General features: G+C 56.3%; 54 protein-coding genes (2 of these 54 running past the window's edge). 39 read left to right on the forward strand and 15 right to left on the reverse strand.

All coding sequences use genetic code 11. The annotated features are described in order from the left end of the window. Positions 1-99, reverse strand: partial view of a glyoxylate bypass operon transcriptional repressor IclR gene (gene iclR / locus BFV64_RS01090; protein WP_014882087.1) — the start only. Its footprint begins 729 nt before the window's first position; 99 of the gene's 828 nt are visible here — the first part of the coding sequence; it begins with the start codon at positions 97-99; its stop codon lies beyond the left edge, outside the window. 193 nt (positions 100-292) lie between these two features. On the opposite strand from iclR, the gene metH reads away from it, so the two are divergent. The 5 genes from metH (at position 293) to rluF (ending at position 7357) form a co-directional block, all read left to right on the forward strand. Further along, complete coding sequence (metH, locus tag BFV64_RS01095) at positions 293-3976, forward strand: methionine synthase (protein WP_045268802.1); 3684 nt, start codon at positions 293-295, stop codon at positions 3974-3976. Positions 3977-4092: 116 nt separating this feature from the next. Next, complete coding sequence (locus BFV64_RS01100; RefSeq protein WP_014882089.1) at positions 4093-5724, forward strand: Na/Pi cotransporter family protein; 1632 nt, start codon at positions 4093-4095, stop codon at positions 5722-5724. 95 nt (positions 5725-5819) lie between these two features. Further along, the gene (locus BFV64_RS01105; protein ID WP_014830260.1) at positions 5820-6113 is read left to right on the forward strand and encodes a type II toxin-antitoxin system CcdA family antitoxin; all 294 of its coding nucleotides are present in this window, start codon (positions 5820-5822) and stop codon (positions 6111-6113) included. Next, positions 6113-6430 (forward strand): CcdB family protein, encoded by a 318-nt coding sequence (locus BFV64_RS01110; RefSeq protein WP_059373285.1) that lies wholly within the window; start codon positions 6113-6115, stop codon positions 6428-6430. Before BFV64_RS01105 ends, BFV64_RS01110 begins: the two co-directional genes overlap by 1 nt. Positions 6431-6484: 54 nt before the next feature. Further along, positions 6485-7357: a 23S rRNA pseudouridine(2604) synthase RluF gene (gene rluF / locus BFV64_RS01115; protein WP_069601616.1), complete on the forward strand. Its 873-nt coding sequence runs from the start codon at positions 6485-6487 to the stop codon at positions 7355-7357. Here the strand turns inward: rluF and BFV64_RS01120 are convergent, their stop codons facing one another. The 3 genes from BFV64_RS01120 to lysC form a co-directional block, all read right to left on the reverse strand. Then, on the reverse strand, positions 7358-7630 hold the full coding sequence (locus tag BFV64_RS01120) for a YjbD family protein (RefSeq protein ID WP_014882093.1): 273 nt from the start codon (positions 7628-7630) through the stop codon (positions 7358-7360). 41 nt (positions 7631-7671) lie between these two features. Beyond that, complete coding sequence (gene panS, locus BFV64_RS01125) at positions 7672-8616, reverse strand: ketopantoate/pantoate/pantothenate transporter PanS (protein WP_045135510.1); 945 nt, start codon at positions 8614-8616, stop codon at positions 7672-7674. Between the two features lie 93 nt (positions 8617-8709). Next, complete coding sequence (gene lysC, locus BFV64_RS01130; protein WP_023331779.1) at positions 8710-10059, reverse strand: lysine-sensitive aspartokinase 3; 1350 nt, start codon at positions 10057-10059, stop codon at positions 8710-8712. Between the two features lie 373 nt (positions 10060-10432). On the opposite strand from lysC, the gene pgi reads away from it, so the two are divergent. From pgi to psiE, 6 genes are all read left to right on the forward strand, one after another. Further along, positions 10433-12082 carry a glucose-6-phosphate isomerase gene (gene pgi, locus BFV64_RS01135; RefSeq protein ID WP_014882096.1) on the forward strand — a complete coding sequence of 550 codons (1650 nt, stop codon included), beginning with the start codon at positions 10433-10435 and terminating at the stop codon, positions 12080-12082. Between the two features lie 366 nt (positions 12083-12448). Next, positions 12449-12691: an exopolysaccharide production protein YjbE gene (gene yjbE / locus BFV64_RS01140; RefSeq protein WP_003860341.1), complete on the forward strand. Its 243-nt coding sequence runs from the start codon at positions 12449-12451 to the stop codon at positions 12689-12691. Between the two features lie 63 nt (positions 12692-12754). Further along, positions 12755-13393 (forward strand): YjbF family lipoprotein, encoded by a 639-nt coding sequence (locus BFV64_RS01145; protein WP_014882097.1) that lies wholly within the window; start codon positions 12755-12757, stop codon positions 13391-13393. Next, positions 13390-14130, forward strand: coding sequence for a capsule biosynthesis GfcC family protein (locus tag BFV64_RS01150; protein WP_059373289.1), 741 nt, complete (start codon positions 13390-13392; stop codon positions 14128-14130). Before BFV64_RS01145 ends, BFV64_RS01150 begins: the two co-directional genes overlap by 4 nt. Beyond that, entirely contained in the window at positions 14127-16223 is a 2097-nt protein-coding gene (locus BFV64_RS01155; RefSeq protein ID WP_059373290.1) for a YjbH domain-containing protein, read from the forward strand. Before BFV64_RS01150 ends, BFV64_RS01155 begins: the two co-directional genes overlap by 4 nt. A gap of 178 nt (positions 16224-16401) precedes the next feature. Beyond that, on the forward strand, positions 16402-16812 hold the full coding sequence (gene psiE / locus BFV64_RS01160) for a phosphate-starvation-inducible protein PsiE (RefSeq protein ID WP_000202963.1): 411 nt from the start codon (positions 16402-16404) through the stop codon (positions 16810-16812). Positions 16813-16908: 96 nt separating this feature from the next. Here the strand turns inward: psiE and malG are convergent, their stop codons facing one another. The 3 genes from malG to malE all read right to left on the reverse strand — a co-directional run bounded on the left by malG (position 16909) and on the right by malE (position 20669). Beyond that, positions 16909-17799 (reverse strand): maltose ABC transporter permease MalG, encoded by an 891-nt coding sequence (gene malG, locus BFV64_RS01165; protein WP_003860332.1) that lies wholly within the window; start codon positions 17797-17799, stop codon positions 16909-16911. Between the two features lie 14 nt (positions 17800-17813). Next, complete coding sequence (gene malF, locus BFV64_RS01170; RefSeq protein ID WP_047624999.1) at positions 17814-19358, reverse strand: maltose ABC transporter permease MalF; 1545 nt, start codon at positions 19356-19358, stop codon at positions 17814-17816. Positions 19359-19478: 120 nt separating this feature from the next. Beyond that, entirely contained in the window at positions 19479-20669 is a 1191-nt protein-coding gene (gene malE / locus BFV64_RS01175) for a maltose/maltodextrin ABC transporter substrate-binding protein MalE (RefSeq protein WP_023331781.1), read from the reverse strand. A gap of 369 nt (positions 20670-21038) precedes the next feature. On the opposite strand from malE, the gene malK reads away from it, so the two are divergent. The 5 genes from malK to ubiA all read left to right on the forward strand — a co-directional run bounded on the left by malK (position 21039) and on the right by ubiA (position 26189). Then, positions 21039-22148 (forward strand): maltose/maltodextrin ABC transporter ATP-binding protein MalK, encoded by a 1110-nt coding sequence (malK, locus tag BFV64_RS01180; RefSeq protein ID WP_069601617.1) that lies wholly within the window; start codon positions 21039-21041, stop codon positions 22146-22148. 71 nt (positions 22149-22219) lie between these two features. Next, on the forward strand, positions 22220-23563 hold the full coding sequence (locus BFV64_RS01185; RefSeq protein WP_032637773.1) for a maltoporin: 1344 nt from the start codon (positions 22220-22222) through the stop codon (positions 23561-23563). A gap of 112 nt (positions 23564-23675) precedes the next feature. Continuing rightward, complete coding sequence (gene malM, locus BFV64_RS01190; protein WP_032637771.1) at positions 23676-24629, forward strand: maltose operon protein MalM; 954 nt, start codon at positions 23676-23678, stop codon at positions 24627-24629. A 180-nt stretch (positions 24630-24809) separates the two neighbouring features. Beyond that, a complete protein-coding gene (gene ubiC, locus BFV64_RS01195) occupies positions 24810-25307 on the forward strand; it encodes a chorismate lyase (protein ID WP_014882105.1) in 498 nt (165 codons plus the stop codon). A 12-nt stretch (positions 25308-25319) separates the two neighbouring features. Beyond that, complete coding sequence (ubiA, locus tag BFV64_RS01200) at positions 25320-26189, forward strand: 4-hydroxybenzoate octaprenyltransferase (RefSeq protein WP_014882106.1); 870 nt, start codon at positions 25320-25322, stop codon at positions 26187-26189. A gap of 88 nt (positions 26190-26277) precedes the next feature. Here ubiA and zntA read toward each other — a convergent pair whose 3' ends face one another. Both zntA and BFV64_RS01210 read right to left on the reverse strand, forming a co-directional pair. Continuing rightward, positions 26278-28449 carry a Zn(II)/Cd(II)/Pb(II) translocating P-type ATPase ZntA gene (gene zntA / locus BFV64_RS01205; protein WP_069601618.1) on the reverse strand — a complete coding sequence of 724 codons (2172 nt, stop codon included), beginning with the start codon at positions 28447-28449 and terminating at the stop codon, positions 26278-26280. A 76-nt stretch (positions 28450-28525) separates the two neighbouring features. Beyond that, positions 28526-29152, reverse strand: a complete 627-nt coding sequence (locus BFV64_RS01210) for a lysoplasmalogenase (RefSeq protein WP_014882108.1) — start codon at positions 29150-29152, stop codon at positions 28526-28528. Between the two features lie 129 nt (positions 29153-29281). On the opposite strand from BFV64_RS01210, the gene BFV64_RS01215 reads away from it, so the two are divergent. After that, positions 29282-29638, forward strand: coding sequence for a DUF2500 domain-containing protein (locus BFV64_RS01215; RefSeq protein ID WP_059373650.1), 357 nt, complete (start codon positions 29282-29284; stop codon positions 29636-29638). Between the two features lie 60 nt (positions 29639-29698). On the opposite strand, the gene BFV64_RS01220 is transcribed toward BFV64_RS01215, so the two are convergent. Together BFV64_RS01220 and rsmD are read right to left on the reverse strand one after the other, a co-directional pair. Next, the gene (locus BFV64_RS01220) at positions 29699-29980 is read right to left on the reverse strand and encodes a DUF1145 family protein (RefSeq protein ID WP_014882110.1); all 282 of its coding nucleotides are present in this window, start codon (positions 29978-29980) and stop codon (positions 29699-29701) included. Beyond that, complete coding sequence (rsmD, locus tag BFV64_RS01225) at positions 29964-30566, reverse strand: 16S rRNA (guanine(966)-N(2))-methyltransferase (RefSeq protein WP_045135381.1); 603 nt, start codon at positions 30564-30566, stop codon at positions 29964-29966. The genes BFV64_RS01220 and rsmD overlap by 17 nt, the downstream gene beginning before the upstream one ends. A gap of 127 nt (positions 30567-30693) precedes the next feature. Here rsmD and ftsY point away from each other — a divergent pair, with 127 nt between their 5' ends. The 6 genes from ftsY (at position 30694) to livJ (ending at position 37669) form a co-directional block, all read left to right on the forward strand. Further along, positions 30694-32145, forward strand: coding sequence for a signal recognition particle-docking protein FtsY (gene ftsY, locus BFV64_RS01230; protein ID WP_069601619.1), 1452 nt, complete (start codon positions 30694-30696; stop codon positions 32143-32145). A gap of 2 nt (positions 32146-32147) precedes the next feature. Continuing rightward, positions 32148-32819, forward strand: coding sequence for a cell division ATP-binding protein FtsE (gene ftsE / locus BFV64_RS01235; protein WP_069601620.1), 672 nt, complete (start codon positions 32148-32150; stop codon positions 32817-32819). Further along, positions 32806-33861 carry a permease-like cell division protein FtsX gene (gene ftsX / locus BFV64_RS01240; RefSeq protein WP_014882114.1) on the forward strand — a complete coding sequence of 352 codons (1056 nt, stop codon included), beginning with the start codon at positions 32806-32808 and terminating at the stop codon, positions 33859-33861. The genes ftsE and ftsX overlap by 14 nt, the downstream gene beginning before the upstream one ends. 251 nt (positions 33862-34112) lie before the next feature. Further along, the gene (rpoH, locus tag BFV64_RS01250; protein WP_014882115.1) at positions 34113-34970 is read left to right on the forward strand and encodes an RNA polymerase sigma factor RpoH; all 858 of its coding nucleotides are present in this window, start codon (positions 34113-34115) and stop codon (positions 34968-34970) included. Positions 34971-35106: 136 nt separating this feature from the next. Then, positions 35107-36372, forward strand: a complete 1266-nt coding sequence (locus BFV64_RS01255) for a 4-aminobutyrate--2-oxoglutarate transaminase (protein WP_045281836.1) — start codon at positions 35107-35109, stop codon at positions 36370-36372. 196 nt (positions 36373-36568) lie between these two features. Continuing rightward, the gene (gene livJ / locus BFV64_RS01260) at positions 36569-37669 is read left to right on the forward strand and encodes a branched chain amino acid ABC transporter substrate-binding protein LivJ (RefSeq protein WP_014882117.1); all 1101 of its coding nucleotides are present in this window, start codon (positions 36569-36571) and stop codon (positions 37667-37669) included. Positions 37670-37846: 177 nt separating this feature from the next. On the opposite strand, the gene panM is transcribed toward livJ, so the two are convergent. Further along, entirely contained in the window at positions 37847-38230 is a 384-nt protein-coding gene (gene panM / locus BFV64_RS01265) for an aspartate 1-decarboxylase autocleavage activator PanM (RefSeq protein ID WP_014882118.1), read from the reverse strand. Between the two features lie 424 nt (positions 38231-38654). On the opposite strand from panM, the gene livK reads away from it, so the two are divergent. The 10 genes from livK to ugpQ all read left to right on the forward strand — a co-directional run bounded on the left by livK (position 38655) and on the right by ugpQ (position 48726). Next, positions 38655-39764 carry a high-affinity branched-chain amino acid ABC transporter substrate-binding protein LivK gene (gene livK, locus BFV64_RS01280; RefSeq protein WP_014882120.1) on the forward strand — a complete coding sequence of 370 codons (1110 nt, stop codon included), beginning with the start codon at positions 38655-38657 and terminating at the stop codon, positions 39762-39764. A 46-nt stretch (positions 39765-39810) separates the two neighbouring features. Next, positions 39811-40737 (forward strand): high-affinity branched-chain amino acid ABC transporter permease LivH, encoded by a 927-nt coding sequence (gene livH / locus BFV64_RS01285; protein ID WP_014882121.1) that lies wholly within the window; start codon positions 39811-39813, stop codon positions 40735-40737. Beyond that, positions 40734-42011: a branched chain amino acid ABC transporter permease LivM gene (livM, locus tag BFV64_RS01290; protein ID WP_014882122.1), complete on the forward strand. Its 1278-nt coding sequence runs from the start codon at positions 40734-40736 to the stop codon at positions 42009-42011. The genes livH and livM overlap by 4 nt, the downstream gene beginning before the upstream one ends. Then, positions 42008-42775, forward strand: coding sequence for a high-affinity branched-chain amino acid ABC transporter ATP-binding protein LivG (livG, locus tag BFV64_RS01295; protein ID WP_014882123.1), 768 nt, complete (start codon positions 42008-42010; stop codon positions 42773-42775). Before livM ends, livG begins: the two co-directional genes overlap by 4 nt. A 1-nt stretch (position 42776) precedes the next feature. Continuing rightward, positions 42777-43490: a high-affinity branched-chain amino acid ABC transporter ATP-binding protein LivF gene (livF, locus tag BFV64_RS01300; RefSeq protein ID WP_006812273.1), complete on the forward strand. Its 714-nt coding sequence runs from the start codon at positions 42777-42779 to the stop codon at positions 43488-43490. Positions 43491-43758: 268 nt separating this feature from the next. Beyond that, positions 43759-45075, forward strand: coding sequence for a sn-glycerol-3-phosphate ABC transporter substrate-binding protein UgpB (gene ugpB / locus BFV64_RS01305; RefSeq protein ID WP_045281835.1), 1317 nt, complete (start codon positions 43759-43761; stop codon positions 45073-45075). A 106-nt stretch (positions 45076-45181) separates the two neighbouring features. After that, positions 45182-46069, forward strand: coding sequence for a sn-glycerol-3-phosphate ABC transporter permease UgpA (gene ugpA, locus BFV64_RS01310; RefSeq protein ID WP_023331792.1), 888 nt, complete (start codon positions 45182-45184; stop codon positions 46067-46069). Further along, the gene (ugpE, locus tag BFV64_RS01315) at positions 46066-46911 is read left to right on the forward strand and encodes a sn-glycerol-3-phosphate ABC transporter permease UgpE (RefSeq protein ID WP_045268814.1); all 846 of its coding nucleotides are present in this window, start codon (positions 46066-46068) and stop codon (positions 46909-46911) included. Before ugpA ends, ugpE begins: the two co-directional genes overlap by 4 nt. A 1-nt stretch (position 46912) precedes the next feature. After that, positions 46913-47983, forward strand: coding sequence for a sn-glycerol-3-phosphate import ATP-binding protein UgpC (locus BFV64_RS01320; protein WP_014882127.1), 1071 nt, complete (start codon positions 46913-46915; stop codon positions 47981-47983). Next, a complete protein-coding gene (gene ugpQ, locus BFV64_RS01325) occupies positions 47980-48726 on the forward strand; it encodes a glycerophosphodiester phosphodiesterase (RefSeq protein ID WP_069601621.1) in 747 nt (248 codons plus the stop codon). Before BFV64_RS01320 ends, ugpQ begins: the two co-directional genes overlap by 4 nt. On the opposite strand, the gene BFV64_RS01330 is transcribed toward ugpQ, so the two are convergent. Then, on the reverse strand, positions 48710-49087 hold the full coding sequence (locus BFV64_RS01330; protein ID WP_023331795.1) for a DUF2756 family protein: 378 nt from the start codon (positions 49085-49087) through the stop codon (positions 48710-48712). The genes ugpQ and BFV64_RS01330 overlap by 17 nt on opposite strands. A 123-nt stretch (positions 49088-49210) precedes the next feature. Between BFV64_RS01330 and ggt the strand changes: the two genes are divergently transcribed. After that, on the forward strand, positions 49211-50956 hold the full coding sequence (gene ggt / locus BFV64_RS01335; RefSeq protein ID WP_176261101.1) for a gamma-glutamyltransferase: 1746 nt from the start codon (positions 49211-49213) through the stop codon (positions 50954-50956). Between the two features lie 87 nt (positions 50957-51043). Here ggt and yhhY read toward each other — a convergent pair whose 3' ends face one another. After that, a complete protein-coding gene (yhhY, locus tag BFV64_RS01340; RefSeq protein WP_014882131.1) occupies positions 51044-51532 on the reverse strand; it encodes an N-acetyltransferase in 489 nt (162 codons plus the stop codon). A 255-nt stretch (positions 51533-51787) separates the two neighbouring features. Here yhhY and BFV64_RS01345 point away from each other — a divergent pair, with 255 nt between their 5' ends. The 5 genes from BFV64_RS01345 (at position 51788) to gntU (ending at position 56729) form a co-directional block, all read left to right on the forward strand. Then, positions 51788-52825 (forward strand): oxidoreductase, encoded by a 1038-nt coding sequence (locus BFV64_RS01345; protein WP_014882132.1) that lies wholly within the window; start codon positions 51788-51790, stop codon positions 52823-52825. 123 nt (positions 52826-52948) lie between these two features. After that, complete coding sequence (locus BFV64_RS01350; protein ID WP_000639796.1) at positions 52949-53644, forward strand: pirin family protein; 696 nt, start codon at positions 52949-52951, stop codon at positions 53642-53644. A gap of 91 nt (positions 53645-53735) precedes the next feature. Then, positions 53736-54731: a gluconate operon transcriptional repressor GntR gene (gene gntR / locus BFV64_RS01355; RefSeq protein ID WP_014882133.1), complete on the forward strand. Its 996-nt coding sequence runs from the start codon at positions 53736-53738 to the stop codon at positions 54729-54731. A 126-nt stretch (positions 54732-54857) separates the two neighbouring features. Then, positions 54858-55385: a gluconokinase gene (gene gntK / locus BFV64_RS01360; protein WP_069601622.1), complete on the forward strand. Its 528-nt coding sequence runs from the start codon at positions 54858-54860 to the stop codon at positions 55383-55385. Between the two features lie 3 nt (positions 55386-55388). Then, positions 55389-56729 (forward strand): gluconate transporter, encoded by a 1341-nt coding sequence (gene gntU, locus BFV64_RS01365; RefSeq protein ID WP_014833577.1) that lies wholly within the window; start codon positions 55389-55391, stop codon positions 56727-56729. Between the two features lie 126 nt (positions 56730-56855). On the opposite strand, the gene plsB is transcribed toward gntU, so the two are convergent. Further along, on the reverse strand, positions 56856-57671 hold the end of the coding sequence (gene plsB, locus BFV64_RS01370; protein ID WP_014882135.1) for a glycerol-3-phosphate 1-O-acyltransferase PlsB. The gene runs 1605 nt beyond the window's last position; only the last 816 of its 2421 coding nucleotides appear in the window; its start codon lies beyond the right edge, outside the window; it ends in the stop codon at positions 56856-56858.

The following is a 57671-nucleotide window of genomic DNA, read 5'->3' on the forward strand; positions in this document are numbered from 1 at the left end:
CTTCAGACCGCGCGTGAGCGATTGAACCTGTCCGCTCGGTTGTGCAGCGGGGGTGGCAGCAGGTTTTCTGCCGCGTTTGGCGGGAACGGTCGCGACCATGACGATCTCCTTTTTCTGTATCGTGGAAATCATTTTCGTTTTATTTGGTGATTTTGCAACCGTTATCCTGACTGATCGGAGGAGTGATGGTGAACATGTCTCATGTTACCGCTGTGTGACTTTTCCACCCTGCGAGATTGTGCCAGTATGGAACGCAGCCTTTTGGCCTTGTTGAGCGTTGTCGGGAGCAAGTGTGAGCAGCAAAGTAGAGCAACTGCGTGCGCAGTTAAATGAACGAATTCTGGTGCTGGACGGCGGCATGGGCACGATGATCCAGGGCTATCGTCTGAGTGAAGACGATTTCCGCGGCGAACGCTTCGCTGACTGGCCTTGCGATCTGAAAGGTAACAACGACCTGCTGGTGCTCAGCAAGCCGTCCGTCATTAAGGATATCCACAATGCCTACTTCGAGGCAGGGGCGGATATCGTTGAAACCAACACCTTTAACTCGACAACCATCGCCATGGCGGATTACCAGATGGAATCCCTGTCGGCGGAGATCAACTTTGAGGCGGCTAAACTGGCTCGTGCCTGCGCAGATGAATGGACTGCCCGCACGCCGGACAAACCGCGCTACGTTGCCGGGGTGCTTGGCCCAACCAACCGCACCGCATCAATCTCACCGGACGTCAACGACCCGGCATTTCGTAATATCACCTTTGACCAGCTGGTCGCTGCCTACCGTGAATCGACCAAAGCGCTGGTGGAAGGCGGTTCCGACCTGATCCTGATTGAAACGGTTTTCGACACCCTCAACGCCAAAGCCGCGATTTACGCGGTGAAAGAGGAGTTCGAGGCACTGGGCGTTGACCTGCCGATCATGATTTCCGGCACCATTACCGACGCCTCCGGCCGTACCCTGTCCGGCCAGACCACCGAAGCGTTTTATAACTCCCTGCGCCACGCGGAAGCGCTCTCCTTTGGCCTGAACTGTGCTCTGGGGCCAGATGAACTGCGCCAGTACGTGCAGGAGTTATCGCGCATCGCAGAATGCTATGTCACCGCGCACCCGAACGCCGGTCTGCCCAATGCCTTTGGTGAATACGATCTGGATGCCGACACCATGGCGGCGCAAATCCGCGAGTGGGCTGAATCTGGCTTCCTGAACATTGTTGGCGGCTGCTGCGGCACCACGCCGGAACACATTGCCGCCATGAGCAACGCCGTGGCCGGGCTGCCGCCGCGTAAGCTGCCTGAGCTTCCCGTTGCCTGTCGTCTTTCTGGTCTCGAGCCGTTGACCATTGGCGACGACAGCCTGTTTGTGAACGTGGGGGAGCGGACTAACGTCACTGGTTCCGCGAAGTTCAAGCGCCTGATTAAAGAAGAGAAGTACAGCGAAGCGCTGGACGTCGCCCGCCAGCAGGTGGAAAGCGGCGCGCAGATTATTGATATCAACATGGACGAGGGGATGCTCGACGCCGAAGCGGCGATGGTGCGTTTCCTCAACCTGATTGCCGGCGAGCCGGACATTGCCCGCGTGCCGATCATGATTGACTCTTCCAAGTGGGAGGTCATCGAAAAAGGGCTGAAGTGCATTCAGGGTAAAGGCATCGTCAACTCTATCTCGATGAAAGAGGGCGTTGATATCTTTATCCACCACGCGAAGATGGTCCGCCGCTACGGTGCTGCCGTGGTGGTCATGGCCTTCGACGAAGTGGGCCAGGCGGATACCCGCGAGCGTAAAATTGAGATATGCCGCCGCGCGTACAAGATTTTGACCGAAGAGGTGGGTTTCCCGCCGGAAGACATCATCTTCGACCCGAACATTTTCGCCGTCGCGACCGGGATTGAAGAGCATAACAACTATGCCCAGGACTTTATCGGCGCATGTGAAGACATTAAACGTGAATTGCCGCATGCGTTAATCTCCGGCGGCGTGTCGAACGTGTCGTTCTCGTTCCGCGGCAACGACCCGGTGCGTGAAGCGATCCACGCCGTGTTCCTTTACTACGCCATCCGCAACGGGATGGACATGGGGATCGTTAACGCCGGCCAGCTGGCGATTTACGATGACCTCCCTGCCGAGCTTCGTGACGCGGTAGAAGATGTCATCCTTAACCGTCGCGACGACGCCACCGAGCGCATGCTGGACCTCGCGGAGAAATACCGCGGCAGCAAAACGGATGAATCGGCCAACGTTCAGCAGGCCGAGTGGCGTTCCTGGGACGTGAAAAAGCGTCTGGAATATTCGCTGGTGAAAGGCATCACCGAGTTTATTGAGCAGGACACCGAAGAAGCGCGCCAGCAGGCAGCTCGCCCGATTGAGGTGATCGAAGGCCCGCTGATGGACGGCATGAACGTGGTCGGCGATCTGTTCGGCGAGGGAAAAATGTTCCTGCCGCAGGTGGTGAAATCTGCCCGCGTGATGAAGCAGGCCGTGGCCTATCTGGAGCCGTTTATCGAGGCCAGCAAAGAAAAAGGCTCCAGCAACGGCAAGATGGTCATCGCCACCGTGAAGGGCGACGTGCACGACATCGGCAAGAATATCGTCGGCGTGGTGCTGCAGTGCAATAACTACGAAATTATCGACCTCGGGGTAATGGTCCCGGCGGATAAAATCCTCAAAACCGCGCGTGAGGTGAATGCCGACCTGATTGGCCTTTCCGGGCTGATCACGCCGTCGCTGGACGAGATGGTCAACGTGGCAAAAGAGATGGAGCGTCAGGGCTTCACTATTCCGCTGCTGATTGGCGGAGCGACCACGTCGAAAGCGCATACGGCGGTGAAAATCGAACAGAACTACAGCGGCCCGACGGTCTATGTGCAGAACGCCTCGCGCACCGTAGGCGTGGTGTCCGCGCTGCTCTCCGACACTCAGCGCGATGACTTCGTGGCGCGCACCCGCAAAGAGTACGAAACCGTCCGCATCCAGCACGGTCGTAAGAAACCGCGCACGCCGCCGGTTTCACTTCAGGCGGCGCGCGATAACGATCTGGCGTTTGACTGGTCCAGCTATACCCCGCCGGTTGCGCACCGTCTGGGCGTGCAGGACGTCACCGCCAGCATCGAAACGCTGCGTAACTACATCGACTGGACGCCGTTCTTCATGACCTGGTCGCTGGCGGGCAAATATCCGCGCATCCTCGAGGATGAGGTGGTAGGTGAAGAGGCGAAGCGGTTGTTTAAAGATGCCAATGACATGCTCGACAAGCTGAGTGCAGAGAAATCCCTTAATCCGCGCGGCGTGGTGGGGCTGTTCCCGGCGAACCGCGTGGGTGACGACGTGGAAATCTACCGCGATGAAACCCGCACGCATGTGCTGACCGTGAGCCATCACCTGCGTCAGCAAACGGAGAAAGTGGGCTTCGCCAACTACTGTCTGGCGGATTTCGTCGCACCGAAACTGAGTGGTAAAGCCGACTATATCGGCGCCTTTGCGGTAACCGGCGGACTTGAAGAGGATGCGCTGGCGGAAGCATACGAAGCGCAGCATGATGATTACAACAAAATCATGGTCAAAGCGATTGCCGACCGCCTGGCGGAAGCCTTCGCTGAGTATCTGCATGAGCGCGTACGTAAGGTGTACTGGGGCTACGCGGCCAATGAAAACCTCAGCAACGAGGAGCTGATCCGCGAAAACTACCAGGGCATTCGCCCGGCGCCGGGCTACCCGGCCTGCCCGGAGCACACCGAAAAAGGCACAATCTGGAAACTTCTCGATGTTGAGGCCCATACGGGGATGAAACTCACCGAGTCGTTTGCCATGTGGCCAGGTGCCTCTGTTTCCGGCTGGTATTTCAGCCACCCGGACAGCAAGTACTTTGCCGTGGCGCAGCTACAGCGCGATCAGATCGAAGATTACGCCCTGCGCAAAGGCATGAGCGTGTCAGAAGTCGAGCGCTGGCTGGCGCCTAATCTCGGCTACGACGCCGACTAAAATCACTTTTCCTTACAACAAACAGGGCGCTCATGGGGCGCCCTGTCTCTTTCTTACGTTTAAACCCTTATACTGAACCTAAGGAAAATGAATAACGATAAGGAGGAAAACCTTCCGTGCTGACCCTGTTACATCTGCTCTCCGCAGTCGCACTGCTCGTTTGGGGGACCCATATCGTCCGTACCGGCGTGATGCGCGTCTTTGGTGCTCGTTTACGCACCGTTCTCAGCAGCAGCGTTGAGAAGAAGCCGCTCGCCTTTTGTGCGGGGATAGGCGTCACGGCGCTGGTTCAGAGCAGTAATGCCACCACCCTGCTTGTCACCTCCTTTGTGGCACAGGATCTGGTGGCGCTCGCGCCGGCACTGGTGATCGTGCTGGGGGCCGACGTAGGTACCGCGCTGATGGCGCGTATTCTGACGTTCGATCTCTCCTGGCTGTCGCCGCTGCTGATTTTCATTGGCGTCATCTTCTTCCTCGGGCGCAAACAGACGCGTGCCGGGCAGCTTGGGCGCGTGGGGATTGGCCTGGGGCTGATCCTGCTGGCGCTGGAGCTGATTGTGCAGGCGGTCACCCCCATCACCGAGGCCAACGGCGTTCAGGTCATCTTCGCCTCTCTGACCGGTGACATCATGCTGGACGCGCTGATTGGCGCGGTGTTTGCCATCGTCAGCTATTCAAGCCTGGCAGCCGTATTGCTGACGGCCACGCTCACCGCTGCCGGGGCGATCTCCTTCCCGGTGGCGCTATGTCTGGTGATTGGTGCGAACCTGGGGTCTGGCCTGCTGGCAATGCTCAACAACAGTGCCGCCAACGCTGCGGCTCGCCGCGTGGCGCTCGGCAGCCTGCTGTTTAAGCTGGTGGGTAGCCTGATTATCCTGCCGTTTGTGCACCCGCTGGCGAACCTGATGGATAACCTCTCACTGCCGAAAGCGGAGCTGGTGATCTATTTCCACGTTTTCTATAACCTGGTGCGCTGCCTGGCGATGGTGCCTTTTGCGGGGCCGATGGCCCGCTTTTGCGAACGACTCATTCAGGATGAACCGGAGCTGGATGCGCGCCTGAAACCGAAGCATCTGGATACCTCCGCGCTGGATACCCCGGCGCTGGCGCTGGCGAATGCCGCCCGCGAGACGCTACGCATGGGTGATGCGATGGAAACCATGCTCGAAGGGCTGCAGAAGGTGATGCACGGCGAACCGCGCGAAGAGAAAGAGTTGCGCAGGCTGGCGGACGATATCAACGTGCTTTATACCGCCATTAAGCTCTATCTGGCGCGTATTCCGCAGGATGAACTGGCGGAAGAGGAGTCTCGCCGCTGGGCAGAAATCATCGAGATGTCGCTCAACCTGGAGCAAGCCTCCGATATCGTGGAGCGTATGGGGAGTGAGATTGCAGATAAGTCACTGGCAGCACGTCGGGCATTCTCCATTGAGGGCCTGAAGGAGCTGGAGGCGCTCCACGAACAGCTCTTGAGCAACCTGAAGCTGGCGATGCTGGTCTTCTTCTCCAGCGACGTGCCGAGCGCGCGCCGCCTGCGTCGTAACAAGCATCGCTTTCGCATCCTCAACCGTCGCTACTCGCACGCCCACGTTGAGCGTCTTCACCAGCAAAACGTGCAGAGTATCGAGACCAGCTCCCTGCACCTGGGGCTGCTGGGGGACATGAAGCGTCTTAACTCGTTGTTCTGCGCGGTGGCCTATAGCGTGATGGAACAGCCGGATGAAGATGACGAGCGGGACGAGTATTAATCTCTGAAAGCGCCTCGCAAAACCGTTTTGCGAGGCGTGACACCTTATGAAGCGCCATTTACGCTGCAGACCTTACATTTTTAAGGGAATAGAAAATGCTCGTTTATTACGCTACACTTCGCCAATTCATGCGCATACCGATGGGGGTTCTCATGCGCACTACTCATGGCATCAAAAAATCAGTCAATGTGTCGTTAGCACCAGAAATCCTTGAAGAGGCGCGACGGCTTAAACTTAATCTCTCTGCTGTACTTACGGCTGCATTGCAGGAGCAGTTTCGTGCGCATCAGCGTGCAGAGTGGTTAGCAGAAAATAAAGCGTCTATCGAGGCTATTAACCAGTGGGTTGATGAAAACGGCTCCTTTAGTGACTTTCAGAGGTCGTTCTGATGGAGCAATATTTTGTTTATGAGAATGAAGGTCAGGGGAAAACTGCCTATCCCTGGCTAATCAATATGCAGCATCCCGTGGCCAATGTGATGAAGCATGTTCTGGTCGCCCCCGCAGTTGAGCTTAGCCACCTGGGAGGCATTCAGCCGCCTGCGAAAGTGTGCCCTGTCGTTGAGATAGCGGGTAAGCCCTGCGTGGTTATGATGCACATGATGGCAGGCATATCGCCAAAAGAGTTAGGCGAGCGTGTCGCCGATCTTACTCAAGACCGGGCCTCATTGCGGGATGCACTCGATTTTTTGATCAACGGTTACTAACACTTTTTTGTCAGCCGCAAGGTAAGGTATATTTCGCCCTTCACAGGAGAAACTATGCTGCCAACTCAATCAACCCGATTAAACAAATACATTAGCGAGAGCGGGATCTGCTCACGTCGCGAGGCTGACCGTTACATTGAACAAGGTAACGTGTTTCTTAACGGCAAACGCGCCACCATCGGCGATCAGGTGATGCCTGGCGACGTGGTCAAAGTGAATGGTCAGGTCATCGAACCGCGTGATGCAGAAGACCTGGTGTTTATCGCGTTGAATAAACCGGTTGGGATTGTCAGCACCACGGAAGACGGTGAGCGAGACAACATCGTTGATTTCGTGAACCACAGCAGCCGCATTTTCCCGATTGGCCGTCTGGATAAAGATTCGCAGGGGCTGATTTTCCTCACCAACCATGGCGATCTGGTGAACAAAATCCTGCGAGCCGGTAACGACCATGAGAAAGAGTACATCGTTACGGTAAACAAACTGGTAACGGACGAGTTTATCCGCGGGATGAGCGCAGGCGTGCCGATCCTGGGCACGGTGACGAAGAAGTGTAAGGTCAAGAAAGAAGCGCCTTTCGCGTTCCGAATTACCCTGGTACAGGGCTTAAACCGCCAGATCCGCCGCATGTGCGAGTACTTCGGTTATGAAGTGACGAAGCTTGAACGTACGCGCATCATGAACGTTAGCCTGTCCGGGATCCCGCTGGGCGAGTGGCGTGACTTGACGGATGACGAGCTGATTGAGCTGTTCAGGCTTATCGAAAACTCGTCGTCAGAAGCGAAGCCGAAGGCTAAGGCGAAGCCGAAAACCCAGGCGATTAAACGCCCGGTGGTGAAGGAGCCGCAGGCGGAAGAGAAAGGGCGAGGCAAGCCGGGTAACGGTAAGCGATTTACCCAGCCGGGTCGTAAAAAGAAAGGGCGCTGATTAGCGCCTTCCACGGGTTGACGTGCTGGCGGACCAGGAGAAGGTCGCCTCTGCATCCGGTTTATAAGCCTGCTCTTTTTTCAGTTTGCGGGCTTTCTTCGCCGCGGCGTCACGTTCCGCCATCAGCTTGTCGATGTACTCTTTTTTCACCTGATTGGTTTCGGCGTTCGTCAGCGTGCGGCCATGTGCAATGCGGGCGCGGTCGAGAAGCGTTTTCAGTTCGCGCTGCTCGGCTTCCGTCATGTCTTTCTGGGTCAAACGTGGTGTAGCCATTGCTGAAGCCTCCTGAGGGGGAGGCTTCAGTGTAAAGCAATTCAATCCTGTTTCACCGCTTCTTTTTTCGTTTGTGCATTAATCGGTTTTCCGGACCAGTAGCCCGCCAGCAGCGAACCTGAAAGATTGTGCCACACCGAGAACAGGGCACCCGGCAGTGCCGCCAGCGGCGAGAAGTAAATTTTGCCAAGCGCCGCCGCCAGACCGGAGTTCTGCATCCCTACTTCAATCGCCAGCGTGCGACAGGTGGATTCGTCGAAACCAAACAGCTTCCCGCCCCAGTATCCTCCCAGCAGTCCGATGGTGTTATGCAGCACGACTGCGACGATCACCACAAAACCGACGGAAGCAATGTGCGAGGCAGAACCCGCCACCACGGCGCTGATGATGGCCAGAATGCAGACCATCGAAAACGCAGGCAGGTAGGGCTCAACGGCTTTCACCACGCGCGGGAACAGATGGTGAATGACCAGCCCCAGTGCAATCGGGATCACCACAATCTGCAGAATGCTGAGCAGCATCCCCATCACGTCCACCTGAATATGCGCGTCCACGTACAGGCGGGTTAACAGCGGCGTGGCAATCACGCCCACCAGCGTGGAAACGGATGAAATAGTAACGGAGAGGGCAACATCCCCTTTCGCCAGATAGATCATGACGTTAGACGCCGTGCCGCTGGCGACGCTGCCCACCAGCACCATTCCGGCAGAGAGATCCGGCGGCATCTTAAAGGCCATCGCCAGCAGCCACGCCGCGAGCGGCATCACCAGGTAATGCAGGAAGATACCCGCAGCAACCGGAGCCGGGCGCGACAGCACGCGTTTGAAATCGTCGATTTTTAAATGCACGCCCATGCCGAACATAATCAGCATCAGCAGCGTGGCGACCCACGGACCAATACCGGTGAACGTGGCGGGCGTGTAATACGCGAGTACAGAGAGCAGCAGCGCCCATAAGGGGAACAGCCGGGTGATAACGGATAACATAGTGAATTCCTTGCAGTATTGTCGTGTTGTTTTGTTATGAAAAAGCCGGGTCTGTGCCCGGCTTATCGATATTGTTTAACGTGCTAACGAATTTTATTCAAACAAATTCTGATGAAGTTTCTGCACAACCTGCTCAGCCTGATCGGCAGGGACCAGGAAACAAAGGTTGTAGCTGGAGGCACCGTAGCAAATCATGCGGATGTTGAACGGGTCGAGCACACCAAACACCTCTTTGCCCACGCCGCAGGCGCGCGACAGCTTGTTGCCAATGATGGCCACCAGCGCCAGGTTTTCTTCCACTTCCACGCGGCACAGCTCGGACAACTCAATCAGCAGCGACTGCGTCAGCAGGGTATCGCCGGTGGAGGTCGAGCCGGTGGTATCCAGCGTCAGCGCAATGCTCACTTCGGAGGTGGTGATGAGGTCTACGGAGATGTTGTGACGCGCCAGAATGCCAAACACCTCTGCCAGGAAACCGCGGGAGTGGAGCATATTGTGGCTATGCAGCGTCACCAGCGTCTGGCGACGGCGCAGGGCCAGCGCACGGAACAGCGGTGGGTTTTCCGTTTTCTTGCAAACCAGCGTGCCGCCCGCTTTAGGATCTTTACTGGAGCCCACGAAGACCGGAATATCGCTGCGCACGGCAGGCAGCAGCGTTGCCGGGTGTAGCACCTTCGCGCCGAAGGTGGCCATTTCCGCCGCTTCTTCAAACGCGATCACATCAATACGTTTCGCCGCGGAAACCACGCGCGGGTCGGTGGTGTAGATACCCGGCACGTCAGTCCAGATATCCACACGGGTGGCATGCAGAGCTTCACCCAGCAGAGCCGCGGTGTAGTCGCTGCCGCCACGGCCCAGCGTCGTCGTGCGACCTTTGGCTTCGCTGCCGATAAAGCCCTGGGTGACCACCATGCCTTCAGCCAGGCGCGGGGCCAGTTGCTGGTTGGTGAGCTCAGCCAGCATCTCAACGTCCGGTTCAGCGCGGCCAAAACGGTCACTGGTGCGCATCACTTTACGCACGTCAAACCACTGCGCCTGAACGTTACGTTCGCGCATGATTTCAACAAACAGCAGGGTAGACATCAATTCACCGTGGCTGACCAGTTCATCGGTCAGGGCGGTGGAGGTGGCCAGAGACGCTGCTTCTGCCAGGGTGGTGATATTTTCCAGCAGGCGTTCCACTTCTTCGCGGATCACGTTTGGATTTTGCAGACGCTCAAGGATGTCGAACTGAATTTTGCGCAGTGCATCCAGCTTCACGAAACGTTCTGTCGCTTCCAGTCCTTCAGACAGAGAAACCAGCAGGTTCGTCACGCCAGCGGATGCGGAGAGCACCACCAGGCGGGTATTCGGATCGGCCAGCACCACATCGGCGCTGCGGTTCATGGCATCGTAGTCGGCCACACTGGTGCCGCCAAACTTGGCGACCACAAAACTCGTCATAACAACCTCGTGTCAGGGAATGAATAAGCGACCTTGGCACAAGAGTGAAACGAAAACAGGTGCAGGCGCAAAATACGGCCCTATAAATAAAATGCGGGGGAGGTCCTGTCAATGCTGGGATTATGCGGATTTTTTATGGGGGGGTACCCCTGAGAAACAGGACTTATAACAGGGCCATATTTTATGCTCCGTTTTACCCCCTTTTGACCGACAATTCGCCGCCCGGGAGGGCACTTCAGCAGCTATACTTTTCGGGTCTTTTCACCTGTGTTTGATGCAGGCCAGGGCAATGGCATAAAAACCATCACAATTTTTATTTGCAGGCGCTACAATCGACCGCAGTCACAATTCTCAAATCAGAAGAGTATTGCTAATGAAAAACATCAACCCAACGCAGACCGCTGCCTGGCAGGCACTCCAGAAACATTTTGATGAAATGAAAGACGTCACCATCGCGGATCTGTTCGCGAAAGATGCCGATCGTTTCGCTAAGTTCTCCGCGACCTTCGACGACCTGATGCTGGTGGATTTTTCCAAAAACCGCATTACCGAAGAGACGCTGGCAAAGCTGCAGGATCTGGCAAAAGAGACTCAGCTTGCCGACGCTATCAAGTCCATGTTCTCCGGCGAGAAAATCAACCGCACCGAAGACCGTGCTGTGCTGCACGTGGCCCTGCGTAACCGTAGCAATACGCCAATCATCGTTGACGGCAAAGATGTTATGCCGGAAGTGAACGCGGTGCTGGAAAAGATGAAAGCTTTCTCCGAAGCGATCATCTCCGGTAGCTGGAAAGGCTATACCGGTAAAGCGATCACCGACGTGGTAAACATCGGCATCGGCGGTTCTGATCTGGGTCCGTTCATGGTGACCGAAGCGCTGCGTCCGTACAAAAACCACCTCAACATGCATTTCGTGTCTAACGTCGATGGTACTCACATCGCGGAAGTGCTGAAGAACGTGAACCCGGAAACCACCCTGTTCCTGGTGGCGTCTAAAACCTTCACCACCCAGGAAACCATGACCAACGCCCACAGCGCGCGTGACTGGTTCCTGAAAACCGCGGGCGACAACAAGCACGTGGCGAAACACTTTGCGGCGCTGTCCACCAATGGTAAAGCGGTTGGCGAGTTCGGTATCGACACCGCGAACATGTTCGAGTTCTGGGACTGGGTTGGCGGCCGTTACTCTCTGTGGTCTGCCATCGGTTTGTCCATCATTCTGTCCGTAGGCTTCGATAACTTCGTTGAACTGCTCTCCGGCGCGCACGCGATGGATAAACACTTCTCCACCACCGCACCTGAGAAAAACCTGCCGGTGCTGCTGGCGCTGATTGGTATCTGGTACAACAACTTCTTTGGTGCTGAAACCGAAGCGATCCTGCCGTACGACCAGTACATGCATCGCTTTGCGGCCTACTTCCAGCAGGGCAATATGGAATCCAACGGTAAGTACGTTGACCGTAACGGCAACGCGGTGGATTACCAGACGGGTCCAATCATCTGGGGTGAGCCGGGCACTAACGGCCAGCACGCGTTCTACCAGCTGATCCACCAGGGAACCAAAATGGTACCGTGCGATTTCATCGCCCCGGCTATTACCCATAACCCGCTGTCTGACCACCATCCAAAACTGCTGTCTAACTTCTTCGCCCAGACTGAAGCGCTGGCGTTCGGTAAATCCCGCGAGGTGGTTGAGCAGGAGTATCGCGATCAGGGTAAAGATCCGGCCACGCTGGACCACGTTGTGCCGTTCAAAGTGTTTGAAGGCAACCGCCCAACCAACTCCATCCTGCTGCGTGAAATCACCCCGTTCAGCCTGGGGGCGCTGATTGCGCTGTACGAGCACAAGATCTTTACTCAGGGTGCCATCCTGAACATCTTCACCTTTGACCAGTGGGGCGTTGAACTGGGCAAACAGCTGGCAAACCGCATTCTGCCAGAGCTGGGTGACGATAAAGCAATCACCAGCCACGACAGCTCGACCAATGGTTTGATTAACCGCTATAAAGCCTGGCGCGCGTAATTAAAACATCATGAAAATGTGCCGGCGAAATGCCGGCATTTTTTATCGGATAATTCCTGATGTCTGTTAGTTAACTCAAATTCTGGATGTGAGTTTAATCCGAAAAAGACGGTTAACCCGTTAATTGCTGCGGTTTATTTTAAGAAAATACGTAGAAGTAAGATAATGGGCTTATATTATAAATTATTGATTTTTAGTGATTATATATTTTAATTATTTGCTTTTCATTTCGATTTTATCCATTAGTCCGAAAACCCATTCCCTATTTCCCCTCACGGTAATCCCGCTGCTTTAGTTGTGTATACTCGATTCCGCCTGAATTTCTTTTCGGGCAAATCTCCATTCATTCATTGAAGGGAAATTGTTATGAAGAAAGTACTGTATGGCATTTTTGCCATATCTGCACTTGCGGCGACATCTGTCTATGCAGCTCCGGTCCAGGTCGGGGAAGCAGCAGGGTCGGCAGCGACGTCTGCGTCTGCGGGAAGCTCTACCGCAGCCAGCACCAGCGCCGTAAGTTCAGCCGTGGGTGTCGCGCTGGCGGCAACCGGTGGCGGTGATGGCTCCAATACCGGAACCACGACCACTACGACAACCAGCACCCAGTAAGACCGGGTGTTTTAATCATAACCACACTTCGGTGTGGTTATTTCGCCCCTTCGGAGAAGAGTCGTGAAGCGACCTGCAATCATTCTGATTTGCCTGCTGTTGCAGGCGTGCTCAGCCACCACCAAAGGGCTGGGTCATTCACTGTGGGACAGCCTGTTCGGTACGCCGGGCGTGCAATTGACCGATGACGAACTTCAGAACATGCCCTACGCCAGCCAGTACATGCAGCTTAATGATGGCCCGCAACTGTTTGTGGTGCTCGCTTTCGATGAAAACGGGCAGCAGAAATGGGTGACGCAGGATCAGGCCACCATCGTGACGCAGCATGGCCGTATCGTGAAAACCCTGCTCGGGGGCGACAACCTGCTTGAGGTGAACAATATCGCGGCCGATCCGCTGATCAAGCCGAACCAGATTACCGACGGCGCTGGCTGGACGCGCACGATGGGCTGGACTGAACACAAGCAGGTGCGTTACGCCACGGCGCATTCCACCTTCCGCTGGGATGGCACCGACAGTGTGAAAGTGGGGAGCGATGAAACCCAGGTACGCGTGCTGGATGAAGAGGTAACAACCGACCAGGCCACCTGGCATAACCGCTTCTGGATCGACGAGGAAGGGCAAATCCGTCAGTCCCTGCAGTATCTCGGTGCCGGTTTCTTCCCGGTGAAAACCACGCTGATCAAGGCCGCAAAATCATGAAAACAATTATCCGCGTTGCGCTAATTGCGAGCCTTGCAACCCCTGCGGCATGGTCTGCAGGAACGGTGAAGGTCTACACGGCGAAAAACGAGAAACCCAAAACGTTAACCAACGCTGAACATCTGCTCGATCTCGTCGGGCAGCCGAGGCTTGCCAACAGCTGGTGGCCGGGGGCGGTGATCGGCGAGCGTCAGGCAACGATTAAGGCAGAGCAAGAACATCTTGCACTGCTTGCCCGTCTGACAGGTCTGGCGGCGCAGGAAGACGGTGACGATGCCGCAGCAATCAATAGCATTCGCCAGCAGCTTCAGGCGCTGAAGGTGACTGGCCGCCAGAAGGTGAATCTTGATCCCGATGAAGTGCGCGTCACGGAAAAGGGCAACCCAACCCTTGAAGGGGAGTACACCCTCTGGCTGCCCGTAAAACCGACGACGGTGACCGTGATGGGGCTTGTCAGCAGCCCGGGTAAAAAGCCCTTTACGCCAGGTCGCGACGTGGTGAGCTATCTCGACGAGCAAAGCCTGCTGAGCGGTGCCGATAACAGCTACGCCTGGGTCGTTTACCCTGACGGGCACACGCAAAAAGCGCCGGTAGCTTACTGGAATAAACGCCATATCGAGCCCATGCCTGGCAGCATCATTTTTGTCGGTTTTGCCGACCATTTCTGGACGAAGGCATATGACGAGCTTAACGCCGATATCCTTCACTCCCTGACACAGCGGATACCGGAAGAATGAAAAAAACCTATCTCTACAGCATGCTGGCGCTCTGTGTAAGCGCCGCCTGTCATGCAGAAACGTATCCGGCACCCATTGGCCCGTCTCAGTCAGACTTCGGCGGCGTCGGTTTACTGCAAACGCCCACCGCGCGCATGGCGCGTGAAGGGGAAATCAGTCTGAACTACCGCGATAACAACCAGTACCGCTACTATTCCGCCTCGGTACAGCTTTTCCCGTGGCTTGAAACCACGCTGCGCTACACCGATGTGCGAACGAAACAGTACAGCAGCGTCGAGGCGTTCTCTGGCGACCAGACTTACAAAGATAAAGCCTTCGACCTCAAGCTGCGCCTGTGGGAAGAGAGCTACTGGATGCCGCAGGTGTCCGTGGGGGCCAAAGATATCGGCGGGACCGGCCTGTTTGATGCGGAATATATTGTGGCCAGCAAGGCCTGGGGGCCGTTCGACTTCTCGCTTGGCCTGGGATGGGGCTATCTCGGTACCAGCGGTAACGTCAAAAACCCGTTCTGCACCTACAGCGATAAATATTGCTACCGCGATAACAGTTACCAGAAAGCGGGTTCCATCAACGGCGACCAGATGTTCCATGGCCCGGCCTCGCTGTTCGGTGGCGTGGAATACCAGACCCCCTGGCAGCCATTGCGCCTGAAGCTGGAGTACGAAGGAAACGACTACTCGCAGGATTTCGCCGGGAAGATTGAGCAGAAGAGCAAGTTTAACGTCGGCGCCATTTATCGCGTCACCGACTGGGCCGACGTTAACCTCAGCTACGAGCGCGGTAATACCGTGATGTTTGGTTTCACGCTGCGCACCAACTTTAACGACATGCGGCCGCACTACAATGATAACGCGCGGCCAGCCTACCAGCCGGAGCCGCAGGATGCGATTCTGCAGCACTCCGTGGTGGCAAATCAGCTGACGCTGCTGAAATACAATGCCGGTCTGGCGGATCCGAAGATTCAGACCAAGGGCGACACGCTTTACGTCACCGGCGAGCAGGTGAAATACCGCGACTCGCGGGAAGGGATCGAGCGAGCCAACCGGATCGTCATGAACGATCTCCCGGACGGGATCCGCACGATCCGCGTGACCGAGAACCGCCTGAACCTGCCGCAGGTGACGACGGAAACGGACGTTGCCAGCCTCAAGCGCCATCTCGAAGGCGAGCCGCTCGGGCATGAAACCGAGCTGGTGCAAAAACGCGTTGAGCCGGTCGTGCCAGACACCACCGAGCAAGGCTGGTATATCGACAAGTCGCGCTTTGATTTCCATATCGATCCGGTGCTGAACCAGTCCGTTGGCGGACCGGAAAACTTCTACATGTATCAGCTGGGCGCAATGGCGACGGCAGATCTGTGGGTCACCGACCATCTGCTGACTACCGGTAGCCTGTTCGGCAATATCGCCAACAACTACGACAAATTTAACTACACCAACCCGCCGAACGATTCAAAACTGCCGCGCGTAAGAACTCGCGTTCGTGAATATGTGCAGAACGATGTCTACGTGAATAACCTGCAGGCCAACTACTTCCAGTACTTCGGCAACGGTTTCTACGGCCAGGTGTACGGCGGATATCTGGAAACCATGTTCGGTGGCGCAGGGGCAGAGGTGCTTTACCGTCCTGTCGACAGCAACTGGGCATTTGGGATTGATGCCAACTACGTGAAACAGCGTGACTGGCGCAGCGCGCAGGACATGATGAAGTTCACCGACTACAGCGTCAAAACGGGCCATCTGACCGCCTACTGGACACCATCATTCGCGCAGGACGTACTGGTGAAAGCCAGTGTCGGCCAGTATCTGGCGGGCGACAAGGGTGGCACGCTGGATATTTCCAAACACTTCGACAGCGGCGTCGTGGTGGGCGGTTATGCCACCATCACCAACGTCTCGCCGGACGAGTACGGGGAAGGGGACTTCACTAAAGGGGTCTATGTGTCGATTCCGCTGGATCTCTTCTCGTCAGGCCCAACCCGCAGCCGTGCGGCAGTGGGCTGGACACCGCTGACCCGCGACGGGGGCCAGCAGCTTGGGCGTAAGTTCCAGCTGTATGACATGACCAGCGATAAGAACGTTAACTTCCGCTGATGCTTGTTTGCCCGGTGACGCTGCGCTTACCGGGCCTACGAGAGTGTTTTTGTAGGCCGGGCAAACGCAGTGCCGACCGGCAAGAATGCTAATGCGGACAAAACATAAACAAAAAATATAGATCCCCGTCACATTTTTGCGTTATACAGGAACCTCGCCCTGGAGAATGAGGTGCTGTATGACATCCCTGACTCGCCCGCGCGTTGAGTTTATCTCAACGATCCTCCAGACCGTGCTAAATCTCGGTCTGCTAAGCCTTGGTCTGATTCTGGTCGTCTTCCTTGGCAAAGAGACGGTGCATCTGGCGGATGTGCTGTTCGCCCCTGAACAAACCAGCAAATATGCGCTGGTGGAAGGCCTGGTGGTCTACTTTCTCTACTTCGAGTTTATTGCCCTGATTGTGAAGTACTTTCAGTCGGGCTTTCACTTCCCGCTGCGCTATTTTGTCTACATTGGGATCACCGCGATTGTGCGGCTGATCATCGTCGATCATAAATCCCCCCTCGACGTGCTGATCTACTCGGCGGCGATCCTGCTGCTGGTGATCACCCTCTGGCTGTGTAACTCGAAGCGGCTGAAACGGGAATAAAAAAATGGCGCTCCGAAGAGCGCCTAACAACAGTCACAAGTTGGGTCAATACAATACGTCTAAAGTTGAGGGTTGCAGTGGCATAACAAATGAAACTTAACCTTTCACACCGCCCGCCGTCAGGCCGTTAACCAGCCAGCGCTGGGCCAGCAGGAACACCACGGTAATCGGGATGGCAGAGAGTACAGCCGCCGCAGCAAAGTCGCCCCACAGGTAGTTTTGCGGGTTGAGGTATTGCTGCATACCCACGGCCAGGGTGTAACTGTTCACGTCGCGCAGTAACAGGGAGGCGACCGGTACTTCGGTGATCGCAGCGATAAACGACAGGATAAACACCACCGCCAGGATAGGTACCGACAGCGGCAGCAGCACCAGACGGAAGGCCTGCCACGGAGTAGCGCCATCCAGCGCGGCCGCCTCTTCCAGCGAACCGTCGATGGTTTCGAAATACCCTTTGATGGTCCACACATGCAGGGCGATACCGCCAAGATAGGCGAAGATCACGCCGCCGTGGGTGTTCAGGCCGATAAACGGCACGTACTGACCCAGACGGTCAAACAGGGCATACAACGCGACCAGTGACAGCACGGCCGGGAACATCTGGAAAATGAGCATGCCTTTCAGCAGCGTCGCTTTGCCCGGGAAACGCATACGGGCGAAGGCGTAAGCACAGGTGGTGGAGAGCGTGACAATACCGATTGCGGTAATGGTCGCCACTTTCACCGAGTTCCACAGCCACAGCAGCACCGGGAACGGCGGGGGAGTCACGCGTCCATCCGCATGCTCCACGCTGAAGCCCAGCGCCAGCTTCCAGTGCTCCCAGGAGATTTCGTCCGGGATGAGACTCCCGGTCGCGAAGTTACCCGAACGCAGGGAGATAGCGATAACCATCAGCAGCGGGAACATGATTGCCGCGATGAAAATCAGCAGGCCTAAGTGTGTCGCCAGGAGGCGCAATTTCTGAGATTTGGGTTGTACCATAGCCATGATCGATGCCCTCCTTAGTCAAATTTCATACGTGTGGCTTTCAGGTTCACAATCGCCAGGGCACCAACCAGCAGGAAGATCAGGGTGGCAATGGCTGCTGCCAGACCGAAGTCCTGTCCGCCGCCGCCTTCGAAGGCGATACGGTAGGTGTAGCTCACAAGCAGGTCGGTATAGCCTGCCGGCGTGGTGGTGCCGAGACGGTCCGGGCCACCGTTGGTCAACAGCTGAATCAGCACGAAGTTGTTAAAGTTAAAGGCAAAGCTGGCAATCATCAGCGGGGTCAGCGGCTTAATGAGCAGCGGCAGCGTAATTTTAAAGAAGTTCTGGAACGGACCCGCGCCGTCCATCGCTGAAGCTTCGTACAGATCGTCCGGGATAGCCTTCAGCAGGCCCATGCACAGGATCATCATGTACGGGTAGCCCAGCCAGGTGTTCACGATAATAATCATCGAGCGGGCGGTGGTTGGGTCGCTGAACCAGGCCGGTTTGATACCGAACAGCGCGCTCAGCATCATGTTGATTTCACCGAAGCTCTGGTTAAACAGCCCTTTGAAAATCAGAATCGAGATAAACGACGGCACGGCATACGGCAGAATCAGCAGCACGCGGTAAATCGCTTTGCCTTTCAGGGATTCCCACTGCACGAGACAGGCCAGCACCATGCCCACGGCAACGGTCAGGATCACGGTGAGCACCGAGAAAATCACCGTCCAGACGAAGATGGCGAAGAACGGTTTCTGGATGCCTTCGTCGGTGAACACGCGGGTAAAGTTATCCCAGCCGATGGTAACGGTATAACCCGGGCTGAGTTTGTCATCACCCCATTTGCCGTCGGCAGTAATGGACTGATAGAAACCAATGTCGTTGTTCGGGCGATACTTCACGCCGCTCTGATTGTTAGTCAGCGTGCCGTCTTTTGCCAGGGTATAGAGCGGCTGAGTGCCGGAGAACTGGCGCAGCGAGCTCATGGTCACTTTGCTTTCATCTGGCAGCACGGCGGTGAGCTGGGTCAACGCCTGGCGGTTCTGGGTAATGATCCGCAGGTTAGCACGTTCACCTTCCGGCAGGGCCGCAGCCTCTTTTAAGGTCAGCTTCTGCTCGCCGCCAAATTTAAACGCGTCGGAAATATAGTTTTTGCCGCTCTCACCATCAGTGAGCGCTAACTTCCATTCGTCACCCGCAGGATACAGGCCGAAATTAAAGGTTTTTCCCGCCTGATAGGAACGGTCCAGAAGCACCTGTTGGGCGCGTTCCTGCGCAAGCTGGTTGGTGCTGCTGTAGTTGGTGAATGCAATGGCGATGGTACAGATCAGTGGGAACAGGACAAACAGCCCCATCCCGGCCACGCCAGGGTAAACATAGCGCCAGGCATAGGCTTTACGGTTGGCGAAAATATACAGGCCAGCAGAGCTTAAGATCAGCGTCATGATGGCAAAGAGATATTCCCCTTGTACGTACATTAAAACAACAAGGTAACCCACCAGCAGACACAGCAGACCTATCACTGACCATTTCAGCGCGTCGCTTTGCCACCAGTGCTTCTTTTTAATGACATCCATGGGGTTCTTCCTCTACAACGGTGGAAACTTTTCGTCAGGTGGCGCGGCGCTTACCTGACCTACGGATCGTGCCGTAGTCGTAGGGCGGGTAAGCGCACGCGCCACCCGCCGTTTTTCTGCTTACTTAGTAATACGACCCTGCGCATCCTTCAGCGCGGCATCAACAGTCTGACGACCGCTTGCTGCGTTGATGACTGCAGTACGGGTGGCGTACCAGAACGCTGCCATCTGTGGGATGTTCGGCATGATTTCGCCTTTCTGGGCGTTATCCATAGTGGCCGCGATGCGTGGATCTTTCGCCAGCTGATCCTGGAAGGATTTCAGCGCCACGGCGCCCAGCGGTTTATCCTTGTTCACTTCATCCAGACCCTGATCGGTCAGCAGGTAGTTTTCCAGGAACTCTTTCGCCAGCTCTTTGTTCGGGCTGGCGGCGTTGATACCCGCACTCAGCACGCCAACGAACGGTTTAGACGGCTTGCCGTTGAAGGTTGGCAGCAGCGTTACGCCGTAGTTGATTTTGCTCTTATCGATGTTGGTCCAGGCCCACGGACCGTTGATGGTCATCGCGGTTTCGCCTTTGTTGAACGCCGCTTCCGCGATGGAGTAATCGGTATCCGCGTTCATGTGTTTGTTCTTGATCAGGTCAACCAGGAAGGTCAGGCCTTTTTTCGCGCCTGCGTTATCCACGCCCACGTCTTTCACGTCATATTTGCCGTTTTCAAACTTGAACGCGTAACCGCCGTCGGCAGCAATCAGCGGCCAGGTGAAGTACGGCTCTTGCAGGTTGAACATCAGAGCGGATTTACCTTTCGCCTTCAGCTCTTTATCCAGTTTCGGGATCTCTTCCCAGGTTTTCGGTGGGTTTGGTACCAGGTCTTTGTTGTAAATCAGAGACAGGGCTTCAACTGCGATAGGGTAAGCGATCAGCTTGCCGTTGTAGCGAACGGCATCCCAGGTGAACGGGAAGAGTTTGTCCTGGAACGCTTTGTCCGGGGTGACTTCAGCCAGCAGGCCAGACTGCGCGTAGCCGCCGAAACGGTCATGCGCCCAGAAGATGATGTCCGGGCCGTCGCCGGTTGCTGCAACCTGCGGGAATTTCTCTTCCAGTTTGTCCGGATGTTCTACGGTAACTTTGATACCGGTGTCTTTCTCGAATTTTTTGCCCACTTCGGCCAGGCCGTTATAGCCTTTGTCGCCGTTAATCCAGATAACCAGCTTGCCTTCTTCAATTTTGGCGAGCGCCGGTGCGGAAACCATCATTGCTGCAAGGGCGGACAATGCGAAAACGCGTGCGCCAGTCTTGATATTCATATCTGCCATCCTTTTGGTGATGTCTCGTAGTATGACTTCAGTGGTTCAACGTGAATCAGTCTCCTTATTTGACATCCTCTTTCCATCCTCCCAACCCCTACGCCCCACCCCCTGTTTGTGTGATCTCCGTTGCATAAATCTAAGTTATGAGTGCTGGCGCACATAAAAACCCACCGAATTTTGCAGGCGGCTTCACGAATTTCGCCTCAGCCCCCCGGCTGCGGTCGCAGAGCCTGCTCTCTCATCCTCCCGCCTCCTCCCCCATAAAAAAGCCGGGGGGTGGAGGATTCGTGAAAGTTATAGATACCCCATAGTGAACTTATGTTGAATGTTTCTGTCGGTGACAGGTTGTAACGAAGGGAGAAGGGCATGGCGAGCGTACAGCTGCGTAATGTAACGAAAGCCTGGGGCGACGTAGTGGTGTCAAAAGACATCAATCTGGACATCACTGAAGGTGAGTTTGTGGTGTTTGTCGGCCCATCAGGCTGTGGTAAATCTACTCTGCTGCGTATGATTGCCGGTCTTGAAACCATCACCAGCGGCGACCTGCTGATCGGTGATACCCGAATGAACGACATCCCGCCTGCCGAACGTGGCGTCGGTATGGTGTTCCAGTCTTATGCACTTTATCCCCATCTTTCCGTTGCCGAGAACATGTCCTTTGGCCTGAAGCTGGCCGGCGCGAAGAAAGACGTGATTAACCAGCGCGTCACCCAGGTGGCGGAAGTATTACAGCTGGCGCACCTGCTGGAGCGTAAACCGAAAGCGCTTTCCGGCGGTCAGCGTCAGCGTGTGGCGATTGGCCGTACGCTGGTGGCCGAACCGCGCGTGTTCCTGCTCGACGAACCCCTTTCTAACCTGGATGCCGCCCTGCGCGTTCAGATGCGTATCGAAATCTCCCGTCTGCACAAACGTCTTGGCCGCACGATGATTTACGTCACCCACGATCAGGTCGAAGCGATGACGCTGGCCGACAAAATCGTGGTGCTGGATGCCGGTCGCGTGGCGCAGGTGGGCAAACCGCTGGAGCTCTATCACTACCCGGCAGACCGCTTTGTTGCAGGCTTTATTGGCTCGCCAAAGATGAACTTCCTGCCCGTTAAAGTGACTGCAACGGCCATTGAACAGGTACAGGTGGAGCTACCAAACCGCCAGCAAGTCTGGCTGCCGGTGGACAGCGCCAACGTACAGGTCGGGGCAAACATGTCCCTCGGTATCCGCCCTGAGCATCTCCTGCCGAGTCACATTGCCGATGTGACGCTGGAAGGTGAGGTTCAGGTCGTTGAACAGCTTGGTCACGAAACACAGATTCATATCCAGATCCCCGCCATTCGTCAGAACCTGGTTTACCGCCAGAATGACGTGGTGTTGATAGAAGAGGGTGCCACATTCGCTATCGGCTTGCCGCCAGAGCGTTGCCATCTGTTCCGTGAGGATGGCACTGCATGTCGTCGGTTGCATAAAGAGCCAGGCGTTTAAGCAATCCCAAAAGAAGACACGAAACCGACAGGTGAAGTGTTCAAAGAAAAGCAATGATCTCAGGAGATAGAATGATGATTACTCTGCGCAAACTTCCTCTGGCAGTTGCCGTCGCAGCGGGCGTAATGTCTGCTCAGGCTATGGCCGTGGATTTCCATGGTTATGCTCGTTCCGGTATCGGCTGGACGGGGAGTGGCGGCGAACAACAGTGCTTCCAGGCAACCGGTGCTCAAAGTAAATACCGTCTTGGTAACGAATGTGAAACCTATGCGGAATTGAAGCTGGGCCAGGAAGTGTGGAAAGAAGGCGACAAGAGCTTCTACTTCGACACCAACGTAGCGTATTCCGTAGCACAACAGAACGACTGGGAAGCCACTGACCCGGCGTTCCGTGAAGCCAACGTGCAGGGTAAAAACCTGATCGAATGGCTGCCAGGTTCCACCATCTGGGCTGGTAAGCGCTTCTATCAGCGTCATGACGTTCACATGATCGACTTCTACTACTGGGATATCTCTGGTCCTGGTGCGGGTCTGGAAAATATCGACGTCGGTTTCGGTAAACTTTCTCTGGCAGCAACCCGCTCTTCTGAATCAGGCGGTTCTTCCTCCTTCGCCAGCAACAGTATTTATGATTACACCACCCGCACCGCGAACGACGTCTTTGACGTGCGTTTAGCGCAGATGGAAGTTAACCCAGGCGGCACCCTTGAGCTGGGCGTTGACTATGGCCGTGCTAACCCACGTGATGACTATCGTCTGGTTGACGGTGCGTCTAAAGACGGCTGGATGTTCACCGCTGAACACACCCAGAGCATGCTGAAAGGCTACAACAAGTTTGTGGTTCAGTACGCCACCGACTCCATGACCTCTCAGGGTAAAGGCCTGTCTCAAGGTTCTGGCGTAGGCATTGATGGCAATACCGGTTTTGCCTATGACATCAACAACAACGGCAGCCTGCTGCGTATCCTTGACCACGGTGCAATCTCTCTGGGCGATCGTTGGGACCTGATGTACGTCGGTATGTATCAGGATATCGACTGGGATAACAACAACGGCACCAAGTGGTGGACTGTAGGTGTTCGTCCAATGTTCAAATGGACACCAATCATGAGCACCTTGCTGGAAGTGGGCTACGACAACGTCAAATCCCAGGAAACTGGCGAAACCAACAACCAGTACAAAATCACCCTGGCGCAACAGTGGCAGGCTGGCGACAGCATCTGGTCACGTCCTGCTATCCGCGTCTTCGCAACCTATGCGAAGTGGGATGAGAAGTGGGGCTATGACTACAACGGTAACCCAGCGAATAACCCTAACTTCGGTAAAGCGGTTAAAGATGGCTTCAACGGTGGTTCCTTCGGTCGCGGCGACAACGACGAGTGGTCCTTCGGCGCCCAGATGGAAATCTGGTGGTAATCCCGTCTTAATCTGACGTAATGACCAAACTGAGGGGCGCAAGCCCCTCAATCCTTGGGACGGCGCGCTATTGCCTGGCTACCGCTGACCTGTGCATTTTGAGGTGATAACAATGAAAATGAACAAAACTCTTCTTGCCCTTTGTTTATCCGCAGGGCTGCTGGCAAGCGCGCCTGCTGTCACGCTCGCTAACGTGAACTTCGTTCCGCAGAATACAACATCTGCACCAGCCATTCCGGCGGCGACACTGCAACAGCTGGTCTGGACGCCTGTCGATCAGTCTAAAACCCAGACCACCCAGCTCTCAACGGGCGGACAAACGATTAATGTTCCGGGTATTAGCGGTCCGGTCGCAGCGTATAGCGTACCCGCTAATATCGGTGAACTCGCCATTACCTTGACCAGTGAAGTCAACAAGCAAACAAGCGTATTTGCGCCAAATGTGCTGATTCTTGATCAGAACATGACGCCATCCGCCTTTTTCCCAAGCGAATACTTTACTTATCAGGAACCTGGCGTAATGAGTGCCGATCGTCTGGAAGGCGTTATGCGTCTGACGCCTGCGTTGGGTCAGCAAAAACTTTACGTGCTGGTCTTTACCACTGAGCAAGATCTGCAGAAAACCACAACGTTGCTCGACCCGGCCAAAGCCTACGCAAAAGGTACCGGTAACGCGATTCCGGATATTCCAGACCCTATCGCACGTCACGTTACCGACGGAACGTTAAAGCTGAAGGTGAAAACGAACAGCGGTTCCAGCGTGCTGGTCGGCCCGCTGTTTGGCTCCTCCGGTAGCGGCCCGGTAACCGTGGGTAATACCGCTGCACCTGCCTATACCGCGCCAGCTGCCACCGCAGCCGCACCGGTCGCTGCCGCTGCACCAGCCCCGGCGAAGAAAGCCGAGCCGGTACTGAACGACACCGAAGAATACTTCAACAACGCCATTAAGCAGGCGGTGAAGCGCGGCGATGTCGATAAAGCGCTGAAACTGCTTGATGAAGCCGAACGTTTAGGTTCAACCACTGCCCGTTCCACCTTTATCAGCAGTGTAAAAGGCAAGGGGTAACCGTTTCCCCACAGTGCTGATTTGTCAGTAGTTTAGTGCGCCTGAGTGGGCGCACTTTTTTTCGTGTCCGCCAGGCTGTTGCATCCATGTTGCGATCGTGATCGTTAAATAACGTTTGGCCCCCCTCAATCCGTGTTTCTGCGATACAATGCCATTACGTTATGTATCGGAGAGTCTGGCATGTCACACCCCGCGCTAACGCAACTGCGTGCGCTGCGCTATTTCGACCAAATACCTGCGCTTGATCCGCAGCAACTGGACTGGTTGCTGCTGGAAGATTCCATGACGAAACGTTTTGAACAGCAAGGTAAAACGGTCACGGTGACCCTGATACAGGAAGGGTTTGTCTCCGGCGATGAGATCGCCAGCGAGCTGCCGCTGCTGCCGCAAGAGGAACGCTACTGGCTGCGCGAAATTTTGCTCTGTGCCGATGGTGAGCCCTGGCTTGCCGGACGGACGGTAGTGCCCGAGTCCACCCTTTCCGGGCCTGAGCTGGCGCTGCAGCGGCTGGGGAAAACCCCGTTGGGACGTTATCTTTTTACCTCATCTGAGCTGACCCGGGATTTTATTGAGATTGGGCGTGATGCCGAACTGTGGGGGCGCCGTTCCCGCCTTCGCCTGAGCGGTAAGCCGTTAATCCTGACGGAACTTTTTTTACCGGCATCACCGTTGTACTAAGAGGAAGAAAAAATGGAGTGGAGCCTGACGCAGAATAAGCTGTTGGCGTATCACCGCTTAATGCGTACCGATAAACCTATTGGCGCGTTACTGCTGCTGTGGCCGACCTTATGGGCGCTGTGGGTTGCAACGCCGGGCGTACCGCCGCTGTGGATCCTGGGCGTATTTGTCGCCGGTGTCTGGCTGATGCGCGCGGCGGGCTGCGTGGTGAATGACTATGCCGATCGTAAATTCGACGGCCATGTAAAGCGGACAGCCAACCGTCCGTTACCCAGCGGACAGGTGACCGGAAAAGAAGCCCGCGTGCTGTTCCTCGTACTGGTGCTGCTCTCATTCCTGCTGGTGTTAACGCTGAACACCATGACAATTCTGCTTTCCGTCGCTGCGCTTGCACTGGCATGGGTTTATCCGTTCATGAAGCGCTATACCCATCTGCCTCAGGTTGTGTTGGGCGCGGCATTTGGCTGGTCGATTCCGATGGCGTTTGCTGCGGTGAGTGAATCCCTACCGCTCAGCTGCTGGCTGATGTTCCTGGCGAACATTCTCTGGGCCGTGGCGTATGACACGCAATACGCGATGGTAGACCGCGACGATGACCTGAAAATTGGTATTAAATCGACCGCCATTCTCTTTGGACGTCAGGACAAACTGATCATCGGCATTTTACAGGTCGCGGTACTGGCACTGATGGTCGCGATTGGCCGTCTGAACGGGCTGAACTGGGAGTTTTACTGGTCGGTGCTGGTGGCGGGATTGCTGTTTGCTTACCAGCAAAAGCTGATTGCCAAACGCGAACGTGAAGCCTGCTTTAAAGCGTTTTTGAATAATAACTATGTCGGGCTGGTGCTGTTTTTAGGCCTGGCGATGAGCTATTTCTTATAAAAAAGTCGGGTGGCGGCTTCGCCTTACCCGACCTACGATCTGGCAGAACATGTAGGCCCGGTAAGCGTTAGCGCCACCGGGCGTTTTTTTATCGGCGACGCAACAGCCTGAGCGCGTTCGCCGTCACCAGCACCGTTGCCCCCGTATCCGCCAGCACTGCCAGCCACAGCCCGGTCATGCCGAGCAGCGTCGTCACCAAGAAAATCCCCTTCAGTCCGAGCGCAATCCCGATGTTCTGGCGGATATTGGCCCGCGTCGCCCGCGCCAGGCCGATCATCTCTGCCAGCCCGGTCAGACGGTTATGCGTCAGCGCCGCGTCTGCCGTCTCCAGCGCCACGTCGGTGCCGCTTCCCATCGCAATGCCTATGGTGGATGCTTTCATCGCTGGTGCATCGTTAATGCCATCCCCGACCATCGCGAGCGGGGCGTGGCTGTTCAGTTCGGTTACCGCACTGACCTTATCGGCGGGCAGCAATCCAGCTTTAAATTCCAGTCCCAGTTCACCCGCAATGGCTGACGCCGCACGTGGGTTATCCCCGGTCAGGATCACGCCCTGCACGCCCAGCTGATGCAGCGCCGCTACGGCTTCCTTCGCGTCATCACGCAGGGTATCACGCAGCGCCAGCATGCCTTTCGTCACGCCGTCCTGCATAACAACCACGACAGTTTGCCCGGCCTGCTCTAACGTCTGAACCTGTGCGGAAGGGGAGTGACCCGCCGCGACAATCAGGACCTTTTTACCGTTGACGTTGGCCTCAATCCCAGACCCGACCAGCGCCCGCTGGGCGGTGGCCGCCGGAATCGGTAATCCGCGAGCCTGCGCTTCCCGCACAATGGCCTGCGCCAGCGGGTGGGTGGAACCCTGTTCGACGGCGGCGGCTAAGGTAAGCAGTTCATCTTCAGCGATATCCTGCGGATAAATGCCGGTCACCTGGGGTTTGCCGACGGTTAACGTGCCGGTTTTGTCGAAGGCGATATGCTGAACCTGGCTCAGCTGCTCCAGCGCCGCACCGCCTTTAATCAGCGCCCCGCGACGTGCCGCTGCCGCCAGACCGGAGGTGATCGCCGCTGGCGTGGAGATCACCAGCGCGCACGGGCAGCCAATCAGCAGCAGGGTCAGACCTTTATAAATCCAGCCCTCCCAGGGCGCGCCAAAGAACAGCGGTGGAACGAGCGTAACCAGCAGAGCAACCAGCATAATGGCGGGCGTGTAAATCCGGCTAAAGCGATCGATAAAACGCTCGACGGGGGCACGGCGCTCTTCAGCTTCTTCAATCAGCTTCAGGATACGGTCGATGGCGCTGTCGCCGGGCCCGGAAAGCACCTCAAGCTGCACCAGGCGGTCAACGCTGGTGGCGCCTGCAGGCACTTTTTCTCCCGCGGTACGCTCAACCGGAATGGATTCCCCTGTCAGGGCGCTTTCATCAAAGCTTGCGGTGGCGCTAAGCAGTGCGCCATCGGCAGGCAAGCGCCCCCCTGCGGCGACTTCAATGACGTCGCCCGGGCGCAGCGTGCTGATGGCGACGGTTTCACGTTTGCCTTCGTTAACCCGCGTCGCGGTTTCCGGCTTCAGTGCCATCAACGCGCTCACCCCTTTACGCGCGCGGCTGGCGGCCCAGCCCTCAAGTCGTTCGCCGATCAGGAACAGCAGCAGAACCATCGCCGCTTCCGCCGTCGCGCCGATAAACAGCGCGCCGATCGCCGCCACGCTCATCAGCGTTTCGATGGCGAACCAGCTGCCGCTTCTCATCAGACGTAATGCCTTGCGGGCAATCGGAAACAGTCCGACCAGCGTGGTGGCGATAAACGCCAGGTTGCCAAACGGATGGTTAATCTGTTCCAGACCCCAGCTCAGGGCCATCATGATGATGAGGGTAATGAGCGGCAGATTTTCCTTCAGGGAGGCGGTCTTTTCGACAGGGGCTGTTTCGCTGCGCAGGGTGTATCCCGCCTTGCTGACGGCGGCTTCAACCTGCTTACTGACATCCTTGTCGGCGCTGACTAACAGCTTTTCGGTCGCAAAAAGCACCTGAACGTGGCTGACGCCCGGCACCTGTTTGACCGCATTTTCCACTTTACGTGCGCAGGCTGCGCAGTCCATACCGTTGACGGCCCAGCTGTAGCGATTACCGCTTTCGGGCAGCGCGTCGGCTTGCGTTTCGCAGCTCCCCTCGCAGCAGCAGTCCTCTTTTGGCGGAACCGGGCTGAGCTTAAGTGCCGAAAATTGTGGGATTTTTTTAGGTGTTTCTGGAGTCGACATGGCAGTCTCCGGTAATGATAATTTTCTCATTAACCGCAGCATACACTCTGGAGTCGACTCCAGAGTCAAGCGTTATTTAGATATACAGCGAACGCACGATCAGGAAGTGCCCGGCAAAGTAGCAGGCGGAAGCAATCGCGTTGTCGGCGCGGAAGCGACGGCGATAGTGGCTGCCCAGCCAGACGATATTACCGAGTAAGAGCAGTGCTGCGCCGAAGAACGCAGACATCGCCTGAGACGTCGGGCGGAAGAACCAGAGCTCGCCAGCGAGCCACACCATCACCAGCGTCATGGCGATAAATGTACAGACCGGCAAACGCATCTCTTCCAGACGCGACCAGATCACCGCTATCAGCAGTGCGCCAATCACCAGCAGCACCAGCGGCAGCGGCCAGAAGAAGGAGAGCGTCATCTGGCTGGCAAAGTAAATGGTATACAGCAGATGCGACAGGAAAAACGCCCCAACAGCATACAGCAGACGCTGACGCGGGAGCAGGGTTAAGGCATCGCCAATCAGGGACGCGCACAGCCCGGCGAGAACCAGGTAGCTGATGGCGTTAAACATCGGCGCTTGCCAGGCAAGCAGCAGAAGGAGCAACAGCGTGACGGGTTTAAACAACCAGCGCTGCCAGGCTGGGCCACGGTAGGACGCATCAACATAAAGCCATGCGGAAAAACAGACAGCGATAAATGACCAAAGCATATTAACTCCCTGTAACTGTTAAGGCTGAATAATCAGTTTCTGATCCAGTGTAGTGACGCGGGCGGGCGTTTGGCAATGCCGGGGCAGGCGAGGTATCCTGAATTCCGCATAATCTGATGGGATGTTTCAATGAGCAAGATGCCGCTGTTTTTCATTATCGTGGTAGCGATTATGGTCATTGCCGCCTCGTTTCGCTTCGTGCAGCAGCGCCGGGAAAAGGCGGATAACGAGGCCGCACCGCTGATGCAAAAGCGGGTGGTGGTGAGCAATAAGCGCGAGAAAGCCCTCAACGACCGACGCTCTCGCCAACAGCAGGTTACGCCTGCAGGCGCGACGATGCGCTATGAAGCCAGCTTTAAGCCGGAAACCGGCGGGCTGGAGATGACTTTCCGCCTGGAGGCGCAGCAGTACCACCAGTTGACGGTGGGTGAGAAAGGAATGCTGAGCTACAAAGGGTCGCGGTTTGAAGGTTTTAGGGCGGAATAATGCGCGATCGGTCCCCTCTCCCGGTGGGAGAGGGTTAGGGTGAGGGCATCAGGCCGCACCCTACTTCTTCACCTGCGCCTTAAACTTCTTCATCCACACCAGCAACTCAAACACGCCGAAAATAAATACCCGCAGTTGCTGCCAGCCGGTCATCGGCGGGCCATCTTTTGGCAGGCCGTTTTTCAGCATTACCATCTGCAGGGCGTGCATGAACGAGGTGAAAATCAGCGCCACGTTAACGAAGATGTTCAACGGGCGCGGGAACGGGTGCACCAGATTCAAAATCAAAAATGCCCAGACGCCCAGCATCAGCAAACGTCCCAGGTTAATCAGTACCGGCATCAGAGCCTCCTTGTACCTGACGGTGATAAAGACGATAAGCGACCTGACCGGCAACCTTTTCGCGGTGCAGATCCCAGTGCGCGGGCACCGGCGGAAGACCGTTTTCCACTTCGCTTTCAACGTAAATTAATGCGTCATCCGCCAGCCAGCCGTTTTGTTCCAGCAGGGATAACGTCTCTTCCAGCAGCCCCTTGCGGAACGGCGGATCGACAAACACCACCTGATGCGGCGTGCCTTTCTGCGCGAGGAAGCTCAGGGTATTGGTGTTTACGACTTTGGCGTTACTCGCTTTGAGCGTCGCCAGATTTTGCTGCAGCGTCTGTGCCACGCCGCGCTCCATCTCCAGCAGCGTGGCGCTGGCGGCGTAGCGCGACAACGCTTCGAGCCCTAATGCACCGCTGCCGGCGAAGCAGTCCAGGCAGTGGGCATCTACCATTGACGGGGCGAGCCAGTTAAACAGCGTCTCGCGAACGCGGTCGGTTGTCGGGCGTAAACCGGGGCTGTCCGGCACCGGTAATTTCCGGCCTCGCCACTGACCGCCGATAATTCGAATTTGACCGGCCGGGGCGCGGGTGGGTTTCTTCATCTCTGGAAAGCTCTGTTAACCATTGCCCTGCGATTGCGGGCGGTGATGTCAATTAAGTAAAGTGTTAGACTATTTCATCATTTTTTTAGCTTCCCTGTATATAGCGCCGCGAGGAGTGTAGTCGCAGATGGCAAAACAAAAAAAACGTGGCTTCTTTTCCTGGTTGGGTTTCGGTGAAAAAGAGCAAGAAACAGAACAGAAAACCGAAGAACAACAGGTTGTAGAAGAGCAGTCACAGCCTGAAACGCCTGTAGAAACCGCTGCGGTTATCGAAGCGGAAGAACCTGTCCACAGCAAAGAAGAGATTGAATCGTTTGCTGAAGAGGTGGTTGAAGTCACTGAACAGGTTCAGGAGAGCGAGAAGCCAGAACTGGTTGTGCCCGAAGCCGTTACCGACGCACCGCAGGCTGTTATCGAACATGAAGAGCTGCCGCTGCCGGAAGAGGTTAAAGCCGAAGAGTGGCAGGCCGAAGCGGAAACCGTTGAAATTGTTGAGGCGGTGGAAGAAGAGGCGGCGCTTGAGCCAGAGCTGACCGACGACGAGCTGGAAGCCCAGGCGCTGGCGGCGGAAGCGGCTGAAGACGCGGTTATCGTCGTGCCGGTGGAAGAGCAGGAGCAGGCTGAAGAAGAGATCGTTCAGGAGCAGGAAAAACCGACCAAAGAAGGTTTCTTTGCCCGTCTGAAGCGCAGCCTGTTAAAAACCAAAGAAAATCTGGGTTCCGGATTTATCAGTCTGTTCCGCGGCAAGAAGATCGACGACGATCTCTTCGAAGAGCTGGAAGAGCAACTGCTGATCGCTGACGTGGGGGTGGAAACCACCCGTAAGATCATCGCCAGCCTGACCGAAGGGGCAAGCCGCAAACAGCTGCGCGATGCCGAGGCACTGTACGGCCTGCTGAAAGACGAGATGGGTGAAATTCTCGCAAAAGTTGATGAACCGCTTAATATTGAAGGCAAAACGCCATTTGTTATTCTGATGGTGGGTGTTAACGGCGTGGGTAAAACCACGACTATCGGCAAGCTGGCGCGTCAGTTCGAGCAGCAGGGCAAATCGGTGATGCTGGCGGCGGGCGATACCTTCCGTGCGGCGGCGGTTGAGCAGCTGCAGGTGTGGGGCCAGCGGAACAACATTCCGGTGATTGCCCAGCATACTGGCGCGGATTCCGCGTCCGTGATTTTTGATGCCATTCAGGCGGCGAAGTCCCGTAACGTGGACGTGCTGATTGCTGACACCGCAGGGCGTTTGCAGAACAAATCGCACCTGATGGAAGAGTTGAAGAAAATCGTCCGCGTCATGAAGAAGCTGGACGAAGATGCACCGCATGAAATTATGCTGACTATCGACGCCAGCACCGGACAGAACGCCGTTAGCCAGGCGAAGCTGTTCAATGAAGCGGTAGGATTGACCGGGATCGCGCTGACCAAGCTGGACGGCACCGCGAAAGGCGGGGTGATCTTCTCCGTAGCCGACCAGTTCGGCATTCCTATCCGCTACATCGGTGTGGGCGAGCGTATTGAGGATTTGCGTCCGTTTAAAGCGGACGACTTTATTGAGGCACTATTTGCCCGAGAGGACTAACAATGATTCGCTTTGAACACGTCAGCAAGGCCTATCTCGGTGGGAGACAAGCGTTGCAGGGAGTCACATTCCACCTGCAGCCAGGCGAGATGGCATTCCTGACCGGCCATTCCGGCGCGGGGAAAAGTACTCTGCTCAAGCTTATCTGTGGGATCGAACGGCCAAGCGCCGGGAAAATCTGGTTCAGCGGCCATGATATTAGCCGTCTTAAGAACCGTGAAGTGCCGTTCCTGCGTCGTCAGATCGGCATGATTTTCCAGGATCACCATCTGCTGATGGATCGCACCGTTTTCGATAACGTCGCTATCCCGCTGATTATTGCCGGTGCCAGCTATGATGATATCCGTCGTCGCGTCTCTGCGGCGCTGGATAAGGTTGGGCTGCTGGACAAAGCGAAGAACTTCCCGATCCAGCTCTCCGGCGGTGAACAGCAGCGTGTGGGCATCGCCCGTGCGGTGGTGAACAAGCCGGCCGTACTGCTGGCGGATGAACCCACAGGTAACCTGGACGATTCGCTCTCCGAAGGGATTTTGCGTCTGTTTGAGGAATTCAACCGCGTTGGGGTCACAGTATTGATGGCGACGCACGATATCGGGCTGATTTCCCGTCGTTCGTACCGCATGCTGACTCTGAGCGATGGACATTTGCACGGAGGCCATGGTGAACAAGCGTGATGCAATGAACCAGATTCGGCAGTTCGGGAACCGGTTTGACCGTTTCCGTAAGCCGCAGGGGGGCGGTGATGGCAATCGTAACGCACCTAAGCGCCAGAAAGCGGCGCCAAAGCCGGCTTCGCGCAAAACCAACGTGTTTAACGAGCAGGTGCGCTACGCTTTCCACGGCGCGTTGCAGGATCTGAAAAGCAAACCGCTGGCAACGTTCCTGACGGTGATGGTCATCGCCATCTCCCTGACGCTGCCAAGCGTCTGCTACATGGTTTATAAGAACGTGAACCAGGCGGCGTCCCAGTATTATCCGTCGCCGCAGATCACCGTTTATCTGGATAAAGCGCTCGACGATAACGCGGCGGCGCAGGTGGTCGGGCAAATCCAGGCCGAGCAGGGCGTGGAGAAGGTCAACTATCTTTCCCGTGAAGAAGCGCTGGGCGAGTTTCGCAACTGGTCCGGTTTTGGCGGCGCGCTGGATATGCTCGAAGAGAACCCGTTACCTGCGGTGGCGGTGGTGATCCCGAAGCTCGATTTCCAGGGGACCGATTCGCTAAATACGTTACGCGATCGCATCACTCGGATTAACGGAATTGATGAAGTGCGCATGGACGACAGCTGGTTTGCCCGTCTTGCCGCGCTGACCGGGCTGGTGGGACGTGTGTCGGCGATGATCGGCGTACTGATGGTGGCCGCGGTGTTCCTCGTCATTGGTAACAGCGTGCGCCTGAGCATTTTTGCACGCCGCGATACCATTAACGTGCAGAAACTGATTGGCGCGACGGATGGCTTCATCCTTCGTCCGTTCCTCTATGGCGGCGCATTGCTCGGTTTTTCCGGGGCATTTCTTTCACTGATTTTGTCAGAAATTTTGGTGATGCGTTTGTCATCGGCCGTGACGGAAGTGGCGCAGGTTTTCGGAACTAAGTTTGATATCAGTGGCTTAGGCTTTGACGAGTGCCTGTTATTACTGCTGGTTTGCTCGATGATTGGTTGGGTGGCTGCCTGGCTGGCGACCGTTCAACATTTACGCCACTTTACTCCCGACTAATAAAAGCGTGATATAATCTTTCCCTGCACCGAGATGTTCGCTCTGCAGGGAAAGCGTCCCTGTTGTCTCTTCCCCTGTTATCATCTCCATGTCACATTTTGTGCGTAATTTATTCACTGTTGCACCTGGAACTTGTGGATAAAATCACTGTCTGATAAAAGAGTGAATGCTAATCTCGTGGCTCAAACGCTTTGGCATGGTTGTTGCCTGACGGGGACAACCTGGACCAGAAGAAACATTGAGAGGAATGAATGACCAAAGAAATGCAAACTTTAGCTTTAGCCCCTGTTGGTAACCTGGAATCTTACATCCGGGCTGCGAACACCTGGCCGATGTTAACGGCCGAGGAAGAAAAGGAGCTTGCTGAAAAGCTGCATTACCAGGGCGATCTGGAAGCAGCGAAAAAGCTGATCCTGTCTCACCTGCGCTTTGTTGTTCACATTGCTCGTAATTACGCGGGCTATGGCCTGCCGCAGGCGGACTTGATTCAGGAAGGTAACATCGGTCTGATGAAGGCTGTACGTCGCTTTAACCCGGAAGTGGGTGTGCGACTGGTCTCCTTCGCCGTACACTGGATCAAAGCAGAAATTCATGAATACGTGCTGCGCAACTGGCGTATCGTGAAAGTCGCCACGACAAAAGCGCAACGTAAACTGTTCTTCAACCTGCGTAAAACCAAGCAGCGTCTGGGCTGGTTCAATCAGGATGAAGTGGAAATGGTGGCGCGCGAGCTGGGTGTATCCAGCAAAGATGTGCGTGAGATGGAATCCCGTATGGCCGCGCAGGACATGACGTTTGATATGTCCTCCGACGACGACGGCTCTGACAGCCAGCCAATGGCCCCGGTTCTGTATCTGCAGGATAAAACCTCCAACTTTGCTGACGGCATTGAAGAGGATAACTGGGAAGATCAGGCCGCGAATAAGCTCACCCATGCGATGGAAGGCCTCGACGAACGTAGTCAGGATATTATCCGTGCCCGCTGGCTGGACGAAGACAACAAGTCCACGCTGCAGGAACTGGCCGACCGCTACGGCGTCTCCGCTGAACGTGTGCGTCAGCTTGAAAAGAACGCCATGAAAAAACTTCGCGCCGCTATCGAAGCGTAATTTCTGCGAAGTACACTGAGAACCCCTGGATGAGAGTCCGGGGGTTTTGTTTTTTTAGCGCCCGCTCTGGCGAATTCCTCCCCCCTGGCAAACACTTACTGATGCGCTAAGCAGGCGATTTTCTCAGGGGGACAGGGTGAAAAATAACGAACTGAACGACCGGCGTTTGCAGGCGACGCCGCGCGGTATCGGCGTCATGTGTAATTTCTATGCCGATAAAGCCGAAAATGCCACGGTGTGGGACGTAGAAGGCAACGAGTATATCGACTTCGCCGCCGGCATTGCGGTGCTGAATACCGGCCATCGCCATCCCAAAGTCATTTCCGCTATTGAAAAACAACTCCACGCCTTTACCCATACGGCGTACCAGATTGTGCCGTATGAAGGCTATGTGGCGCTGGCCGAGCGTATCAACCAGCGCGTGCCCATTGATGGCCCGGCCAAAACGGCCTTTTTCTCGACGGGCGCAGAAGCGGTTGAAAACGCGGTTAAAATAGCCCGCGCCTATACCCGACGTCCTGGCCTCATCACTTTCGGCGGCGCGTTCCACGGCCGTACTTTTATGACCATGGCGCTGACTGGCAAAGTTGCGCCGTACAAACTGGGCTTTGGTCCGTTCCCTGGCTCGGTGTATCACGCGCAGTATCCAAACGATCTGCACGGCGTCAGCACGAATGAGGCGTTAAAAAGCCTGGAACGCATCTTTAAAGCGGATATCGCACCGGATCAGGTCGCGGCCATTATTCTCGAACCGGTTCAGGGGGAGGGCGGTTTCAATATCGCGCCTGCCGATTTTATGCAGGCGCTGCGTGCCCTCTGTGATACCCACGGTATTTTGCTGATTGCCGACGAGGTACAAAGTGGTTTCGCCCGTACAGGCAAACTGTTCTCGATGGAACACCACTGCGTGAAGCCGGATCTGATCACTATGGCGAAAAGCCTCGCGGGTGGGATGCCGCTCTCTGCGGTATCGGGCCGTGCCGACGTGATGGACGCACCTGCGCCGGGCGGGCTGGGCGGTACTTACGCGGGGAACCCGCTGGCGATTGCCGCTGCGCATGCGGTGCTGGACGTGATTGATGAGGAGGATCTCTGTACACGTTCTGCGCATCTTGGTCATCACCTGGTAGAGGTGCTGAACAAAGCGAAGGAACACTGTCCGTATATCGCCGACATTCGCGCGCAAGGATCGATGGTGGCGGTAGAGTTTAATGACCCGCAAACGGGCCAGCCTTCGCCGGAATTCACCCGCCTGGTACAGGAACGCGCGCTGCAGGACGGTCTGCTTCTGCTGAGCTGCGGCGTTTACGGCAACGTTATTCGTTTCCTTTATCCGCTGACAATCCCCGAAGTGCAGTTCCGTCAAGCGCTGGACATTATCTCCGCCTCGCTGACACGTTAAAGCCGCGCGCCCGGTGAAATCTTTGCCGGGCTTATCATATATTCATTTCAAATTAGCTATTCCAAAATCATAAAAATGGGGTATGTTTTAGCAGAGTATGCTGAAAAAGCGCGAACAGCACACCAATAACTGAAATAAATCGCTGCACAACAACATCACAACAATCGTAATAACCATAATAATGGGGAATCTCAGGATGAACATGAAGGGTAAAGCGTTACTGGCAGGATGTATTGCGTTGGCATTCAGCACCATGGCACAGGCAGACATTAAGGTGGCTGTGGTTGGCGCAATGTCCGGTCCGGTAGCACAGTACGGCGACCAGGAATTTACGGGCGCTGAACAGGCGGTTGCAGACATTAATGCTAAGGGCGGTATTAAAGGCGAAAAACTGCAGATCGTAAAATATGATGATGCCTGTGACCCGAAACAAGCGGTAGCGGTTGCGAACAAAGTGGTGAACGACGGGATCAAATACGTTATCGGTCACCTGTGCTCTTCCTCAACTCAGCCTGCGTCTGACATCTACGAAGACGAAGGGATTCTGATGATCACCCCGGCGGCGACCGCACCGGAGCTGACCGCGCGCGGCTACAAACTGACCCTGCGCACCACGGGCCTGGACTCTGACCAGGGTCCAACGGCGGCGAAATACATTCTGGATAAAGTGAAGCCGAAGCGTATCGCGATTGTTCATGACAAACAGCAGTACGGTGAAGGTCTGGCGCGTGCGGTGCAGGATGGTCTGAAGAAAGGCAACGCCAATGTGGTCTTCTTCGATGGGATCACTGCCGGTGAGAAAGACTTCTCCACGCTGGTGGCGCGCCTGAAAAAAGAGAATATCGATTTCGTTTACTACGGCGGTTACCACCCGGAGATGGGCCAGATCCTGCGCCAGGCGCGTGCAGCCGGTCTGAAAACCCAGTTTATGGGGCCTGAAGGCGTAGCGAACGTTTCCCTGTCTAACATCGCAGGTGAATCCGCTGAAGGCCTGCTGGTGACCAAGCCGAAGAACTACGACCAGGTCCCTGCGAACAAACCTATCGTAGATGCCATCAAGGCGAAGAAACAGGATCCAAGCGGCGCGTTCGTCTGGACCACCTACGCGGCGCTTCAGTCTCTGCAGGCGGGTCTGAACCAGTCAGCCGATCCGGCTGAGATTGCGACCTGGCTGAAAGCGAACACCGTCGAAACCGTGATGGGACCACTGTCCTGGGATGAGAAGGGTGACCTGAAAGGCTTTGAGTTCGGCGTGTTTGACTGGCATGCCAACGGTACGGCGACAGACGCCAAATAATTTTCCCGTCGCCTTTCGCGCCGCAGGTGCGTTGGCTGCGTTATTCAACCCCGGTCACTTACTTATGTAAGCTCCCGGGGATTTCATAACTTGCCGCCTTCCTGCAACACGAAATGCTTGGGAAAATACGGTGGAGAATATAGGCCGGGTAAGGCGCAGCCGCCACCCGGCTTTCTTTTAGCGCTTCTCCCACCCGCTCTCCTGCGCCGTAAACCCTAACGCCTGCATAAACGCCGCCATCACGCCGCGGTCTTCTACACCTACGTCAGCCATCCACCATGAGGTCACGTTCGGGTTTTCGCGGATCACTTCTTCAATTAAATACTGCCCCACGCCGCGACGCCGGGTGACGTCACGTACACGCAGTGAGTCCAGCGCCCCTTCTGTACCGCTCAGGGTCACGCGAACCGCAGCCAGCAGGCGTTCGTTGAAACGCGCGGCATAAATGCGGTGAGTCTCGTCGACGCGTAGCGACGAAGGGGAATATTCCGGCCAGATCTTGCCCAGGTCGATATGATCCTGGTCGCTAAAGGTCACCAGACGCACGATAGTCAGTTTCATTAGCTACATGTCCAAATCAAATTGAGTAGGGGCAGTGTACTCAATTTATTCACTCAGCGGCTTCCTCTTTTTATTCTCATTAACCAGGTGATTAGTTTTTTGGTAACGCGCTGGGCAGTTTGAAAACACATGGATCGAAAAATAAGCAGAATTTTAACCTGAATGGTAGTGATTTATTCGGCGCTTTGTACCGTTATTTTATGCTGCAAACTGCACTTTTATTTGTTTATCTCTGCATGATTTCAGAATATTATCTTTGCTTAATCGCCTGAAAAATAGAGATTTTAGTCTGGTTTTTGGCAAAAAACTGCGCTAAACCATTAAAGGCACTGGTAAAAATAGCGTTGTGCATTAAAAGTACAGAATGCTTTTTAACCATAATAAAACAAAATATAAACACGACATCACGAATGGGGATTCTGAGATGAAAAGGAACGCGAAAACATTTATCGCGGGAATGGTTGCACTGGCGATCTCGCATGCAGCCATGGCGGAAGAGATCAAAGTTGCGGTCGTGGGCGCAATGTCCGGCCCTGTTGCCCAGTGGGGTGATATGGAGTTCAACGGCGCGCGCCAGGCCATCAAAGACATCAACGCCAAAGGCGGCATCAAAGGCGACAAGCTGGTGGGCGTGGAATATGACGACGCCTGCGATCCGAAACAGGCCGTCGCGGTCGCCAACAAAATCGTCAACGATGGCATCCAGTATGTGATTGGCCACCTGTGCTCATCGTCCACCCAGCCTGCGTCTGATATCTACGAAGACGAAGGAATTCTGATGATCACCCCCGGCGCCACTAACCCAGAACTGACCCAGCGCGGCTATCAGCACATTATGCGTACCGCCGGTCTCGATTCTTCCCAGGGACCCACCGCCGCCAAATTTATCCTCGAAACCGTAAAGCCAAAGCGCATTGCCATCATTCATGACAAGCAGCAGTACGGCGAAGGCCTGGCGCGTTCCGTTCAGGACGGCCTGAAAAAAGGTGGCGCGAACATCGTCTTCTTCGACGGCATCACTGCCGGTGAGAAAGACTTCTCCGCGCTGATTGCTCGTCTGCAAAAAGAGAACATCGACTTCGTTTACTACGGCGGCTACTACCCTGAAATGGGGCAGATGCTGCGTCAGGCACGCGCCACCGGTCTGAAAACCCAGTTTATGGGACCAGAGGGCGTGGGTAATGCCTCCCTGTCGAACATCGCGGGCGATTCTGCCGAAGGCATGCTGGTTACGATGCCAAAACGCTATGACCAGGATCCGGCGAACAAGGCTATCGTTGATGCGCTTAAGGCGCAGAAAAAGGACCCGAGTGGTCCGTATGTCTGGATCACCTACGCGGCCGTACAGTCTCTGGCGACGGCTCTGGAGCGTACCGGCAGCAAAGAGCCGTTGGATCTGGTGAAAGATTTAAAAGCACACGGGGCGAACACCGTGATTGGGCCGCTGAACTGGGATGAGAAAGGCGATCTGAAGGGATTTGAGTTTGGTGTCTTTAAGTGGCACGCCGACGGGTCTTCCTCGGCCGCCAAATAATTATCCCGCCGCCCGGACCGCCGGGCGGGAATAAAAAGGTTTGCATATGTCCGAGCAGTTTCTCTATTTCCTGCAGCAGATGTTTAACGGCGTCACGCTGGGAAGCACCTACGCGCTGATTGCCATCGGCTATACGATGGTTTACGGCATTATCGGCATGATCAACTTCGCCCACGGCGAGGTGTACATGATCGGTAGCTACATCTCCTTTATGATCATCGCCGCCCTGATGATGATGGGCATCGACAGCAGCTGGCTGCTGGTTGCCGCCGGGTTTGTCGGCGCCATTGTGATCGCCAGCGCCTATGGCTGGAGCATCGAGCGCGTGGCCTATCGGCCGGTGCGCAGCTCCAAGCGTCTGATTGCGCTCATCTCCGCCATCGGTATGTCGATCTTCCTGCAAAACTACGTCAGCCTGACCGAAGGGTCGCGCGACGTGGCGCTGCCAAGCCTGTTTAACGGCCAGTGGATCGTGGGGGCCAGCGAAAACTTCTCTGCCTCTATCACCACCATGCAGCTCGTCATCTGGGTCGTGACCTTTATTGCAATGCTCGCCCTGACGCTGTTCATCCGTTATTCCCGCATGGGGCGCGCCTGCCGTGCCTGCGCGGAAGACCTGAAGATGGCGAGCCTGCTTGGCATCAATACTGACCGCGTGATTGCCCTGACCTTCGTGATCGGTGCCGCGATGGCGGCAGTGGCGGGCGTGCTGCTCGGCCAGTTCTACGGCGTGATCAACCCGTACATCGGCTTTATGGCCGGAATGAAAGCCTTCACCGCGGCAGTACTTGGCGGTATCGGCAGTATTCCTGGCGCGATGATCGGTGGCCTGATCCTGGGCGTGGCGGAAGCGCTCTCCTCGGCGTACCTGAGCACCGAATATAAAGACGTGGTGTCGTTTGCCCTGCTGATTCTGGTTCTGCTGGTCATGCCTACCGGTATTCTGGGCCGTCCGGAGGTAGAGAAAGTATGAAACCGATGCATTTTGCAATGGCGCTGCTCTCTGCCGCCATGTTCTTCGTGCTGGCGGGCGTCTTTATGGGCGTCCAGCTGGAGCTGAGCGGCACCAAACTGGTGGTGGATACCGCACCTGATATCCGCTGGCAGTGGGTGTTTATTGGCACGGCGGTGGTGTTCCTGTTCCAGCTGCTGCGTCCGCTGTTCCAGAAGACGCTGAAAGGTGTCTCCGGGCCGAAATTTGTTCTTCCGGCTATCGACGGTTCCACCGTGAAGCAAAAGCTGTTCCTCGTGGCGCTGCTGGTGGCGGCCGTGGCGTGGCCATTCGTGGTCTCGCGCGGCACGGTGGATATCGCTACCCTGACCATGATTTACGTGATTTTGGGTCTCGGTCTGAACGTGGTGGTGGGGCTCTCTGGCCTGCTGGTGCTGGGCTACGGTGGTTTTTACGCCATCGGTGCCTACACCTTCGCGCTGCTGAACCATTATTACGGCCTCGGCTTCTGGACCTGTCTGCCGCTGGCGGGCCTGGTTTCTGCCGCTGCGGGCTTCCTGCTTGGCTTCCCGGTGCTGCGCCTGCGCGGTGACTACCTGGCGATTGTGACCTTAGGCTTTGGCGAAATCGTCCGTATCCTGCTGCTGAATAACACCGAAATCACCGGTGGTCCGAACGGCATCAGCCAGATCCCGAAACCGACCTTCTTCGGGCTGGAGTTCAGCCGTACCGCCCGCGAAGGCGGCTGGGATACCTTCAGCAACTTCTTTGGCGTGAAGTATGACCCGTCCGACCGCGTGATTTGGCTCTACCTGGTTGCGCTGCTGCTGGTGGTGGTGACCCTTTTCGTGATTAACCGTCTGCTGCGCATGCCGCTGGGCCGCGCGTGGGAAGCGCTGCGTGAAGATGAGATCGCCTGCCGCTCCCTGGGCCTGAACCCGACCCGCATCAAGCTGACCGCGTTTACCATCAGCGCCGCGTTTGCCGGTTTCGCCGGGACGCTGTTTGCCGCGCGTCAGGGCTTCGTCAGCCCGGAATCGTTCACGTTTGCCGAATCGGCCTTTGTGCTGGCGATTGTGGTGCTCGGCGGGATGGGCTCGCAGTTTGCCGTCATTCTCGCGGCCATCCTGCTGGTGGTCTCGCGCGAGCTGATGCGTGACTTTAACGAATACAGCATGCTGATGCTGGGTGGTTTGATGGTGCTGATGATGATCTGGCGTCCGCAGGGCCTGCTGCCGATGACCCGTCCACAGCTGAAGCTGAAGAACGGGAAAGCGAAAGGAGAGCAGGCATGAGTCAGCCATTATTATCCGTTAACGGTCTGATGATGCGTTTTGGCGGCCTGCTGGCGGTCAACAACGTGAATCTGGATCTGCATAAGAAAGAGATCGTCTCCCTGATTGGCCCCAACGGCGCGGGAAAAACCACGGTGTTTAACTGCCTGACCGGTTTCTACAAGCCGACGGGCGGCACCATCATGCTGCGCGATAAGCACCTGGAAGGGCTGCCGGGCCAGCAAATTGCCCGCATGGGCGTGGTGCGTACCTTCCAGCACGTGCGCCTGTTCCGCGAGATGACGGTGATTGAGAACCTGCTGGTGGCACAGCATCAGCAGCTCAAAACCGGGCTGTTCTCCGGTCTGTTGAAGACTCCGGCCTTCCGCCGCGCCCAGGAGGAGGCCCTCGACCGCGCCGCCACCTGGCTCGACCGCATCGGCTTGCTGCAGCACGCCAACCGTCAGGCGAGCAACCTGGCCTACGGCGATCAGCGTCGTCTGGAGATTGTGCGCTGCATGGTGACGCAGCCGGAGATCCTGATGCTCGACGAACCGGCGGCGGGCCTCAACCCGAAAGAGACCAAAGAGCTGGACGAGCTGATTGCCGAGCTGCGCGATCACCACGACACCACCATCCTGCTGATTGAGCACGACATGAAGCTGGTGATGGGTATTTCGGACCGTATTTACGTGGTCAACCAGGGCACGCCGCTGGCAAACGGCACGCCGGAAGAGATCCGCAACAATCCGGACGTGATCCGCGCGTACCTTGGTGAGGCATAAGATGGAAAAAGCGATGTTAACGTTCGACAAGGTCAATGCGCACTACGGCAAGATCCAGGCGCTGCACGACGTCAGCCTGCACATCAATCAGGGTGAAATCGTCACCCTGATTGGCGCCAACGGCGCGGGCAAAACCACGCTGCTCGGTACCCTGTGCGGCGACCCGCGGGCTACCAGCGGGCGGATTGTGTTTGATGGCAAAGACATTACCGACTGGCAGACTGCAAAAATCATGCGTGAAGCGGTGGCGATTGTTCCGGAAGGGCGTCGCGTCTTCTCGCGCATGACGGTGGAAGAGAACCTGGCGATGGGCGGCTTCTTCGCTCACCGCGATGAATACCAGACCCGCATCAAGTGGGTATACGAACTCTTCCCGCGCCTGTGGGAGCGCCGTATTCAGCGTGCGGGCACCATGTCCGGCGGTGAGCAGCAGATGCTGGCGATTGGCCGCGCGCTGATGAGCCAGCCACGCCTGCTGCTGCTGGACGAACCGTCGCTCGGTCTGGCGCCGATCATCATCCAGCAGATCTTCGACACCATCGAGCAGCTGCGTAAAGAGGGGATGACCATCTTCCTCGTCGAGCAGAACGCCAACCAGGCGCTGAAGCTCGCCGACCGTGGCTACGTGCTGGAAAACGGCCGCGTGGTGCTTGAAGATACCGGCGATGCGCTGCTGGCGAACGAAGCGGTGCGGAGCGCGTACCTCGGAGGCTAAGCCGTCTGTGTTGCCCGGTGGCGCTTACGCTTACCGGGCCTACATGCCTTTCTCCCTCTCCCTGTAGGAGAGGGCCGGGGTGAGGGCATCAGACCGCACTCAATCACCCAACCCCCCAACACCCTTCACACAACCATCATCCCCCTGACGCTTTGCTGTCACTTATCTGTAAACAAACAGTTATTTTTCTGTCATTCGAGCATGTCATGTTACCTCGCGAGCATAAAACGCGTGATATCGCGCATCCGGCACAATAAGAGAGATGACAATGACATCGTTACGACACACAGCTTTGGGTCTGGCACTGGGTCTGGCTTTTGCGACGAACGCAATGGCTGTCACCACCATTCCATTCTGGCATTCCATGGAAGGGGAGTTGGGTAAAGAAGTTGACTCCCTGGCGCAGCGTTTCAACGACACCCACCCGGATTACAAGATTGTGCCGGTGTACAAAGGCAACTACGAGCAGAGCCTGAGCGCGGGCATCGCCGCCTTCCGTACCGGTAACGCCCCTGCACTGTTACAGGTTTATGAAGTGGGTACCGCGACCATGATGGCCTCGAAAGCCATCAAGCCGGTCTATGAAGTCTTCAAAGAGGCGGGCATCAACTTCGACGAGTCGCAGTTCGTGCCAACCGTGGCGGGCTACTACACCGATTCCAAAACCGGTCACCTGCTGTCTCAGCCGTTTAACAGCTCCACGCCGGTCCTGTACTACAACAAAGATGCCTTCAGGAAAGCCGGTTTAGATCCGGAGCAGCCGCCAAAAACCTGGCAAGACCTGGCGGAATACACCGCTAAGCTGAAAGCGGCGGGCATGAAGTGCGGCTACGCCAGCGGCTGGCAGGGCTGGATCCAGATTGAAAACTTCAGCGCCTGGCACGGCCTGCCGGTTGCCACCAAAAACAACGGCTTCGACGGCATTGACGCGGTACTGGAGTTCAACAAGCCGGAGCAGGTGAAGCACATTGCGCTGCTGGAAGCGCTCAACAAAAAGGGCGATTTCAGCTACTTCGGCCGTAAAGACGAATCCACTGAAAAGTTCTACAACGGTGACTGCGCCATTACCACCGCGTCTTCCGGTTCGCTGGCAGATATCCGTCACTACGCCAAATTCAACTACGGCGTGGGCATGATGCCGTACGACGCTGACGTGAAGGGCGCGCCGCAGAACGCCATCATCGGCGGGGCCAGCCTGTGGGTGATGCAGGGCAAAGACAAGGGCACCTACAAAGGTGTGGCCGAGTTCCTCGACTTCCTGGCGAAGCCAGAGATTGCCGCTGAGTGGCACCAGAAAACCGGCTACCTGCCGATCACCAAAGCCGCCTATGACCTGACCCGCGAGCAGGGCTTCTACAGCAAAAACCCGGGCGCGGATATCGCGACGCGTCAGATGCTGAACAAGCCGCCGTTGCCGTTCACCAAAGGTCTGCGTCTGGGCAACATGCCGCAGATCCGCACCATCGTGGATGAAGAGCTGGAAAGCGTGTGGACCGGGAAGAAAACGCCTCAACAGGCGCTGGATTCAGCGGTAGAACGCGGGAATCAGCTGCTGCGCCGTTTTGAGCAGTCGACCAAATCGTAATCTGTGATTCGCCCGGTGGCGCTACGCTTACCGGGCCTACGACGTGCCACATGTAGGCCGGGTAAGGCGTAGCCGCCACCCGGCATTGTTCAGGAACCCAATCTCAATGTCATCATCCCGTCCGGTGTTCCGCTCCCGCTGGCTGCCCTATCTTCTGGTCGCGCCGCAGCTGGTCATCACCGTTATCTTCTTTATCTGGCCTGCGGGCGAAGCGCTGTGGTACTCGGTACAAAGCGTCGACCCGTTCGGGCTGTCCAGCCAGTTTGTTGGCCTGGACAACTTCACCGCGCTGTTCCACGACAGCTACTATCTGGACTCCTTCTGGACGACGATGAAATTCAGCGCGCTGGTCACCGTCAGCGGTCTGGTCGCTTCGCTGTTCTTTGCCGCGCTGGTGGATTACGTGGTGCGCGGCAGCCGCCTGTATCAGACCCTGATGCTGCTGCCTTACGCCGTCGCGCCCGCCGTTGCGGCCGTGCTGTGGATCTTCCTGTTTAACCCGGGGCGCGGGCTGATTACCCATTTCCTGGCCGAATTGGGTTACGACTGGAACCACGCCCAGAACAGCGGTCAGGCGATGTTCCTGGTGGTGTTCGCCTCGGTGTGGAAGCAGATCAGCTATAACTTCCTGTTCTTCTTTGCCGCACTGCAGTCCATCCCGCGTTCGCTGGTGGAAGCCGCGGCGATTGACGGCGCAGGGCCGGTTCGCCGCTTCTTCAGATTATCGCTGCCGCTGATCGCCCCGGTGAGCTTCTTCCTGCTGGTGGTTAACCTCGTGTACGCCTTCTTCGACACTTTCCCGGTGATCGACGCGGCGACCGCAGGCGGCCCGGTGCAGGCGACCACGACGCTTATCTATAAGATCTACCGCGAAGGCTTTGCGGGGCTTGATCTCTCGGCCTCCGCCGCGCAGTCGGTGGTGCTGATGTTCCTCGTCATCATCCTCACGGTGGTGCAGTTCCGCTATGTTGAAAGTAAGGTGCGCTACCAATGATTGAGAACCGTCGCGGGCTGACGATTTTCAGCCATACCATGCTGATTTTAGGGATTATCGTCATCCTCTTCCCGCTGTACGTGGCGTTTGTCGCCGCTACGCTGGACACCAAAGCGGTGTTCGACACGCCGATGACGCTGATCCCAGGCACACATCTTTTCGAGAACATGAAGACCATCTGGACCCAGGGCGTGGGCGTCAACAGCGCGCCGTTCTGGCTGATGATGCTCAACAGCTTCATCATGGCGTTTGGCATTACGGTCGGCAAAATTACGGTGTCGATGCTTTCTGCCTTCGCCATCGTCTGGTTCCGCTTTCCGCTGCGTAACCTCTTCTTCTGGATGATCTTCATTACCCTGATGCTGCCGGTGGAAGTGCGTATCTTCCCGACGGTGGAGGTGATCGCCAACCTGAAGATGCTCGACAGCTACGGGGGCTTAACGCTGCCGCTGATGGCCTCGGCGACCGCCACCTTCCTGTTCCGCCAGTTCTTTATGACTCTGCCGGACGAGCTGATTGAAGCGGCGCGCATCGACGGCGCGTCGCCGATGCGCTTCTTCCGCGACATCGTGCTGCCGCTGTCGAAAACCAACCTTGCGGCGCTGTTTGTGATCACCTTTATCTACGGCTGGAACCAGTACCTGTGGCCGCTGCTGATTATTCAGGACGTCAACCTCGGCACCGCCGTGGCGGGCATCAAAGGCATGATCGCCACCGGCGAAGGCACCACCCTCTGGAACCAGGTGATGGCGGCGATGCTGCTCACCCTTATCCCACCCGTAGTCATTGTTTTAGCCATGCAGCGTGCGTTTGTCCGCGGCCTGGTCGATAGCGAGAAATAAGATGGCAGGTTTAAAACTTCAGGCAGTAACCAAAAGCTGGGACGGCAAAACCCAGGTGATTCAGCCGCTGACGCTCGACGTGGCGGACGGGGAATTCATCGTGATGGTCGGCCCGTCCGGCTGCGGCAAATCCACCCTGCTGCGCATGGTGGCGGGGCTGGAGCGCGTGACCTCGGGCGATATCTGGATTGACCGCCAGCGCGTCACCGAGATGGAACCGAAGGATCGCGGTATTGCGATGGTGTTTCAGAACTACGCCCTCTATCCGCACATGAGCGTGGAAGAGAATATGGCGTGGGGGCTGAAAATCCGCGGCATGGGCAAAGGCCATATCGACGAGCGCGTGAAAGAAGCGGCACGCATTCTGGAACTGGACGGCCTGCTCAAGCGCCGCCCGCGCGAGCTCTCCGGTGGTCAGCGCCAGCGCGTGGCGATGGGACGCGCCATCGTGCGCGACCCGGCGGTATTCCTGTTCGATGAACCGCTCTCCAACCTGGATGCCAAGCTGCGCGTGCAGATGCGTCTTGAGCTGCAGCAGCTCCATCGCCGTCTGAAAACCACCTCCCTGTACGTGACCCACGATCAGGTCGAAGCTATGACTCTTGCCCAGCGCGTGATGGTAATGAACAAAGGCATCGCCGAGCAGATTGGTACGCCGGTGGACGTTTACGAGAAACCGGCCACCCGCTTTGTGGCGAGCTTTATCGGCAGCCCGGCAATGAATTTGCTGGAAGGGCGTATCAGCAATGCAGGCACGCACTTTGAGCTGGAAAGCGGGATGGCATTACCGATCAACTGGTACTATCGTGGCTACGCCGGGCGTAAGATGACGCTCGGGATCCGCCCCGAGCATATCGGTTTAACCTCTCAGGCGGACGGCGGCGTGCCGCTGGTGATGGACACGCTGGAGATGTTGGGGGCAGATAACCTGGCGCACGGGCGCTGGGGCGAGCAAAAAATGGTGGTGCGTCTGGCACATCAGGAGCGCCCGAAAGCAGGCAGCACGCTGTGGCTGCACCTGCCGGAAAATCATCTGCACCTCTTTGATGGTGAAACAGGACAACGAGTATGAGCAACTGGCCTTATCCCCACATCGTCGCCCACCGTGGCGGCGGTAAACTGGCGCCGGAAAATACCCTGGCGGCGATTGATGTTGGCGCGCGCTACGGTCACACGATGATCGAGTTTGACGCCAAGCTGTCGAAGGACGGCGAGATTTTCCTGCTGCATGACGACAACCTCGAACGCACCAGCAACGGCTGGGGCGTGGCGGGTGAACTGCCGTGGCGCGATCTGCTGAAAGTGGATGCCGGAAGCTGGTACAGCGGTGAATTCAAAGGCGAACCGCTGCCGCTGCTGGCGGAGGTGGCGGACCGCTGTCGTCAGCACGGCATGATGGCAAACATTGAAATCAAACCGACCACCGGCACCGGGACGCTGACGGGTAAAGTCATTGCGCTGGCCGCGCGTGAGCTATGGGAAGGGATGACGGCGCCGCTGCTCTCCTCGTTTGAAATTGACGCCCTGGAAGCGGCCCAGGCTGCCGTGCCTGAACTCCCGCGTGGGCTGCTGCTGGACGAGTGGCGTGAGGACTGGCGCGAGCTGACGACCCGCTTAGGCTGTGTCTCTATCCATCTCAATCACAGGCTGCTGGACGAGGCGCGGGTGAAGATGCTCAAAGACGCGGGTCTGCATATTCTGGTTTATACCGTGAATAAACCCCAGCGTGCAGCCGAACTGCTGCGCTGGGGCGTGGACATCATCTGTACCGATGCCATAAACCTGATCGGCCCGAACTTTAGTTCTGCGGGTTAAGCATACTGCCATTCGACTGCGACGGCAGCATATGCTGCTGTCCGCTGCCTGACGACGTCATCCCACCTAACATCCCACCGTTTTTATTCGGCAGCGGCTGCTCACGCACCTGTCCCTGCTGTACGCGCTGGGTGTTGGCGTTCATCTGATTTTGCAGGCTCTGCTGCTGCATCTGGGTCTGCGTTTTCAACTGCTGGTTCAGCATCCCTTTTTGCTGTTGCTGCTGGCTCATCATCTCCGTCTGCATACGCTGCTGGCTCGGGATGACATAACCCTGCTGGTTCGGGTTGTTCATGGTGTTAAGTGGCTGTGCGAGCGCGGCAAACGGGATCAGCGCCGCAAGAATCAGTAAGCGTTTCATTGTCATTTCCTCCTGTTGAGGTCTCTCTTAAGTTTACCCTGATTTCACCATGACGATGATTTTTTAGGAGTTGTGAACCAGGCTTAAGCGGGGAATATGGATCCCTTCACCTGGAGAACAATAATGATGAAACCAACGTTTTTGCGCTGGGTCGCCATCGCCGCGCTGATGGCAGGCGGGACATTTAGCGTGGCGGCCAACCCGCCAGCGGCTCCGCCAGTATCGTATGGCGTGGAGGAAGATGTTTTTCATCCCGTGCGGGCAACCCACGGTATGGTGGCGTCCGTGGATGCGCTGGCAACCCATGTGGGCGTCGACATTCTCAAACAGGGCGGTAACGCGGTAGATGCGGCGGTCGCGGTGGGATATGCACTGGCGGTAACGCACCCGCAGGCGGGGAATCTGGGCGGCGGCGGCTTTATGATGCTGCGCACCAAAGACGGCAAAACGACCGCCATCGACTTCCGCGAAATGGCGCCTGCTCAGGCGTCCCGCGATATGTTCCTCGACGACCAGGGGAACCCGGACAGTAAAAAATCCCTGACTTCCCATCTCGCAAGCGGCACGCCGGGCACCGTGGCGGGCTTCTCGCTGGCGCTGGAGAAATACGGCACCATGCCGCTGAACAAAGTGGTGCAGCCAGCCATTAAACTGGCCCGGGACGGCTTTGTGGTGAATGACGCTCTGGCGGACGATCTCAAAACCTACGGCAGTGAAGTGATTCCCAATCACGAAAACAGTAAAGCCATCTTCTGGAAAGACGGCGAGCCGTTGAAGAAGGGCGATAGGCTGGTGCAGAAGAACCTCGCCAAAAGCCTTGAGCTGATAGCTGAAAACGGTCCGGACGCGTTCTACAAAGGGGCGATTGCTGACCAGATTGCTGAAGAGATGAAGAAAAACGGCGGGCTCATCACCAAAGCGGACCTGGCCGAGTACAAGGCGGTAGAGCGTGAGCCAATTAGCGGAACCTATCGCGGCTACGAAGTCTTCTCGATGCCACCACCGTCATCCGGCGGGATCCACATCGTGCAGATCCTCAATATTCTTGAAAACTTCGATATGCATAAGTTCGGCTTCGGCAGCGCGGATGCGATGCAGGTAATGGCGGAGGCCGAAAAACGCGCCTACGCCGACCGCTCGGAATACCTCGGTGACCCGGACTTCGTGAAGGTGCCGTGGCAGGCGTTGACCAACAAGGCATATGCCAAATCCATTGCTGATGAGATCGACATCAACAAGGCTAAACCGTCCAGCGAGATCCGCCCCGGCAAGCTGGCACCGTATGAAAGCAACCAGACCACCCACTTCTCGGTGGTGGATAAAGACGGTAACGCGGTGGCGGTGACCTATACGCTCAACACCACCTTTGGTACCGGGATTGTGGCGGGCAACAGCGGCATTCTGCTTAACAACGAGATGGATGATTTCTCTGCCAAGCCGGGCGTGCCGAACGTCTACGGTCTGGTCGGCGGCGATGCGAATGCGGTTGGGCCGAAGAAGCGACCGCTCTCGTCAATGTCGCCTACTATCGTGGTGAAAGACGGTAAAACCTGGCTGGTCACCGGCAGTCCTGGCGGAAGCCGGATTATCACTACGGTATTGCAGATGGTGGTCAACAGTATCGATTTTGGGATGAACGTCGCCGAAGCGACCAACGCGCCGCGTTTTCATCACCAGTGGCTGCCGGATGAACTGCGCGTTGAGAAGGGCTTTAGCCCGGACACCATCAAACTGCTGGAGCAACGTGGACAGAAGGTGGCGGTAAAAGAGGCGATGGGCAGCACCCAGAGCATTATGGTCGGGCCGGACGGCGCGCTGTTTGGGGCGTCGGACCCGCGCTCGGTGGATGATTTAACAGCGGGGTACTGATTTTGTTGCCCGGTGGCGCTGCGCTTACCGGGCCTACAACGGCACGAATGTAGGCCGGGTAAGGCGAAGCCTCCACCCGGCAACAAACTACTTCATTCTCGCCATATAATACGCATCCACATACTCACCGTTGCGCAGGGCGTAGCGCTTGCCAGTACCTTCAATCTCGAATCCGTGTTTTTTGTACACGGCTATTGCCGGCTCGTTATCCACAAACACCGTTAATTCGATGCGGTCGACGCGCAGCCAGTTGTCGCACATGTCGATCATGGTGCGGATCAGCGCGCTGGCGACGCCGCGGTTGTGCCACTGTGCGCCTACGCAGATACCAAAATCGGCCACGTGGCTGCGGCGCGGGCGCTGGGCAACATCAATGGTGAGGTGCCCAACCACGATATCGTCAATACAGGCAACCAGTTGCTTAATACCGGGCTGGTCGCCTAGCCGCATCTGCCACATTTCCAGCGAAGGGTGAGGAACCTGTAGCGTGTTGTGGTACACCTCCGGCTGGGCGTGGATCTGACGAATGGCGTCATAATCTTTCGGTTCCGCGTGGCGTATCACAATCTCACTCATCCCTTGTTCCTCAATCAGTTAAATGTCCCTCTCAACATCAATGACTTTAAAATTTGAGTCAACCGCTATTTTTTGCAAAAAGTATTGGACAAGTGCGAATGAGAATGATTATTATTGCTCTGCATTCAGGAAGACCCCTACGGGAACCTGAAAGCACGACATTGCTCACATTGCTTCCAGTATTACTTTAGCCAGCTTTTAGCTGGCTTTTTTTTGTTATGGTTAGACTCAATAACCTTCCAAAAGGACTGAGCCATGACACTACATTGCGCATTTATTGGATTTGGTAAAAGTACGACCCGCTATCACCTGCCGTATGTTCTCAACCGTAAAGACAGTTGGCACGTCGCGCACATCTTCCGCCGCCGTGCGAAGCCGGAAGAGCAACTCCCGCAGTACTCCCATATTCATTTCACCAGCGATCTCGATGAGGTGCTTAACGACCCGCAGGTTAAGCTGGTGGTTGTCTGCACCCACGCCGACAGCCATTTTGACTATGCGAAACGCGCGCTGGAAGCGGGCAAAAACGTGCTGGTGGAAAAACCGTTCACCCCAACCCTTGCCGAAGCGAAAGCGCTGTTCGCGCTGGCAAAAAGCAAAGGGCTAACCGTGACGCCGTACCAGAATCGTCGCTTTGACAGCTGTTTCCTGACGGCGAAAAAAGCGATTGAAAGCGGTAAGCTCGGTGACATTGTGGAAATCGAAAGTCACTTTGATTACTACCGTCCGGTAGCGGAAACCCAACCCGGGCTGCCTCAGGATGGCTCTTTCTACGGGCTTGGCGTGCACACCATGGACCAGGTTATCTCCCTGTTTGGCCGGCCGGACCACGCTGCGTATGACATTCGCAGTCTGCGCAATAAAGCCAACCCGGACGATACCTTTGAAGCGCAGCTGTTCTACGGTGACCTGAAAGCCATCGTCAAAACCAGCCATTTGGTGAAAATCGACTATCCGAAATTTATCGTTCACGGCACCCGTGGCTCGTTCATCAAGTACGGTATCGACCAGCAGGAGACGAGTCTGAAGGCCAACATTATGCCGGGTGAACCGGGCTTTGCGGCGGATGATTCCGTGGGCGTACTGGAATATGTCAACGACGAAGGCGTAACGGTCAAAGAAGCGCTGAAGCCGGAAACCGGCGACTATGGTCGCGTCTACGATGCGCTGTTTGAAACGCTGACCCGCGGGGCACCCAATTACGTCAAGGAATCTGACGTTCTTACCAACCTCGAACTGCTCGAACGGGCGTTCGAACAGGCTTCTCCTGCCACGATCACCCTCGCGAAATAAGCAAAAATGGCTCCTCTGCGCTTGTTCACAATTTTTGAACAGAGGAGTCAATTTTCACCCTCTATGATCCCAGGACGTTTGCGTCCACACTTACTCCATCGAAACGAACTGAGGGTGAAAACAATGATCTATTTACGCAAAGCAAACGAACGTGGTCACGCGAATCATGGCTGGCTGGACTCATGGCATTCATTCTCGTTTGCCGACTACTACGACCCGAACTTCATGGGCTTCTCTGCACTGCGCGTCATTAACGACGACGTGATTGATGCAGGTCAGGGCTTCGGTACCCACCCGCACAAGGACATGGAAATCCTGACCTATGTGCTGGAAGGGGCGGTTGAGCACCAGGACAGCATGGGCAACAAAGAGCAGGTTCCGGCGGGCGAGTTCCAGATCATGAGCGCGGGTACCGGGGTGCGTCATTCCGAGTACAACCCGAGTAAAACGGAAAAACTGCACCTGTATCAAATCTGGATCATTCCAGAAGAGACCGGCATCACGCCGCGCTATGAGCAGCGCCGCTTCGACGCCAAACAGGGCAAACAGCTGGTGCTGTCCCCGGATGCGCGTGAAGGTTCCCTGAAAGTGCATCAGGACATGGAGCTGTACCGCTGGGCGCTGGCGAAAGATGAACAGTCTGTGCATCAGATTGCCGCTAACCGCCGCGTCTGGATCCAGGTAGTGAAAGGTGAGGTGTCCATCAACGGCACCAAAGCCACCACTGCCGATGGTCTGGCGATCTGGGATGAGCAGGCACTCTCCGTGCACGCCGACAGCGAAAGTGAAATCCTGCTGTTTGACCTGCCGCCGGTCTAAATAATTTCTCAACCTTCCCTTTAAACGGGGAAGGTTGAGCTTTGTCCGTGATAAACTGAGCAAATCTCTCACTTCAAGATTTCTCAGGACGATGAAAAAGAAACGCCCCGTACTTCAGGATGTCGCCGATCGCGTCGGTGTGACCAAAATGACGGTCAGCCGCTTTTTACGTAACCCGGAACAGGTTTCCGTGGCGTTGCGTGGCAAGATTGCCGCAGCCCTTGATGAACTGGGTTATATCCCCAACCGCGCACCCGATATTCTTTCCAATGCGACCAGCCGTGCGGTGGGTGTCCTCCTGCCTTCCTTAACCAACCAGGTTTTCGCCGAGGTGCTTCGCGGCATTGAAAGCGTCACCGATGCGTTTGGTTACCAGACCATGCTCGCCCACTACGGGTACAAGCCGGAGCTGGAAGAAGAACGTCTTGAATCCATGCTTTCCTGGAACATCGACGGCCTGATTTTAACCGAACGTACGCACACCGCCCGCACGCTAAAAATGATTGAAGTGGCGGGTATTCCGGTGGTGGAGCTGATGGACAGCCAGTCGCCGTGCCTCGACATCGCCGTGGGTTTTGATAACTTCGAAGCGGCACGTCAGATGACGGCGGCCATCATCGCCCGGGGACATCGTCATATCGCCTATCTGGGCGCGCGTCTTGATGAACGTACTATCATCAAACAGAAGGGATACGAGCAGGCGATGCTCGACGCGAACTTAACCCCGTACAGCGTAATGGTTGAGCAGTCCTCTTCCTATACGTCGGGTATTGAGCTGATGCGTCAGGCGCGACGCGAGTATCCGCAACTGGACGGTATTTTCTGTACCAACGATGACCTTGCGGTCGGTGCAGCGTTCGAATGCCAGCGTCTGGGGCTGAAGATCCCGGAAGATATGGCGATTGCGGGTTTCCACGGCCATGACATCGGCCAGGTGATGGAGCCGCGTCTGGCGAGCGTGCTGACACCGCGTGAACGTATGGGCCGCATTGGCGCAGAACGCCTGCTGGCGCGCATTCGTGGCGAGACGGTTACGCCTAAGATGTTAGATTTAGGTTTCACCTTGTCACCGGGTGGATCTATTTGAGCTGACAAATTTGAACTAGCTCACACTTATTCACTTCGCGCACGTTTGGATATTGCTTCTCTTTTGCCCCGGCAGGACAATGTTACTGATAACTGTTACCCGTAACAATTGACTGAGGGACACCCTTTGAGCACGACTAATCATGATCACCACGTTTACGTCCTGATGGGCGTGTCCGGTAGCGGTAAATCTGCCGTGGCGAGCGAAGTGGCGCATCAACTCCAGGCTGCGTTTCTTGATGGTGACTTCCTCCATCCGCGCAGCAACATCATGAAAATGGCCTCCGGCGAGCCGCTGAACGACGACGATCGCAAACCGTGGCTGCAGGCGCTGAACGACGCCGCATTCGCCATGCAGCGTACCAACAAAGTTTCGCTGATCGTCTGCTCCGCGCTGAAAAAAACCTACCGCGATCTGCTGCGCGACGGCAACCCGAACCTCTCTTTCATCTACCTGAAAGGCGATTTCGAGGTGATTGAAAGCCGACTGAAGGCGCGTAAAGGTCACTTCTTCAAAACCCAGATGCTGGTGACGCAGTTCGACGCGCTCCAGGAGCCGGGTGAAGATGAGAAAGACGTCTTAGTGGTTGATATCGAGCAGTCACTGGAGGGTGTTGTAGCCAGCACCATCGAGGTCATTAATAAAAGGCAGTAAGTTTTGAGTACATTAACGCTAGTTTTGACAGCAGTGGGTTCGGTATTGCTGCTGCTGTTTTTAGTGATGAAGGCGCGTATGCACGCCTTCGTTGCTTTGATGGTGGTTTCTATTGGTGCAGGTCTCTTTTCCGGTATGCCGCTCGACAAGATCGCTGCGACGATGGAAAAAGGGATGGGAGGCACGCTCGGCTTCCTGGCGATAGTGGTCGCGCTGGGCGCGATGTTTGGCAAGATTTTACATGAGACGGGCGCGGTCGATCAGATTGCCGTCAAGATGCTGAAATCCTTCGGCCACAGCCGCGCGCACTATGCGATTGGTCTGGCGGGTCTGATTTGCGCGCTGCCGCTGTTCTTCGAGGTGGCGGTTGTGCTGCTGATTAGCGTGGCATTCTCTATGGCGCGTCATACCGGTACCAACCTCGTGAAGCTGGTCATTCCGCTGTTTGCGGGCGTGGCGGCAGCGGCAGCGTTTCTGTTGCCTGGGCCCGCGCCGATGCTGCTGGCCTCCCAGATGCACGCTGACTTTGGCTGGATGATCCTGATTGGCCTGTGCGCCGCGATCCCGGGAATGATCATTGCCGGCCCGCTGTGGGGCAACTTCATTAGCCGTTACGTTGAGCTGCACATTCCGGATGACATCACCGAGCCGCATTTGGGCGAAGGCAAAATGCCGTCCTTTGGCTTCAGTCTGTCACTGATCCTGCTCCCGCTGGTCCTCGTGGGTCTGAAAACCATCGCAGCGCGTTTTGTGCCGGTGGGCTCTACCGCCTACGAATGGTTTGAGTTCATTGGTCACCCGTTTACGGCGATCCTGGTGGCATGTCTGGTGGCTATTTACGGCCTGGCGATGCGTCAGGGAATGCCGAAAGACCGCGTGATGGAGATCTGCGGTGCCGCGCTGCAGCCTGCGGGTATTATCCTGCTGGTGATTGGTGCCGGTGGCGTGTTCAAGCAGGTGCTGGTGGATTCTGGCGTGGGCCCGGCTCTGGGTGAAGCGCTGACCGGAATGGGCCTGCCGATTGCGGTAACCTGCTTCGTGCTGGCGGCGGCCGTGCGTATTATCCAGGGTTCCGCCACCGTGGCGTGTTTAACTGCGGTGGGTCTGGTAATGCCGGTGATTGAACAGCTGAACTACTCCGGTGCGCAGATGGCAGCGCTGTCTATCTGTATCGCGGGCGGTTCAATTGTGGTCTCTCACGTTAACGACGCTGGCTTCTGGCTGTTCGGTAAATTTACCGGCGCCACCGAAGCGCAAACCCTGAAAACCTGGACGCTGATGGAAACCATCCTCGGTACGACGGGTGCGATTGTCGGGATGATTGCCTTTACGTTGCTGAGCTGAATGCGGTGATTTAACCCGGCTCAAAAATAAGGCCCGGTAGCGTTAACGCTGACCGGGCCTTAATCTTTTCATCTAATGCAGAACATCAGGCCGGGAAAGGTGAAACCACCACCCGGCTTTTTTACATCATTCGCCCTGCGTCGCGCTCTCAATCGTCAAGCGCACATCTGACGTAATCAGCTCTGCCAGCATCTGGTAAACCTTCAGCGTCTCTTCTGGCTCGGCATCGCCCGTATCACTGATGAAGCCTTCATCACGCAGCGTCAGCACGAGGGAACTGAAGACCGCTTTGTCGAAGAATTCTGGTGCGTTAATGCCGTGCAGCACAGACAGGCGCTGTGCCAGCGTCCGGCTCTCTTTCTCCAGCGTACCGCGGTTGATCGACGGGTTCGCACTCAGCAGCCAGAACGTAATGGCGTAGCGCTGCAGCGTTTCGCGCGCACCGGCCGCCAGCAGCTGCAGGGTTCGGGAGCGTGACGGATTGATATGCAGCTCATCGTTGGCAACGGTGATCAGCCCCTGACGACGAAGTTCTTCCGTCAGTTTATCCAGCTCAACGGCCAGCTCATCTTTGCTCCAGCGCAGGAACAACTCCGCTTTCAGCATCGGGTAGAGCGTATCAACGTGACGCAATAGCTCCTGACGTGAAATGTGGCGATGCTGGGTAATGATAGCCGCCATCAGCGACGGCAGCATCAGCATATGCGCGATGTTGTTGCGATAGTACGTCATCAACACGGCCTGTTCGCGCGGCAGAATGATAATGTCGCCGATCGTATCCTTCTCGACTTCAAACTTGTTCATCTGCAACGCGTGATCGATGAGCTCGCTGGCGGTAGCCGCAGGAACCGTTGAATCAACCGAGTAAGGCACGTTGCGCATCATGTCCAGGTAGCAGTCCAGCTGCTCCGTGAGCTGTTCACGGGTCAGGGAGCGCTGACG

The organism is Enterobacter kobei (assembly GCF_001729765.1).
Taxonomy (GTDB): domain Bacteria; phylum Pseudomonadota; class Gammaproteobacteria; order Enterobacterales; family Enterobacteriaceae; genus Enterobacter; species Enterobacter kobei.

Excerpts from the sequence above, each read along its gene's own strand:
- rsmD (WP_045135381.1), bottom strand. The coding sequence starts at position 30,566 with ATGAAGAAACCCACCCGCGCCCCGGCCGGTCAAATTCGAATTATCGGC.
- BFV64_RS01110 (WP_059373285.1), top strand. The coding sequence starts at position 6,113 with ATGGAGCAATATTTTGTTTATGAGAATGAAGGTCAGGGGAAAACTGCC.
- BFV64_RS01350 (WP_000639796.1), top strand. The coding sequence starts at position 52,949 with ATGATCTATTTACGCAAAGCAAACGAACGTGGTCACGCGAATCATGGC.
- BFV64_RS01105 (WP_014830260.1), top strand. The coding sequence starts at position 5,820 with ATGCTCGTTTATTACGCTACACTTCGCCAATTCATGCGCATACCGATG.
- BFV64_RS01150 (WP_059373289.1), top strand. The coding sequence starts at position 13,390 with ATGAAAACAATTATCCGCGTTGCGCTAATTGCGAGCCTTGCAACCCCT.
- psiE (WP_000202963.1), top strand. The coding sequence starts at position 16,402 with ATGACATCCCTGACTCGCCCGCGCGTTGAGTTTATCTCAACGATCCTC.
- panM (WP_014882118.1), bottom strand. The coding sequence starts at position 38,230 with ATGAAACTGACTATCGTGCGTCTGGTGACCTTTAGCGACCAGGATCAT.
- yhhY (WP_014882131.1), bottom strand. The coding sequence starts at position 51,532 with ATGAGTGAGATTGTGATACGCCACGCGGAACCGAAAGATTATGACGCC.
- BFV64_RS01210 (WP_014882108.1), bottom strand. The coding sequence starts at position 29,152 with ATGCTTTGGTCATTTATCGCTGTCTGTTTTTCCGCATGGCTTTATGTT.
- lysC (WP_023331779.1), bottom strand. The coding sequence starts at position 10,059 with ATGACGAGTTTTGTGGTCGCCAAGTTTGGCGGCACCAGTGTGGCCGAC.
- rpoH (WP_014882115.1), top strand. The coding sequence starts at position 34,113 with ATGACCAAAGAAATGCAAACTTTAGCTTTAGCCCCTGTTGGTAACCTG.
- malK (WP_069601617.1), top strand. The coding sequence starts at position 21,039 with ATGGCGAGCGTACAGCTGCGTAATGTAACGAAAGCCTGGGGCGACGTA.
- malG (WP_003860332.1), bottom strand. The coding sequence starts at position 17,799 with ATGGCTATGGTACAACCCAAATCTCAGAAATTGCGCCTCCTGGCGACA.
- livM (WP_014882122.1), top strand. The coding sequence starts at position 40,734 with ATGAAACCGATGCATTTTGCAATGGCGCTGCTCTCTGCCGCCATGTTC.
- livK (WP_014882120.1), top strand. The coding sequence starts at position 38,655 with ATGAAAAGGAACGCGAAAACATTTATCGCGGGAATGGTTGCACTGGCG.
- ugpA (WP_023331792.1), top strand. The coding sequence starts at position 45,182 with ATGTCATCATCCCGTCCGGTGTTCCGCTCCCGCTGGCTGCCCTATCTT.
- malE (WP_023331781.1), bottom strand. The coding sequence starts at position 20,669 with ATGAATATCAAGACTGGCGCACGCGTTTTCGCATTGTCCGCCCTTGCA.
- zntA (WP_069601618.1), bottom strand. The coding sequence starts at position 28,449 with ATGTCGACTCCAGAAACACCTAAAAAAATCCCACAATTTTCGGCACTT.
- ggt (WP_176261101.1), top strand. The coding sequence starts at position 49,211 with ATGATGAAACCAACGTTTTTGCGCTGGGTCGCCATCGCCGCGCTGATG.
- BFV64_RS01320 (WP_014882127.1), top strand. The coding sequence starts at position 46,913 with ATGGCAGGTTTAAAACTTCAGGCAGTAACCAAAAGCTGGGACGGCAAA.
- livH (WP_014882121.1), top strand. The coding sequence starts at position 39,811 with ATGTCCGAGCAGTTTCTCTATTTCCTGCAGCAGATGTTTAACGGCGTC.
- yjbE (WP_003860341.1), top strand. The coding sequence starts at position 12,449 with ATGAAGAAAGTACTGTATGGCATTTTTGCCATATCTGCACTTGCGGCG.
- ugpB (WP_045281835.1), top strand. The coding sequence starts at position 43,759 with ATGACATCGTTACGACACACAGCTTTGGGTCTGGCACTGGGTCTGGCT.
- rluF (WP_069601616.1), top strand. The coding sequence starts at position 6,485 with ATGCTGCCAACTCAATCAACCCGATTAAACAAATACATTAGCGAGAGC.
- ugpQ (WP_069601621.1), top strand. The coding sequence starts at position 47,980 with ATGAGCAACTGGCCTTATCCCCACATCGTCGCCCACCGTGGCGGCGGT.
- BFV64_RS01220 (WP_014882110.1), bottom strand. The coding sequence starts at position 29,980 with ATGCCGGTACTGATTAACCTGGGACGTTTGCTGATGCTGGGCGTCTGG.
- livJ (WP_014882117.1), top strand. The coding sequence starts at position 36,569 with ATGAACATGAAGGGTAAAGCGTTACTGGCAGGATGTATTGCGTTGGCA.
- livF (WP_006812273.1), top strand. The coding sequence starts at position 42,777 with ATGGAAAAAGCGATGTTAACGTTCGACAAGGTCAATGCGCACTACGGC.
- BFV64_RS01330 (WP_023331795.1), bottom strand. The coding sequence starts at position 49,087 with ATGAAACGCTTACTGATTCTTGCGGCGCTGATCCCGTTTGCCGCGCTC.
- ugpE (WP_045268814.1), top strand. The coding sequence starts at position 46,066 with ATGATTGAGAACCGTCGCGGGCTGACGATTTTCAGCCATACCATGCTG.
- ftsE (WP_069601620.1), top strand. The coding sequence starts at position 32,148 with ATGATTCGCTTTGAACACGTCAGCAAGGCCTATCTCGGTGGGAGACAA.
- ftsY (WP_069601619.1), top strand. The coding sequence starts at position 30,694 with ATGGCAAAACAAAAAAAACGTGGCTTCTTTTCCTGGTTGGGTTTCGGT.
- gntR (WP_014882133.1), top strand. The coding sequence starts at position 53,736 with ATGAAAAAGAAACGCCCCGTACTTCAGGATGTCGCCGATCGCGTCGGT.
- malF (WP_047624999.1), bottom strand. The coding sequence starts at position 19,358 with ATGGATGTCATTAAAAAGAAGCACTGGTGGCAAAGCGACGCGCTGAAA.
- malM (WP_032637771.1), top strand. The coding sequence starts at position 23,676 with ATGAAAATGAACAAAACTCTTCTTGCCCTTTGTTTATCCGCAGGGCTG.
- ubiA (WP_014882106.1), top strand. The coding sequence starts at position 25,320 with ATGGAGTGGAGCCTGACGCAGAATAAGCTGTTGGCGTATCACCGCTTA.
- pgi (WP_014882096.1), top strand. The coding sequence starts at position 10,433 with ATGAAAAACATCAACCCAACGCAGACCGCTGCCTGGCAGGCACTCCAG.
- panS (WP_045135510.1), bottom strand. The coding sequence starts at position 8,616 with ATGTTATCCGTTATCACCCGGCTGTTCCCCTTATGGGCGCTGCTGCTC.
- BFV64_RS01185 (WP_032637773.1), top strand. The coding sequence starts at position 22,220 with ATGATGATTACTCTGCGCAAACTTCCTCTGGCAGTTGCCGTCGCAGCG.
- ubiC (WP_014882105.1), top strand. The coding sequence starts at position 24,810 with ATGTCACACCCCGCGCTAACGCAACTGCGTGCGCTGCGCTATTTCGAC.
- livG (WP_014882123.1), top strand. The coding sequence starts at position 42,008 with ATGAGTCAGCCATTATTATCCGTTAACGGTCTGATGATGCGTTTTGGC.
- BFV64_RS01215 (WP_059373650.1), top strand. The coding sequence starts at position 29,282 with ATGAGCAAGATGCCGCTGTTTTTCATTATCGTGGTAGCGATTATGGTC.
- BFV64_RS01345 (WP_014882132.1), top strand. The coding sequence starts at position 51,788 with ATGACACTACATTGCGCATTTATTGGATTTGGTAAAAGTACGACCCGC.
- BFV64_RS01155 (WP_059373290.1), top strand. The coding sequence starts at position 14,127 with ATGAAAAAAACCTATCTCTACAGCATGCTGGCGCTCTGTGTAAGCGCC.
- BFV64_RS01120 (WP_014882093.1), bottom strand. The coding sequence starts at position 7,630 with ATGGCTACACCACGTTTGACCCAGAAAGACATGACGGAAGCCGAGCAG.